The organism is Bartonella sp. CL63NXGY (assembly GCF_042194905.1).
Taxonomy (GTDB): domain Bacteria; phylum Pseudomonadota; class Alphaproteobacteria; order Rhizobiales; family Rhizobiaceae; genus Bartonella.
Genome location: NZ_JBHINK010000002.1, coordinates 230687 through 279527, shown reverse-complemented (window position 1 = coordinate 279527; position 48841 = coordinate 230687). Strand labels below are relative to the sequence as shown.

39 protein-coding genes, 3 tRNA genes and 2 pseudogenes (1 of these 44 only partly in view) are annotated in these 48841 nt (G+C 37.6%); 6 read left to right on the top strand and 38 right to left on the bottom strand.

Annotation, left to right across the window (positions count from 1 at the left end):
- The 3 genes and pseudogenes from ACFIK0_RS02295 to ACFIK0_RS02285 form a co-directional block, all read right to left on the bottom strand.
- Positions 1-76: pseudogene (locus ACFIK0_RS02295) on the bottom strand (elongation factor Tu); the annotation flags it as partial.
- A 180-nt stretch (positions 77-256) separates the two neighbouring features.
- Positions 257-330, bottom strand: a tRNA-Gly gene (locus ACFIK0_RS02290).
- Positions 331-362: 32 nt separating this feature from the next.
- Positions 363-446 (bottom strand) — tRNA-Tyr (locus tag ACFIK0_RS02285).
- A 206-nt stretch (positions 447-652) separates the two neighbouring features.
- On the opposite strand from ACFIK0_RS02285, the gene ACFIK0_RS02280 reads away from it, so the two are divergent.
- Positions 653-1483: a TrmH family RNA methyltransferase gene (locus tag ACFIK0_RS02280; RefSeq protein ID WP_375663409.1), complete on the top strand. Its 831-nt coding sequence runs from the start codon at positions 653-655 to the stop codon at positions 1481-1483.
- Here ACFIK0_RS02280 and ACFIK0_RS02275 read toward each other — a convergent pair.
- The 6 genes from ACFIK0_RS02275 to ACFIK0_RS02250 form a co-directional block, all read right to left on the bottom strand.
- Positions 1480-2211 carry a rhomboid family intramembrane serine protease gene (locus ACFIK0_RS02275; protein ID WP_375660888.1) on the bottom strand — a complete coding sequence of 244 codons (732 nt, stop codon included), beginning with the start codon at positions 2209-2211 and terminating at the stop codon, positions 1480-1482. The two genes, ACFIK0_RS02280 and ACFIK0_RS02275, sit on opposite strands and share 4 nt — an antisense overlap.
- 884 nt (positions 2212-3095) lie before the next feature.
- Positions 3096-3521 (bottom strand): DUF2155 domain-containing protein, encoded by a 426-nt coding sequence (locus ACFIK0_RS02270; RefSeq protein WP_273791166.1) that lies wholly within the window; start codon positions 3519-3521, stop codon positions 3096-3098.
- A 90-nt stretch (positions 3522-3611) separates the two neighbouring features.
- Positions 3612-4010, bottom strand: a complete 399-nt coding sequence (locus ACFIK0_RS02265; RefSeq protein ID WP_375663408.1) for an NADH:ubiquinone oxidoreductase subunit NDUFA12 — start codon at positions 4008-4010, stop codon at positions 3612-3614.
- A gap of 182 nt (positions 4011-4192) precedes the next feature.
- A complete protein-coding gene (gene gatB / locus ACFIK0_RS02260) occupies positions 4193-5692 on the bottom strand; it encodes an Asp-tRNA(Asn)/Glu-tRNA(Gln) amidotransferase subunit GatB (protein WP_375663407.1) in 1500 nt (499 codons plus the stop codon).
- Positions 5693-5821: 129 nt separating this feature from the next.
- A complete protein-coding gene (gene tig / locus ACFIK0_RS02255; RefSeq protein ID WP_273791160.1) occupies positions 5822-7249 on the bottom strand; it encodes a trigger factor in 1428 nt (475 codons plus the stop codon).
- 135 nt (positions 7250-7384) lie between these two features.
- A tRNA-Leu gene (locus ACFIK0_RS02250) sits at positions 7385-7467 on the bottom strand.
- 134 nt (positions 7468-7601) lie between these two features.
- On the opposite strand from ACFIK0_RS02250, the gene trmFO reads away from it, so the two are divergent.
- On the top strand, positions 7602-9014 hold the full coding sequence (trmFO, locus tag ACFIK0_RS02245) for a methylenetetrahydrofolate--tRNA-(uracil(54)-C(5))-methyltransferase (FADH(2)-oxidizing) TrmFO (RefSeq protein ID WP_273791159.1): 1413 nt from the start codon (positions 7602-7604) through the stop codon (positions 9012-9014).
- Positions 9015-10066: 1052 nt separating this feature from the next.
- Here the strand turns inward: trmFO and ACFIK0_RS02240 are convergent.
- The 8 genes from ACFIK0_RS02240 to ACFIK0_RS02205 all read right to left on the bottom strand — a co-directional run bounded on the left by ACFIK0_RS02240 (position 10067) and on the right by ACFIK0_RS02205 (position 21249).
- On the bottom strand, positions 10067-10345 hold the full coding sequence (locus ACFIK0_RS02240) for an HU family DNA-binding protein (protein ID WP_273791158.1): 279 nt from the start codon (positions 10343-10345) through the stop codon (positions 10067-10069).
- Between the two features lie 229 nt (positions 10346-10574).
- Positions 10575-13001 carry an endopeptidase La gene (gene lon / locus ACFIK0_RS02235; protein ID WP_375643071.1) on the bottom strand — a complete coding sequence of 809 codons (2427 nt, stop codon included), beginning with the start codon at positions 12999-13001 and terminating at the stop codon, positions 10575-10577.
- Between the two features lie 183 nt (positions 13002-13184).
- On the bottom strand, positions 13185-14459 hold the full coding sequence (gene clpX, locus ACFIK0_RS02230; RefSeq protein WP_273723371.1) for an ATP-dependent Clp protease ATP-binding subunit ClpX: 1275 nt from the start codon (positions 14457-14459) through the stop codon (positions 13185-13187).
- Positions 14460-14642: 183 nt separating this feature from the next.
- Positions 14643-15275, bottom strand: coding sequence for an ATP-dependent Clp endopeptidase proteolytic subunit ClpP (gene clpP / locus ACFIK0_RS02225; RefSeq protein WP_273791156.1), 633 nt, complete (start codon positions 15273-15275; stop codon positions 14643-14645).
- 146 nt (positions 15276-15421) lie between these two features.
- Positions 15422-16231, bottom strand: a complete 810-nt coding sequence (locus ACFIK0_RS02220) for a hypothetical protein (protein WP_375643072.1) — start codon at positions 16229-16231, stop codon at positions 15422-15424.
- A 10-nt stretch (positions 16232-16241) separates the two neighbouring features.
- Positions 16242-17618, bottom strand: a complete 1377-nt coding sequence (trkA, locus tag ACFIK0_RS02215; protein ID WP_273791154.1) for a Trk system potassium transporter TrkA — start codon at positions 17616-17618, stop codon at positions 16242-16244.
- 3 nt (positions 17619-17621) lie between these two features.
- Positions 17622-18980 (bottom strand): sigma-54 dependent transcriptional regulator, encoded by a 1359-nt coding sequence (locus tag ACFIK0_RS02210; protein ID WP_273791153.1) that lies wholly within the window; start codon positions 18978-18980, stop codon positions 17622-17624.
- Between the two features lies 1 nt (position 18981).
- A complete protein-coding gene (locus ACFIK0_RS02205; RefSeq protein ID WP_273791152.1) occupies positions 18982-21249 on the bottom strand; it encodes a PAS domain-containing sensor histidine kinase in 2268 nt (755 codons plus the stop codon).
- Positions 21250-21422: 173 nt separating this feature from the next.
- On the opposite strand from ACFIK0_RS02205, the gene rirA reads away from it, so the two are divergent.
- Genes rirA through ACFIK0_RS02190 form a run of 3 tightly spaced genes read left to right on the top strand, consistent with a single transcriptional unit; the run spans position 21423 to position 23566 of the window.
- Positions 21423-21866, top strand: coding sequence for an iron-responsive transcriptional regulator RirA (gene rirA, locus ACFIK0_RS02200; RefSeq protein ID WP_273791151.1), 444 nt, complete (start codon positions 21423-21425; stop codon positions 21864-21866).
- Between the two features lie 24 nt (positions 21867-21890).
- Positions 21891-23081, top strand: a complete 1191-nt coding sequence (locus ACFIK0_RS02195; protein ID WP_375663412.1) for a bifunctional 2-C-methyl-D-erythritol 4-phosphate cytidylyltransferase/2-C-methyl-D-erythritol 2,4-cyclodiphosphate synthase — start codon at positions 21891-21893, stop codon at positions 23079-23081.
- Positions 23078-23566, top strand: a complete 489-nt coding sequence (locus tag ACFIK0_RS02190; protein WP_375631353.1) for a CinA family protein — start codon at positions 23078-23080, stop codon at positions 23564-23566. The genes ACFIK0_RS02195 and ACFIK0_RS02190 overlap by 4 nt, the downstream gene beginning before the upstream one ends.
- A 577-nt stretch (positions 23567-24143) precedes the next feature.
- On the opposite strand, the gene ACFIK0_RS02185 is transcribed toward ACFIK0_RS02190, so the two are convergent.
- From ACFIK0_RS02185 to tpiA, 15 genes and pseudogenes are all read right to left on the bottom strand, one after another.
- Positions 24144-24605 (bottom strand): type II toxin-antitoxin system RatA family toxin, encoded by a 462-nt coding sequence (locus tag ACFIK0_RS02185; RefSeq protein WP_273791149.1) that lies wholly within the window; start codon positions 24603-24605, stop codon positions 24144-24146.
- A gap of 2 nt (positions 24606-24607) precedes the next feature.
- Positions 24608-25570: a lipoyl synthase gene (gene lipA / locus ACFIK0_RS02180; protein ID WP_273791148.1), complete on the bottom strand. Its 963-nt coding sequence runs from the start codon at positions 25568-25570 to the stop codon at positions 24608-24610.
- Between the two features lie 67 nt (positions 25571-25637).
- Positions 25638-27098 (bottom strand): dihydrolipoyl dehydrogenase, encoded by a 1461-nt coding sequence (gene lpdA / locus ACFIK0_RS02175; RefSeq protein WP_375663406.1) that lies wholly within the window; start codon positions 27096-27098, stop codon positions 25638-25640.
- A gap of 213 nt (positions 27099-27311) precedes the next feature.
- Entirely contained in the window at positions 27312-28655 is a 1344-nt protein-coding gene (locus ACFIK0_RS02170; protein WP_375663405.1) for a pyruvate dehydrogenase complex dihydrolipoamide acetyltransferase, read from the bottom strand.
- Between the two features lie 14 nt (positions 28656-28669).
- Positions 28670-30037 carry a pyruvate dehydrogenase complex E1 component subunit beta gene (locus ACFIK0_RS02165; RefSeq protein WP_375660884.1) on the bottom strand — a complete coding sequence of 456 codons (1368 nt, stop codon included), beginning with the start codon at positions 30035-30037 and terminating at the stop codon, positions 28670-28672.
- A 16-nt stretch (positions 30038-30053) separates the two neighbouring features.
- Positions 30054-31094: a pyruvate dehydrogenase (acetyl-transferring) E1 component subunit alpha gene (gene pdhA / locus ACFIK0_RS02160; protein ID WP_273791144.1), complete on the bottom strand. Its 1041-nt coding sequence runs from the start codon at positions 31092-31094 to the stop codon at positions 30054-30056.
- 135 nt (positions 31095-31229) lie between these two features.
- Positions 31230-31541 (bottom strand): septum formation initiator family protein, encoded by a 312-nt coding sequence (locus ACFIK0_RS02155; protein ID WP_012754998.1) that lies wholly within the window; start codon positions 31539-31541, stop codon positions 31230-31232.
- A gap of 182 nt (positions 31542-31723) precedes the next feature.
- Positions 31724-32175 (bottom strand): annotated as a pseudogene (locus ACFIK0_RS02150) (TM2 domain-containing protein).
- A gap of 384 nt (positions 32176-32559) precedes the next feature.
- A complete protein-coding gene (locus tag ACFIK0_RS02145; protein WP_375643078.1) occupies positions 32560-32991 on the bottom strand; it encodes a TM2 domain-containing protein in 432 nt (143 codons plus the stop codon).
- Between the two features lie 382 nt (positions 32992-33373).
- Positions 33374-33781, bottom strand: coding sequence for a TM2 domain-containing protein (locus ACFIK0_RS02140; protein ID WP_375631359.1), 408 nt, complete (start codon positions 33779-33781; stop codon positions 33374-33376).
- A 92-nt stretch (positions 33782-33873) separates the two neighbouring features.
- A complete protein-coding gene (eno, locus tag ACFIK0_RS02135; RefSeq protein ID WP_375631360.1) occupies positions 33874-35160 on the bottom strand; it encodes a phosphopyruvate hydratase in 1287 nt (428 codons plus the stop codon).
- A gap of 71 nt (positions 35161-35231) precedes the next feature.
- The gene (gene kdsA / locus ACFIK0_RS02130) at positions 35232-36068 is read right to left on the bottom strand and encodes a 3-deoxy-8-phosphooctulonate synthase (protein WP_273791141.1); all 837 of its coding nucleotides are present in this window, start codon (positions 36066-36068) and stop codon (positions 35232-35234) included.
- Between the two features lie 36 nt (positions 36069-36104).
- Complete coding sequence (locus ACFIK0_RS02125) at positions 36105-37733, bottom strand: CTP synthase (protein ID WP_273791140.1); 1629 nt, start codon at positions 37731-37733, stop codon at positions 36105-36107.
- Between the two features lie 127 nt (positions 37734-37860).
- A complete protein-coding gene (gene secG, locus ACFIK0_RS02120) occupies positions 37861-38313 on the bottom strand; it encodes a preprotein translocase subunit SecG (RefSeq protein WP_273791139.1) in 453 nt (150 codons plus the stop codon).
- Positions 38314-38395: 82 nt separating this feature from the next.
- On the bottom strand, positions 38396-39160 hold the full coding sequence (tpiA, locus tag ACFIK0_RS02115) for a triose-phosphate isomerase (RefSeq protein WP_375631362.1): 765 nt from the start codon (positions 39158-39160) through the stop codon (positions 38396-38398).
- 154 nt (positions 39161-39314) lie between these two features.
- On the opposite strand from tpiA, the gene ACFIK0_RS02110 reads away from it, so the two are divergent.
- Positions 39315-41204, top strand: a complete 1890-nt coding sequence (locus tag ACFIK0_RS02110; protein ID WP_375663404.1) for a peptidyl-prolyl cis-trans isomerase — start codon at positions 39315-39317, stop codon at positions 41202-41204.
- 913 nt (positions 41205-42117) lie between these two features.
- On the opposite strand, the gene ACFIK0_RS02105 is transcribed toward ACFIK0_RS02110, so the two are convergent.
- The 6 genes from ACFIK0_RS02105 to serS all read right to left on the bottom strand — a co-directional run.
- Positions 42118-42978 carry a phytoene/squalene synthase family protein gene (locus ACFIK0_RS02105; protein ID WP_375663403.1) on the bottom strand — a complete coding sequence of 287 codons (861 nt, stop codon included), beginning with the start codon at positions 42976-42978 and terminating at the stop codon, positions 42118-42120.
- A gap of 894 nt (positions 42979-43872) precedes the next feature.
- A complete protein-coding gene (locus ACFIK0_RS02100) occupies positions 43873-44259 on the bottom strand; it encodes an Mth938-like domain-containing protein (RefSeq protein ID WP_375643084.1) in 387 nt (128 codons plus the stop codon).
- Between the two features lie 462 nt (positions 44260-44721).
- Positions 44722-45174 (bottom strand): preprotein translocase subunit YajC, encoded by a 453-nt coding sequence (yajC, locus tag ACFIK0_RS02095; protein WP_375637377.1) that lies wholly within the window; start codon positions 45172-45174, stop codon positions 44722-44724.
- 685 nt (positions 45175-45859) lie between these two features.
- Positions 45860-47041, bottom strand: a complete 1182-nt coding sequence (locus tag ACFIK0_RS02090) for a peptidoglycan DD-metalloendopeptidase family protein (protein ID WP_375631367.1) — start codon at positions 47039-47041, stop codon at positions 45860-45862.
- Positions 47042-47196: 155 nt separating this feature from the next.
- Entirely contained in the window at positions 47197-47856 is a 660-nt protein-coding gene (locus ACFIK0_RS02085; protein ID WP_273791164.1) for a protein-L-isoaspartate(D-aspartate) O-methyltransferase, read from the bottom strand.
- A gap of 133 nt (positions 47857-47989) precedes the next feature.
- A protein-coding gene (gene serS, locus ACFIK0_RS02080; RefSeq protein WP_375631757.1) for a serine--tRNA ligase crosses the window boundary here: on the bottom strand, positions 47990-48841 show its 3' portion. It continues 426 nt past the right edge of the window; 852 of the gene's 1278 nt are visible here — the last part of the coding sequence; its start codon lies beyond the right edge, outside the window; it ends in the stop codon at positions 47990-47992.

Below are 48841 nucleotides of genomic sequence, written 5' to 3'. Positions count from 1 at the left end.
TCTTCCCATGATCAACGTGACCAATCGTACCAATATTAACATGCGGTTTTGTTCGTTCAAACTTGCTCTTCGCCATTGTTATTAATCTCTTGTTTTATTCCCTATTTTTGTTAGCACCTAGGGTCAGTCCTGCAAAAATGAGTCTGACCAGACTGTAAACAGCCCAATAACCACAACTCTTAGAGGCAAAACCCCACCCTATCTATAAATGGAATATCCTCCATCATACCTATTTGCCCAATCATCAACAACCATTTGGAGCGGGTAGCGGGAATCGAACCCGCATATTCAGCTTGGAAGGCTGCTGCTCTACCATTGAGCTATACCCGCATGAACCCACTTACTAACTCTCCTTCGATGAATGGTGGAGGGGGTTGGATTCGAACCAACGTAGCATACGCAACGGATTTACAGTCCGCCCCCTTTAACCACTCGGGCACCCCTCCATTACACCGATAAAGTCACGCAATGAGACATCACGACAACCATCTTGAATACCCATTCAATTCAATCTGATTGCGAAGTGGTTATGACGATTACTATTGTATCTGTCAACAGAATAAATACAGTTCTGTACAAATTTCCTGCTCATAATTTTAAATCATAGATTTTTTTCTCTCTATTTTTCTTATTAACACGCTATAAAGAAGCTATGAAAGAAAAAACATCACAAAATTCTCATTATGCTCGTTTGCGTCGCCGATATCGCGATACAAAAGGCTCTCCTTCTCGATCTTTTACACACCCAAAGAAGAAAGCTGCTTCTTTACAGCAAGGGATCATCTATCTTTATGGTATTCATTCTGTTCAGGCTGCTTTAGAAAACCCAAAAAGAATTTTAAAATGTCTTTACGTTACACAAAATGCCTTAAAACGATTAAATATATCCGAATCAGATTATCCTTGCTCTGTTACATTATGCACCCCCAAATATCTTGATTCGCTTGTTGGAAGTGAGGCTGTTCATCAAGGTGTTGTTCTGGAAACTCTCCCCCTCAAACCATGTAAACTGTCGGAACTAACCAATACTGATCTGGTCATTGTCATGGATCAAATTACCGATCCACATAATGTTGGCGCTATTATGCGCTCTGCAGTTGCATTGAAAGCTAAAGCACTTATTACAACTTGCCGTCACTCTCCCCACGAAAGCGGTGTTCTTGCGAAAGCGGCATCTGGAGCTCTGGAAATGATTCATTATATTACCGTACGAAACCTCGCTGAAGCTCTTCAAGAACTTCATCAAACAGGTTTTACAAGCTTTGGTCTCGATTCAGAAGGTGACCAACCTCTAGAAACAGCATTAACAGGGAATAAAATTGCTCTTGTTTTAGGAGCAGAAGGTAAAGGTTTACGTAAAAAAACACGCGAAACCGTTTGCGCTTTAACACGCCTTGATATGCCTGGAAATATTAAGTCATTAAATGTTTCAAATGCAGCAACAATAGCACTTTATGTGGCACATCAATATCTTAGATCCTAGTTTTTAATTTTTTGTGAAACATCAAAAAAACCAACCAACAAAAAACCCGCAAAAAAACCGCCAATATGAGCTTCCCATGCTATTGAGATGCCATTTTCTTCAAACAAAATAGAAGAAATACCTATGATAAAATCAGTCGCTAGCCATACACTCATATAAACAAGCACCCCCTTAGAACACAGAGCTTTTTTGACAGACAATAAAGGTCCCAAAAGTTTTTCGTTCTGCGCATTGACAGCTAGATTCCCACTAGGAAAACCGTAACGTGCAATAGCACCCATCATTCCAGATACGGCACCTGACGCCCCAATAAGTGATATGGTACTTTCTTGATGAAATGTAAAATAAGTCAAAACAGAAATAACTGCCGTTAACACCCAAAAAATTAAAAAACGTAAAACACCAAAATGCCTTGCTAAAGGAGAGCCAAAAACCAAAAGCCAAACCATATTAAGAGCAACATGTTTAAAACTACTATGCATAAATGAATAACTCACCATGGTATAACAAAATGCTACAGGATCCCCCTTAAACAATGCTGGTATAAATGAAAAAAACTCAAGGCTTTCAACATAAAACTGATGAGAAAAAAAATACTGAGAAATGCAATAAAGACAAAAACAAAATGCTATCAAAACAACTATAATAAATGGAACATTCAATAAGGGTTCTTTAGGTTGTTTCGGCAATCGGGAAACATCATTATGGTGGTGACTAGAAACTTTCATTGTATAAAATCTCGTACTTTTCAGAAAATGGGTTATTCTTTATACAAAATAAATATACCACTCCCAGTGATACAAAATCTTTTTAACGCCTCTTCGAGGCCCCTTTTAAAATTTTCAATAGCTCTACATGAAAACACGTGTATTTTATACAAAAGATTTTAAAAAGCACGGATACCAAGAATATGATTTACAAACTTAATGGTATTCTGCTTACTTAAATGTGAAGTTATCATGCAATATACAAGAACTTACAAATAGACAAACTCACTTATGAGTGTGGTATATAATAAAAATATATAAACATTATTTTCTTACTAGAAATATATTGATTATTGCATTTTTTAACCAAGCTATACTTCGATTGATAAACTTTAAAGAATCTTAAATCTCAATTTTTCCATTAATATAGCCTGCATTGCTTCTACGCTTTGAACGAAAAGCGACATCTCTATGAGAAAAAATACCAATACAGCGTTCTCTAGATATAATAATTAGTGTTTCATGATGAATTACTTACTTGATAGTCTGTTTCCCTCATAAATGCAAAAGCGTCAGTTCATCTCTTTAACAAATATAAACAAGCCTTTCATTTCAACCTTTTACAGATATAATTCAAGAACTGTCTCTTATGAAACACTGAAAAAATATGTTTATTCTAATGATGCATCTTTGAATTTAAACAGTTCATGACGGAGTTTTTTATTCCTTTCTTAGACAGTCTTATTTACACATCCGTTACTTTTAACGCGCAAGAGAATAGTTTGGATCAATTCAATATAAAAAATTTTAAATGAGGTAATCATAGGAATTTGAACCTCCTATTAAGTTGTAAAATGATAAATAACCATTATAAATCAATGTATTATAAATAGATAATACACTAATCATTGAAGAGGAAGATCTTGAGAATTCTGCTTGCAATCCTTTAACCATACATCATAAATAGGATGCTCAACAGCGTTCAAACCAGGACTATCCGCAAACATCCATCCTGTAAAAATACGCCGTATTTTTTTATCTAATGTCACTTCATTGACTTCAACAAAACCTGTTGTACGCGTGGGTTCATCTTTAGAGCTCGTATAACACGCACGTGGAGTTACCTGTAATGCACCGTACTGATAAATTTTACCAAGAGTAACTTCAAAACGTGTAGTCCGCCCCGTGATTTTGTCAAGACCCGCAAAAACAGCAATTCCATTGCTAATACGTTCAGCCCGCACTCCACTATTTAAGGATAAAAACACTAAAATTCCCATTAAAAAAATATAAAAAAAATGCCTCACCCCTAACAATAAAAAAAATCTCATCATATCAAAATCAATCGCACCTTAAAAAAATAATTCTTTTCATAACATAGAGTCAAATAAGACAAAAATACACACGCACATTAAAACATGTTATTTTTTAGGTGACCACGCATCATAATCTTCATGCACACAAGAACGCTCTCCATTGGAGGTGATAGCCCCCTTTGGTCGATAGTCCTCACTTGTTCCTGTCATATTTGCAACATGAGGCTTTTCCCATTCATAAGGATGATAATCCTCCTGTGTTGGTGGATACTCACAGCGATGATGAATCCAGCCGTGCCAACCTGGTGGAATAGTAGAGGCCTCAGAATAGTCTTTATAGATAACCCAACGGTGCGGATAACCATCCTTATGAAGTCCTCCTTCATAATATATATTTCCAAATTGATCTTCCCCTATCCGCTTACCTTTGCGCCATGTGAAAAAACGCGTACCAATGGTATTGCCATTCCACCATGTGAAGATTTGCTTAAAAAAACGAGCCATCTGCTATTCCATTCATTTAGTGCGCTCATGAAATTAATCGTTGGAATAAAATTATTAACGATTGAAATTATCGAAAAAGTTACTCGTAAATTCAACTACAATTCCAATTGATAGGTTAACGTGCTATCCTTTAATTTCAAGAAGATATCATATGTATGGCTTCTTCTCCACCCCATAAAAATTTAATCTATGCCAAGTTTCATCTTAACCAATTCATTAACAGCTTGGGGATTTGCCTTACCACCTGTTGCTTTCATTACCTGTCCAACAAACCAACCAGCTAAAGCAGGTTTGTGCTTTGCTTGCACAACTTTATCAGAATTATTAGCAACGATCTCATCAACAGCTCTTTCAATAGCCTTTGTATCCGTTACCTGCTTCATATTTCGCTCTTCTACAATTTGGCGTGCATCACCCCCCTCATTCCAAATAATCTCAAAAAGATCTTTGGCAATTTTTCCAGAAATAACTCCTTCTTTTATGAGATCAATAATACTTCCCAATTGATTTGGCGATACTGGGGACTCTTCAATCTCACGATTATCTTTATTTAAAGCCCCTAAAAGGTCGTTAATCACCCAATTGGCAACTATTTTTCCATCACGCCCACGCGCTACCTCTTCAAAATAATCAGCAATAGCCTTTTCTGTCACAAGAATGGAAGCATCATACACTGTCAATCCCATTTCCTTAATAAAACGTGCTTTTATAGCGTCAGGCAATTCTGGTAAGTCTGCTGCCAAAGCATCCACAAATGCTTGATCAAATTCTAATGGTAAAAGATCAGGGTCAGGAAAATAACGATAGTCATGCGCTTCTTCCTTTGAGCGCATAGAACGCGTTTCACCTTTAGCGGCATCAAAAAGCCGAGTCTCTTGATCTATGACGCCTCCATCTTCTAAAATTGCGATCTGACGACGCGCTTCATACTCAATTGCTTGACCAATAAAGCGAATAGAATTAACATTTTTAATTTCACAGCGCGTTCCAAAATCTTCACCAGGACGACGAACAGATACATTGACATCTGCACGCATAGAACCTTCATCCATATTGCCATCGCAAGTGCCCAAATAACGAACAATCGTACGCAATTTTGTCATATAGGCTTTGGCTTCATCTGATGAGCGCATATCAGGTTTGGAAACAATTTCCATAAGAGCAACACCAGAACGATTAAGATCTACAAAAGACATCGTTGGATGTTGATCGTGCATCGATTTTCCAGCATCCTGTTCAAGATGCAACCTCTCAATTCCCACTTCAATATCCTCAAATTGGCCATTCGAATCTGGACCAACAGATATGATAATCTTTCCCTCTCCCACAATGGGATAGCGAAATTGAGAAATCTGATACCCCTGCGGTAAATCTGGATAAAAATAATTTTTGCGATCAAAAACAGACTTTAAATTAATATGCGCCTTTAATCCTAACCCCGTTCGAACCGCTTGACGAACACATTCTTGATTAAGAACAGGCAACATACCTGGCATGGCTGCATCAATAAGTGATACATGATTGTTCGGCTCTGCACCAAATTTTGTTGATGCTCCTGAAAAAAGTTTTGAATTTGATATGATTTGCGCATGAACTTCCATGCCAATGATGACTTCCCAATCACCTGTAACTCCAGAAATAAAACGCTTAGAATCAGGAGTACGCGTATCAATGATGCTCATTGCCAATCCACTACCAATATTTAAAATATACTCATGGCTTATCTAAAACCATTCTCTCAGTGTAACCCCAGAACATAAATCTTACAACACAAGCCCGTTTCTATCGGGCTTGTTCTGTTTGCATAAATATTAAGCTTTTTTAGGAGCCTTTTTCTTAGCTGGTTTTTTCTCTGTAGACGTTTCTTTCACTGCAGACTTTTTCTTTGCCGGCTTTTCTTCAGGAACATCTGATTCGTCATATTCTTTCATCAACTCTTCAACCGTCACTTCTTTATCTGTGACTTTTATCTGTGCTAATAAATGATCAATGACCTTTTCTTCAAAAATCGGAGCACGTAGATTTTCAACAGCTTCCGGAGTCCTACGGAAAAAATCCATAATCTCTTTCTCTTGTCCAGGATACTGGCGAACCTGATCAAAAACGGCTGCTTTTAGCTCATCCTCACTAACTTTAACACCAACCTTCATTCCAATTTCAGAAAGCACCAAACCAAGACGAACACGACGCTGCGCAAGGACACGATATTCCTCCCGTGCCTTTTCTTCTGTAATACCTTCATCTTCAAAACTGCGCCCAGCCTTTTTCAAATCATCATTAACCTGAGCCCATATATTGTTAAACTCAACTTCTAAAAGTTCTTCAGGAATCTCAAAATTATAATCAGCATCTAAAGCATCAAGAATTTGACGCTTAACTTTTTGACGTGTCACTGAACCATATTGGCTTTCAATCTGCCCACGAACGACCTCACGTAAGCGATCTAGAGACTCTAAACCAACTTTTTGCGCTGCTTCATCATCAATTTTTAATTCATCTGGTTTAAAGACAGCTTTGATAGTAATGTCAAACTCTGCTTCCCGTCCCGCCAAATGTGCCGCACTGTAATTATCTGGAAATTTAACAAAAATCGTTTTTGCATCCCCAGCTTTCACACCAACCAATTGCTCTTCAAAACCAGGAATAAATTGTTTTGACCCAAGAATCAGTTGTGCATCACTATCTGCCCCACCTTCAAATGGAACGCCTTCAAGCTTACCTTGATAATCTATGGTAATACGATCACCTTCTTCAGAATTCCCCTCTTTTAGGGAATAATTACGCGTAGAAGAAAGGACGCGTTTGACTTGATCATCAATATCCTGTTCAGGAACAGTTGCAATTTCACGGATAACCGTAATGTGTTCAAAATCTTTAATGTCAATTTTTGGTAAAACTTCATACTTTAAACTAAAAGTAAAATCAGCTTTGCCATCTAGAATTTTTTCATCTTCATCTATATCAATTTTTGGCTGCATCGCTGCACGTTCATTGCGGTCTGCTAAAATAGAACGGGGTGCATCACTGAGTATCTCATTGAGAATCTCCGCCATAAAGGATTTACCATACATTTTTCGCAAATGCCCACTAGGCACTTTACCGGGACGAAAACCATTAAGCTTGATTTTTCCCTTGGTATCATCCAATCGTTCATTCAACTTTTCTTCTAAATCTTTCGCTGGAACCACGATCTTAATTTCGCGCTTCAGTCCTTCATTAAGCGTCTCGGTAACCTGCATTAAACACCTTCATTTTTCTAAGGAGAGGGATCAACCCACTCTAATAATCATTACATTCTAACACTTCGAGTGTTACATTTACCATGAAGCGGAATTTCAGACACGTAGAAATCCGTAGCACCTAAGGGATTGCTTTGGTGCGGATGGAGGGACTCGAACCCCCACGGTCTCCCGCCAGAACCTAAATCTGGTGCGTCTACCAATTTCGCCACATCCGCTCAAACTTACAAGCTAATAACCTTATACAAGCGGCGTTTCTATACCATTAATTACAGAAAAAAAGCAAACAAATATATTAAAAAAAACAAAATCTATGCTTTTCATACATAACTGCTTACGCTAAAAGTCAATTATGTTAAAGACATTTGATATCCCAATTCATATCATCGGTGGCGGTCTTGCGGGGTGTGAAGCGAGCTGGCAAATCGCTCAATCAGGAATTCCTGTTGTTTTGCATGAAATGCGGCCTGAAAAAAAATCAGATGCCCATAAAACAGATAAATTGGCAGAACTGGTTTGTTCAAATTCGTTTCGTTGCGATGATTCATTAACAAATGCCGTAGGGCTTTTACATGCTGAAATGCGATTAGCAAAATCGTTAATTATGAAAGCTGCTGATGCCAACAAAGTTCCCGCAGGGAGTGCTCTTGCTGTTGACCGTGATGGATTTTCAAAAACCGTTACGACAGCACTCGAAAACCACCCCCTTATAACAATCAAACGTGAAGAAGTTCAAGAAATTCCTAAAGCTTGGAAACATGTTGTCATTGCAACGGGCCCCCTTACATCGCCTGCACTTGCTCAAAAATTACAAGCAATAACCGGTATAAAAGCTCTTTCTTTTTTTGATGCGATTGCACCTATTATCCATACCGACAGTATTGATATCAACATTTGTTGGTATCAATCTCGCTATGATAAAATTGGTCCTGAGGGAACAGGAAAAGATTATCTTAATTGTCCTCTCAACAAAGAACAATATGAAACATTCGTTGAAGCGTTAAAAAATGCTGAAAAAACAGAGTTTCGTGACTTTGAAAAAACGCCCTATTTTGATGGATGCCTCCCCATTGAAATTATGGCTGAGCGCGGACTTGAAACGTTAAGACATGGTCCTATGAAACCTATGGGCTTAACTAATGCCCATAACCCTACAGTTAAACCCTATGCTGTCGTTCAATTACGCCAAGATAATAAACTTGGAACGCTTTATAATATGGTCGGCTTTCAAACAAAACTGAAATATGGTGAACAAATTCGTATTTTTAGAATGATTCCCGGTCTTGAAAAAGCAGAGTTTGCGCGTCTTGGTGGTCTTCACCGCAATACCTACCTCAACTCGCCAATTATTCTTGATCAAACCCTTCGTTTAAAACAAAAAAGACAACTACGCTTTGCAGGGCAAATTACCGGATGTGAAGGTTATGTAGAATCAGCGGCAATAGGGCTTCTTGCTGGACGTTTTGCTGCTGCCGAATATCATCATATTTCCCCTTGCCTCCCCCCACAAACTACAGCATTCGGAGCCCTTTTGAATCATATTACGGGGGGACACATCATAGATGAAAAAGCAGAAACACAGTCTTTTCAGCCAATGAATATCAATTTCGGACTTTTTCCCCCTATTGCTTCTATTAAACATTCAGGGAAACGCTTACCAAGTAAAGAAAAAAAATTAGTAAAAAAACAAGCCATAACAGCGAGAGCTCTCAATGATTGTACTCAGTGGTTAGCAGATAAAGAATCAAAGAGCTCCTGTTTATAAAAAACATACGATTCGCCTCTCACCTACTGAATAGATCTTTATGACTCTCGTGAAAAAATCATTCTAAAGCCTTTTAAAGACTGTCTCCTCCAATCAATAAATACTACCTACATTTCATCATTTATTCAATTATGTAGGTGCTGTGAAATAACTTTTGGCTATAAAAAACCTTTACCGCTATCAACAATTTAATATGATTTAATGACTAAAAAAATAATCATATAAATATATTATGAATAATCAAAAAAATAGATGAAAAATACGCACGTAATACTGTACTATCTTTATTAATAGTTTTTATATTACGTAATGTATATTATTTTATAAGAGTAATTTTTCTGTTTTGTAACTTCCTCCCTCAAAATTTGTGATGTTCTCTCATTTTAACTCTTGTATGATGAAGGAAAAATACTCGCTTGCATATCACAAGTGAAATAAAGATATGGAAAAAATATTTGTAGGATAGAGCTGGAGCTATCTCTCCCCTCTCAAATGCCAAGAAAAATCACAATATTGAAAACCAAATCTGAATATCAAAAGATTCTTTCATTTCAGGCTCTCTAATAAATCAATAAAATTATCCTCTTGGTGTGTCACAAGAAAGGTTGGCGTATAAGAGTAAAAGAATAAAACTATCCCTTATGCACTCGTCTCAGATATCTGGGGCTAGTCGCAACATTATAGGAACTGAGAAAATAGATAGCACGGTGGCACCAACATGCACTTTTATTAAGCGTAAATGGTGATATATAATAACTTTTATGGACTTTACAGAGTTTTCCGCCTCATATTATTTACGGATCTTGTTTTGAAATAAATACCGTAACACTTCAGCGTAATAAAAGTTAATATTACATTTTATAAGCCATACCCGTGCTCAATTAATACAGTGCAATATTTTTTGAAAATACTAAAAACAATATATTTTAAGCAATACATGAAAATAAAAAGTATCGCAAAGATCTCAAAGTTTTATATGAAAAATGCGCATAACACATGTGTTAAAAAAACCCGCTTATAAATAAATCGGGTTTTTTTAATGTAGCTCTAAATTATTTTTTATTAACTGCTTCTTTAAGGCTTTTTCCTGCAGAAAATTTGGGTACAGAACGTGCTGGAATATCGATTTCAGCACCAGTTGAAGGATTACGCCCCTTTGTTGCAGCACGATGAGAAACTTCAAAAGTGCCAAAACCTGGAAGACGAACATCTCCCCCTGAAGCTAAAGCTTCTGTTACAGAAGCCATAAAAGCATCAACAACAGCACCAGCTTGCGCTTTCGAAACACCTGCCTTTTCAGCAACGGAGCTAACCAATTCACTTTTATTCATAAAATATTTCCTTTCCCTATATTACCTGAACATGACTTAATCATGTTATTGGTCAGTTTATTGAAAAGTACAGCAAACAGAAGTCTTATTTTTATCCAAAACATTGTTTTTTTAGCAATAATCACAGTTATTCACGGAATTTTTCACTTTTTCCAACAAAAAACAAAATAATAACCTCAACAACGCCTTCTGCCACCTAAAAAATGCCGTTATAAATGAGATAAGTGAATCAGTGCGCAATCTGTATTCCGTCACTATCACTGCTCTCTGACCGGATTGGGACAGCCACTGTAGAGGGTTCTTTCCATTCAATAGTATCTGGAAAACGAACCAAAGCGTGTTTCAAAACTTCACTCACATGATTTACCGGAATAATTTCCATATTATTTTTGACATCATCAGGAATATCAACCAAATCTTTTGCATTTTCTTCAGGAATAAGTACTTTTTTTATCCCTCCTCGAAGAGCTGCTAAGAGTTTTTCTTTTAATCCACCAATGGGTAAAACGCGTCCACGTAAAGTAATTTCACCAGTCATTGCAATATCTTTATGCACAGCTACTCCTGTAAGGACCGACACAATTGCTGTCACCATTGCAATCCCAGCAGAGGGACCATCTTTTGGTGTCGCCCCCTCTGGAACATGAACATGGATATCGCGTTTTTCAAAAAGTGGAGGCTCAATACCAAAATCAACAGCACGAGAACGCACATAAGATGCGGCCGCTGAAATGGACTCTTTCATAATATCACGTAAATTTCCAGTTACAGTCATCTTACCTTTGCCGGGCATCATAACTCCTTCAATGGTCAATAACTCTCCGCCGACTTCTGTCCACGCAAGGCCTGTCACAACACCAATTTGATTTTCGCCTTCAATCTGATTGTAATGATAACGTTTAACACCCAAGAAATCATGAATATTACTTTCTGTAACTTTTACAGATTTTTGATGCGTTTTGAGAATTTTTGTAACGGATTTGCGGGAAATTTTCATGAGTTCACGCTCAAGGTTACGAACGCCTGCCTCACGTGTGTAAAACTGAATAATTGACCTTAGTGCTCCATCAGAAATACTGAGTTCTTTTTTAGACAAACAGTGATCTTTTAATGCCTTTGGAAAAAGATGCTGTTTAACAATTTCCATTTTCTCACATTCAGTATAACCAGCAATACGAATAATTTCCATACGATCCATTAACGGACCTGGAATATTAAGCGTGTTGGCAGTTGTGATAAACATGACATCAGAAAGATCATATTCAACTTCCAAATAGTGATCAATGAACGTACCATTTTGTTCAGGATCAAGAACTTCTAATAAAGCAGATGAAGGATCGCCACGAAAATCTTGTCCCATTTTATCAATTTCATCAAGCAAGAAAAGCGGATTAGATTTTTTTGCTTTTTTCATAGACTGGATAATTTTTCCAGGCATCGAGCCAATATATGTTCGGCGATGTCCACGAATTTCTGCTTCATCCCGGACACCTCCCAATGAGATACGAACATACTCACGCCCCGTTGCCTTTGCAATAGAGCGCGCTAATGATGTTTTCCCAACACCTGGAGGACCTAACAAACAAATAATGGGGCCTTTTATCTTTGACGCGCGACTTTGTACGGCCAAATATTCAATAATTCGCTCCTTAACTTTTTCAAGACCAAAATGTTCATTATTCATGACCTTTTCAGCAAAATCTAAATTGTTTTTAATCTTAGATTTTTTACCCCAAGGCATTGCTAATAACCAATCAAGATAGTTACGTACAACTGTCGCTTCTGCAGACATAGGAGACATATTCCGTAATTTTCTCAATTCTGCTCCAGCTTTTTCCTGCGCTTCCTTGGATAGTTTTGTATTCTTGATACGTTCTTCTAATTCAGAGAGTTCATCTCGGCTATCATCACCTGCTCCTAACTCTTTTTGAATAGCCTTCATCTGCTCATTGAGATAATATTCTCGTTGGTTTTTTTCCATTTGCCGTTTAACATGCGAACGAATACGTTTTTCAACCTGCAAAACAGAAATTTCTCCTTCCATGAAGGACAAAACACGTTCAAGACGGGCCCGCACAGGTAAGAGCTCTAATATTTCTTGCTTTTCTGCAAGTTTAATCATCAAATGAGAAGCAATCGTATCGGCAAGCTTAGAAGGATTATCAAGCTGGCCAATCGCATTCACAACTTCAGGAGAGATTTTTTTATTAAGCTTTACATAGTTTTCAAAATAAGCAATCACTGACCTTGAAAGAGCTTCAATCTCAACATCACTCTCTCTAGGTTCTTCTGTAACAGTTGCAAAAGCCTGATGATAACCTTCACTTAAAGCAAATTGACTAATTTTTGCACGTGCAGTTCCTTCAACCAAAACCTTTACAGTACCATCAGGAAGCTTTAAAAGTTGAAGAATATTAGCAAATGTACCAATATGATAAATATCCTCTGATTTTGGATCGTCATCAGAAGCATTTTTTTGTGTCACCAATAGTATTTGCTTATCAACCGCCATCGTTTCTTCAAGAGCACGAATTGATTTTTCGCGGCCCACAAAAAGTGGAACAATCATATGGGGGAAGACAACAATATCACGAAGAGGTAAAACAGCATAAACCCCATCTCTTACTTCATCTGTCTTTTCATCAATATATTGCATAACTCTCCTTTCTGGAGCCTATGAGCTACCTACAACAACCAGCTCACCTTTAGAAAACCTCAGCTCTTCACTGTACATGAAGTGGTAATTACTCATACATAAATCAAGCATTATAATGATATTATTAGAAACACCCATCAAATACCATTCATTACCACCTTTTATATTGTGCATCGCACAATGTCATGCTGATACATTTTCTTTATCTTCTGCACGTTCTGAGTAAATATAAAGAGGACGCGCTTTCCCATCAACGACATCACTCGAAATAACCACTTTTTGAACGCCTTCAAGAGCCGGTAGCTCAAACATCGTCTCAAGAAGGATCTTCTCCATAATTGAACGCAAACCACGAGCACCAGTTTTACGTTCAATTGCTTTCTTTGCAATAACACGTAAAGCATCTTCATGAAATGCTAACTCGACATTCTCCATTTCAAAAAGACGCTGATATTGCTTTACTAACGCATTTTTAGGTTGTGATAAAATTTGCATGAGGGCGTTAACATCTAAATCCTCTAAGGTAGCGACTATAGGAAGGCGTCCAATAAATTCTGGTATTAAACCAAATTTTATAAGATCTTCAGGCTCTAAATCACGAAAAATTTCACCGACACAACGCTCATCAGGAGCCTTAACGGTCGCAGAAAAACCAATAGAAGTTTTTTCACCACGCCCTGAAATAATCCGTTCTAAACCTGCAAAAGCTCCTCCACAAATGAATAAGATGTTTGTGGTGTCAACCTGAAGAAACTCTTGTTGCGGATGCTTACGTCCACCTTGAGGAGGAACAGAAGCAATCGTTCCTTCCATAATTTTTAATAACGCTTGCTGAACTCCTTCCCCCGAAACATCTCTTGTAATAGAAGGATTATCTGCTTTACGAGAAATCTTATCAACCTCATCGATATAAACAATACCACGCTGTGCACGTTCAACATTATAATCTGCTGCTTGAAGAAGCTTAAGAATAATATTTTCAACATCTTCCCCCACATAACCTGCTTCAGTCAAAGTGGTCGCATCCGCCATCGTAAAAGGTACATCAATAATACGTGCTAATGTTTGTGCGAGATAAGTTTTACCGCAGCCCGTTGGACCAACAAGAAGAATATTTGATTTTGCCAACTCAATATCATTGCTTTTAGACTGATGCGCCAACCGTTTATAATGATTATGCACAGCAACAGAAAGAACACGCTTCGCATGCTGCTGACCAATAACATAATCATCAAGAACTGTTATAATTTCCTGTGGCGTGGGAACACCATCACGCACCTTAACCCCAGAAGACTTATTTTCTTCCCGAATAATATCCATGCAAAGCTCTACACATTCATCACAGATAAATACAGTAGGCCCCGCAATGAGCTTACGCACCTCATGCTGACTCTTGCCGCAGAACGAGCAATAGAGAGTATTTTTTGATTCGTTCCCGCTATTGCTAATTTTGCTCATTTTTCTTTCCTTTCACCACGATATATGAATACTTTGCCTTTTCAAAGGAAGCTTTTCATCATGAAAACTAAAAGACATATAGAAAACCATGCATGTCTCAATATTTTTAGGTGTTTCTCTTATTTTGCGATATTTTTTATAAAACTCTTTGATTTAAAGTAGCTGTTTTTTCTATAAAAATTCTTAATCTTTTTCTTCTTTTTCAGTTTCTGCACGATATTGTATAACATCATCAACTAAGCCAAACGCTTTGGCTTCTTCTGCTGTCATAAAATGATCGCGATCGAGAGTTTTCTCTATAACCTCATAATCTTGACCCGTATGTTGGACATAAATTTCATTTAAACGCCGTTTCATCTTTATAATATCTTGCGCATGTCGCTCAATATCTGAAGCTTGACCTTGAAAACCTCCAGATGGTTGATGCACCATAATACGTGCGTTTGGCAATGTAAAACGATGACCTTTTGCTCCAGCTGTTAACAATAAAGACCCCATAGATGCCGCTTGCCCCATGCAAAGCGTAGAAACAGGAGGGCGAATAAACTGCATAGTATCATAAATAGCCATACCAGATGTTACGACACCACCTGGAGAATTAATATAAAGACTAATTTCTTTTTTAGGATTTTCCGCTTCTAAGAAAAGCAATTGTGCACAAACAAGCATTGCCATACCATCTTCAACAGGACCATTAATAAAAATAATCCGCTCCTTTAAAAGACGGGAAAAAATATCATAGGCCCGCTCACCACGATTGGTTTGTTCAATAACCATAGGAACAAGGCTTAATGCTGTTTTCATTGGATCACTCATATTTTTACTTTCCGTTCATATAACAACCGCTCTTTACACATTCAATGTTTTTATCCATATGCTAACATTACTCTCTTGTGCAAGCTACAATCAAGAGATGTATAAGATAGATTAAAATCTCAATAGTTAAAATAGCAATAATAACTCTACCTAAACAAATGATGAACATCAGGAATGCGAGATACCGCCCAATGGTAAAAACTTCCTTCCTGAGGTCTTTTCGTGGTCTTTGTCTTTCTGTGAATATGAAAGCCTATCAAGCGTGAATCTGTAAGCGGCTTTACGCCAAAAGCTGGTTCAAAAATACGTTCAGTTTTTCGCCCAGTCCAATAATAAAAAGTTTCCTTTTCCCTTGCTTCATGAAAAAAACCATATCGTTTTGCTAATCGTGAAATACCATCATTGCCAAATATTGTAACGCCAAGATTTCCCGGTAAAATCGGCATTTTTTTCCTCTTTAACCAGAACGGTCTCCAAACACGACGCTTAAACCCAAGCCAATGAGGAATAATTTCTGTGCCTGCCCAATAATCTTCAAATATTTTTATAACAGGGTTATTGGGTGGAAAATAAAGTGCAGAAACGCCTACTCTTGTATTATTTTCTCTTGCCAACCAAACCTTATCGGCATCTGGATGAAATTGTTTAACAAGGTAAACATCTGTATCTAACCAAACACCTTGTTGATATTTCATCAGCATAACACGAAAAAAATCCGAGAACTGAACAATTGTACACCCTAGTTTATCATCAGAAAAATCGGGATCAAGGCGATAAATTGCTGAGCGTGGTAAAATTGATTCGGCTTCATGCAGCTCAACACCAGCAGGGAGATTATCTATTTTTTTATCATAACTAAAAAGCTTAACGCGCTGTCCAGTTTTAACCATTGAAGACAAACAAAGCCTATCCACCAATCTTAATTGTCCACTATACCAAAAAGTACAAATATCCATAGATAATACATCAAAAATATTCTAAACTTACGCGAAAGAGTTGTTCAACATCACGAACTCTATCAGCAAGAGCAAAAATCACTATTCTATCACCAGACAAAATACGCGTATCTGCCGAAAGCTGTATTATTGTCTTATTGCGATAAATTGCACCAATTCTCAAACCATCTGATAAATTGAGCTCTGATAATGACTTACCAACTAATGAAGATGTTTGCATCACTTCAGCTTCAATAATTTCTGCTCGGCCATTAAAAACTGAATGAACAGAACGAATACGCCCACGGCGCATTTGTTGCAAAATTCTCGATATTGTAACGCTATGGGGATTAAGATATGCATCCACACCAACAGCACGACTAAATTCTTGATAGGCAACATTATTAATCAATACCATATTGGCTTTGCAGCCCAATCTTTTAGCAATAATAGCGCTTAAGAGATTAACCTGATCTTGATTGGTCAATGTAATCATTAAATCGGACTGATCAATTCCCGCATCTTGAAGAATCACTGGATCTAACACGTTACCGTATAAGACTGTCGTTTTTTCAAGCTGATCAGCAATTGTAAGAGCTCTTTCTCTATGCGATTCTATAATCTTCAATTTTAATTTATGGAAACGCTTTTCAATCGCCTGTGCAACATAAAGGCCAATGTGACCACCCCCTGCAATAATCATGCGGTGTGCATCTTGTTCTTTATGACCAAAAAGCCCAACAGCACGACGCATCTGTTCACGAGAAACAACAAGATAGGTTATATCACCAACGCGTAATTGCGTTTCTGAATGTGCAACCAATAATTCCGCGCCACGTTTAATAGCGGTAACCGTCGTATGAAGATCTGGAAAAAGCTCTGTTAATTGACGCAAAGGTGTATTAATAACTGGACAATCTTCCATACATTCCAAGGCTAACGCAACAATATCATCATTACAAAAATAAAGAACATCTATTGCACCAGGTAAAGCAATACGGCGCAAAACCATTTCCCCAACTTCAACTTCTGGCGAAATAACCACATCAATGGGAATATTCTCTCTGGAAAAAAGCGTCTTATAACGTGGCTCTAAATAAGATTGTGAGCGAATACGAGCAATTTTTGTGGGCACATTAAATAATGAATGTGCTACTTGGCAAGCTACCATATTGACTTCATCAAACAAAGTAACAGCAATCAACATATCAGCTTTGTCTGCATCCGCTGCCAAAAGAACTTCAGGCCGTGAACCGTGACCAACAAAACCTCTCACATCCAATGTATCGCGAATCTTTTCAATTAATCTCGTTTCGATATCAATAACAGTAACATCATGATTTTCAGCAGCAAGACGCTCTGCTATCCCATAACCAACCTGTCCTGCTCCACAAATAATAACACGCATCGCTTAAGAAACTCCAAGCGCTTTAAGTTTACGGTGCAAAGCTGAACGCTCCATGCCTATAAATTCAGCAGTACGTGATATATTTCCACCCAAACGCCCAATCTGCGCCACTAAATATCTCTTTTCAAACAATTCTCGAGCTTCACGTAACGGCAAATCCATTATACTTTCATCTGAATCCATTTGAAGGCGTGGCAAAGAATCACTTACTTCACTGGGAAGAAAGTCCGCTGTTATAGGACCATCACCATCCCGCACAAGAATAAGAAGACGCTCAATATTATTACGTAATTGCCGCACATTACCCGGCCAAGCGTGCGTTTGCAAAATAGCAATCACATCATCACTGATTGCACGCGGTTTAATCCCAACCTGCTGTGATATTGTTTTTACAAAATGATGTACAAGTTCTGGAATATCTTCACGACGCGCTGAAAGGGGCGGAACAACAATAGGAACAACGGAAAGACGGTGAAAAAGATCCTCCCTAAAGCGCCCATCAGAAATGAGGTTTTCAAGATTTTGCGCTGTCGAAGAAATGATACGGACATCCACCTTAACACGTTTTGTGCCGCCAATTCTCTCAAATGTTTGCCCCGTTAAAACCCGAAGAATCTTCCCTTGAGTCTCACGTGGCATGTCAGCAATTTCATCAAGATATAATATACCGCCATGAGCTTCCTCTAAGGCACCGATTTTACGCTCTCTTCCCTCCATTTCGCTGCCAAACAGCTCTATTTCCATTCTTTCCGGAGTAATCGTTGCAGCATTTATTGTAACAAATGGCCCATTCGAACGCGTTGAGAGCGCATGAATAGTTCGTGCAACAGTCTCTTTTCCTGCCCCTGAAGGACCTGTTATCATGATGCGACTATTGGTTGGTGCTACTTTTTCTATGATTTGACGCAAATTTTTTATAACTGTCGATTTTCCGAGCAACTCTAATGTCTCGTTCGAACGCTTTCGTAATTCTAAAAGCTCACGTTTTAAATTTGAATTTTCAAGTGTTCTCTCTGCAACCAATACAAGTCTATCAGCTTTAAAAGGTTTTTCAATGAAATCATATGCCCCTCGCTTTATAGCGGAAACAGCCGTCTCAATATTACCATGACCAGAGATCATAACGACCGGAAGAGCCGGATATTGTGTTTTAATTTCATCAAGCAGTGCTAAACCATCGAGACGACTACCCTGTAGCCAAATATCCAAAAAAATGAGCTTTGGAATACGCTCACTAATTTGAGCCAATGCTTCATCAGAGTTACAAGCAACGCGCGTTTCATAACCTTCATCCTCTAAAATACCAGCAACAAGCTCACGAATATCTGCTTCATCATCAACAATCAAGATATCTGATACCATACTATTCCCCTATCTTATGATTTATGGCTTGTATAATATTACCCTGCTTACCCCCATCCGCAGGAAATATCAAACGGATCATCGCACCACGACCTTCATAAAAACTCTCCGGTGCATCATGAAGCTCCATGAAACCACCGTGATCTTCAATAACTTTGCGCACAATGGCTAACCCCAGTCCTGTTCCTTTTTCCCGCGTTGTTATATAGGGTTCTAATAACTTTTGTCTTTGCTCTTTAGGAAGTCCTTTCCCGTTATCAACAACATCCACAACCACCCATTCTTTCTGTCGATAAGAACGGACAAGAATATGACCGTGAATATTTTCCTCTCGCATAACTGAATCTATGGATTCGCTCGCGTTTTTGATAACATTGCAGAAAGCCTGTACAATGAGACGGTTATCAAATGCACCCATAAGTGGTAGAGTTCCTAAATCTTGCTCAAAATGAATATCATGTCGCGTCACCTCTATCAAGAAACATGCTTCGCGCAACAATTCTCGTATATCTAAAATATGCATTTTGGGTTTGGGCATACGTGCAAAAGAGGAAAACTCATCAACCATACGCCCAATATCTCCAACCTGCCGAATAATCGTGTCAATACACCGCTCAAAAACCTCTCTATCTTGTGTAATAGCTTTGTTATAACGTTTACGAATGCGTTCAGCGGATAACTGAATAGGTGTAAGAGGATTTTTAATTTCGTGCGCAATACGCCGCGCAATATCCGCCCACGCTGCTGTACGTTGCGCTGCAACAAGGTCAGTAATATCATCAATTGTTAGAACCCAAGATTGCCCCTGTCCATCATCCTCCTCCATCGTAACTTGAACATTACAGACACGCTCTTTTCCTGCAACGTTTAAAGTGACCTGTTCACGATGGTTTTTACGATCTAATGAACGCACAAACTGAAAAACCTGCCAAATTTCAGCGCTTAAAGATAAAAGACTTTGTCCAACAACGTGCTCAGAGCGAATATCAAACATCGCTTCAATAGACCGATTGATAATGGTGATATCACCATTATCATCTATACCTGCTACTCCCGCTGTTACACCCGATAACACAGCTTCAGAAAAACGCCGTCTTTCATCAATTTGATCACGCACTGCAATCAACTCATTACGCCGACTTTTCAATTCACTGACCATGTAATTAAAAGTTTTGGATAATTGCCCAATATCTCCATCTTTTGCTCGTACTGGCACGAAAATTTCCATATTTCCAGAAGCAACATCATCGGCAGCACTAATGAGAAGACGAATAGGACGCACTAAACGATCAGCAACAGCAATAGCAGCCCAAATAGCTGATAAGAATAAACTAAAAAAAAGACACAAATAAAGCATACCAAATGCAATCTGTGTCAGCAGGCGATTTTCATTTAAATCACGATAACGATCTGTATTAACTTCTGTCAAACGCAAAGCAGATAAAACACCTTTATCAACGTCACGCACCAAATATAAAAATGTGTTTGGAATGTTGGTAAATTTTAAAATAATACCAAAATAATCATGAACGCCTGGTTGAAAAGAAAAAGGTCTCGCACTGGTTGCACGTTCAATAAGATGAGAAGGAGGAATTGGCAGTTTATCTTCATCACCAAGAGCACTCGATACAAAAATAGCTCCGCTAGAACTTAACAAAAATGCACCACGCAAATTGCGTCCTATAGCATGACGCGTCAATTGCATCCTATATTCAGCTGGATTACGTTCTAAGAGTTTTTTGTTATCAAGTGCAAATGCCATCGCGTAGGATAAATTTTTTAAATTTTGAAGCATTTCATCTGCATAAGCATTTGCTAAATCAATAGAAGAGCCCACAATTTGCCGCGTTGTTGTATCAAACCATCGATCAAGTCCCAAATTTAGTGCTGGACCCGATACAAGAGCTACAGCAACAGCTGGCATTGTCGCAACAAGTGCAAACAATGAAATAAGACGCACATGAAGACGCGATCCTGCACGCCTTGAACGCCAAGCACGAATGATCGGAATCATCTCATAAAAAACGATGACAATAAGCCCTAAAACCCAAAAACTATTAATCCCTATAAGAATAAGGGTTACTGTTCTACTGGGAACAACAGGAGTTAATCCAATAAGAATAATAAACGAAACAGAGGCCGTAAGTAAAGCCAATACAATAATTGTAATCCCTAAAAAAATATATACCTTACTTAAACGATACAACTCATCGTTATAAGTATTTTTATCTATGTCTTGAAGATTCGTCACAGATGTTATATTCGTCATGAGCTTACATACCCTTATCCCATTATTCTCATATAACCTTTTGTAGCAAAAATTGACAATACTAATACTACATTTAAAATAGGGCAAATATAGTCAATGAGGAAAAGCTTCTATATTTTGCAAAATATCTTTAAAATAGACTGTGTTCGACGATACTTTACGAAGGAAATGAGATGCGATTAACAAAACAAACAAATTATGCTCTTCGAATGCTCATGTATTGTGCAGATAATCAGGGAACTCTCAGTCGTGTTCCAGAAATTGCTAAAGCATATGCCGTTTCAGAACTTTTTTTATTTAAAATCCTTCAGCTGCTTGTTCAAGCAGGTTTTATACAAACAGTGCGTGGACGCAATGGTGGAGTTAGATTGGCTAAACCCGCAGCAGAGATTTCAGTCGCTGATGTTGTGAAAGTAACAGAAGACAACTTTTCCCTAGCAGAATGTTTCGATACTGCAGAACCAACTTGCCCCTTGTTTGATTTTTGTGGTTTAAATACCGCACTTCAAAAAGCATTAAATGCTTTTTTTGAGGTGTTGTCCATGATATCCCTTGCTGATCTACAACAACCATCCTTTCAAAATCATTTTAAAATTAATGACAAAAAAGAAAACTAAGATTATAATACAAGGAGATTAAGTATTTCTATTGCAGCAATAATATTAGCCGCTGGACGGGGTGAAAGAGCAGGATCTCCCTATAAAATTCCAAAACAATATCGGCTTCTAGGACAAAAGCCGATTATTTATCATACCGTGCATTGTTTTTTGCAGCATCCAGCTATCACAACAATTATCCTTGTTATTCATCCAGAAGATCGTCAAATCTGTGAACAAGCTATTGGCGATTTTAAAGAGCGCCTTATTATCGTTGAAGGAGGCAATACACGTCAAATCTCTACCTTACATGGACTTCAGGCACTTAAAAAATTTTCCCCCCAATATGTGCATATTCATGATGGTGCACGCCCTTTTATTGAAAACAAGCTTTTTAATAACATTCACAACACTATCACGCCTCAAGAAGGTGTTCTTCCTGTTCTGCCCATCTCTGATACCCTTAAACGTATAAATAATCAGCATGTTTTAGAAACAATTCCCCGTACCCATCTTTATAGTGCACAAACTCCACAGTGTTTTCCCTTTGAACATATCTTAGCGGCCCATAAACAAGCAAAACAAGCTTGCAAACAAGAATTCACTGACGATTCTGCAATTGCCGAATGGTTTGGAATTCCTATGCGTACCGTTCCTGGGGATCCTAACAACATAAAAATTACATGGCATGAAGATTTTAATACTGCACATTTATATCTCCAAAAGAAAATGCAAATGTTTCCTGATATCCGTACCGGCAATGGTTATGATGTTCACTCTTTTGAGGATGGTGATTTTCTTATATTATGTGGTATAAAAATCCCTTTTCATAAAAAATTAAATGGACACTCCGATGCGGATGTTGCTCTTCATGCATTAACAGATGCCCTTCTTGCAACTCAAGGTGCTGGAGATATCGGTACACATTTTCCTCCCTCTGATCCTCAATGGAAAAATGTATCATCAGAAATTTTTCTCCGTCATGCTCTCGATATTATAAAACAAGCAGGTGGTCGTATCGCCAATGTTGATATCACAATTATCGCTGAAAATCCTAAAATTGGTCCCTATCGTCATGCTATGACAGAAAATCTTATGACAATACTTGCAATGACACCTGATCGAATCTCTATCAAAGCAACAACAAATGAAAAGCTTGGATTTATTGGTCGTGGTGAGGGAATTGCTGCTCTTGCAACAGCGAGCGTTCTTTATTCAGGAGAAATTCCCCAATGACATATCTTTGTGAAAAACAAGCACATGAAGTCCTTAATACCTTTCGCCAAAAAGGTTTACTGTTAACAACTGTAGAGTCTTGTACAGGGGGACTCATTGCTGCAAGCCTCACAAATATTGCAGGATCGTCAGATGTTCTCGATTGTGGATTTGTTGTTTATTCAAATGAATCCAAAACACGCCTTGTTGGCGTTTGTGCTGAACTTATAAGAACCTATGGTGCCGTTTCAAAAGAAGTTGCTCTTGCAATGGCTGAGGGTGGATTAAAACATTCACAAGCTGACATTGCAGTTTCTGTAACAGGGATTGCTGGTCCAGGAGGTGCAAGTCTTGATAAACCTGTAGGACTTGTGCATTGCGCAGTTGCTTACAAAAATCACCCCCCCCTGCACAAAGAAATGCACTTTGCTCATCTTAATCGCAATGCTATCCGCCATGCAACTGTTGAAAATGTTTTTAAAATGATTCTGGAATTACTTCACTGAATTCCCCATACTAATTTCAAAATTCTCTATTCCACATTGAGTCTATAATCGCCCACAACTTGAAAATGAAAGACCTGAATAGCGTAAAGTTATCTCACTTCAGCCCTGTGTAGGTTGAATTAATCAAATTTATTCACTTGCACGCCACAAGAGAAAAAAACTGTAGTAAATAAAATGATTAAAGAAAGGGACACTTGTACCTCTCTCTCAAGTGCTAAGAGCTGGCGCAACATCTTGAGAGATGGCAAATAAATGGTGCAGGCTGACTTGTTCATAAACGTACAGATGTGGAGTTTATATGCTTTTACGAAGGATCTATACTATTTATTATGAGCACTATTATGAAATGGGTATGACGCAAGCATGTTCTATTTGGGCGTTCTGTTTAACGGATATGTATCCATTAAAAAAGAGAGAAACAAAAGAGTGAAGCTGTACATCATCTTCATCATTTAAAATGATGTTCCTTCAATATGCTTTTGAAAGCTGAATTAAAAACAAATAGTAAAGATGGAAACCGGTTTTCACCTTCACGCTGTTATAAGCAATACGTATTGTTAAAAAATAACAGAATAGACTATGTTACCGTAGAGCCATAAATCTGATGCGCACGCTTCTCAAAAGCCTCGGTAAATTTACGAAACGCAATATCAAACATTGAGCCCATCACTAATCCAAGCGTTTTACTTTTAAATTCATAATCAATAAAAAACTCTACATTACATGCATTGGTATTTTCAATATCATGAAAGGCCCAACGATTTTCAAGATATTTGAATGGACCATCAATATATTTAACTTCTATAAGACTTTTTTCCGGCTGAAGAAATACTTGAGTCGTAAAAGTTTCACGAATAATCTTATAGCCAACGGTCATATCCGCAAGAAGCAATATTTTTTTTCCATATTCTTTTCGAGAACGTATTATTAAAGACTCACACATTGGTAAAAATTCAGGATAACGCTCAATATCTGAAACCAGATCAAACATTTCACTGGCACTATGGGTGATCTGCCGATGTATTGTAAAAATCGGCATAATTATCTCTGTAAGGAAAATTTTTCATCACGCGCTTTTTGCAAAATGGCAAAATCATCTCCAGCGTGATGAGATGAACGCGTCAGAGGATTGGAAGCCATATGTAAAAATCCTTTTACTTTACCAATCTTGGCAAAAGACTCAAATTCTTCAGGAGGCACAAAACGAACAACTGGATGATGTTTTCGTGTAGGCTGCAAATATTGTCCAATTGTCATAAAGTCAACATCAGCAGCGCGCAAATCATCCATCAATTGCAAAATCTCATTTCGCTCCTCCCCAAGGCCAACCATAATTCCCGATTTTGTAAAAATTGTTGGATCAAGTTCTTTAACGCGTTGTAATAAACGAATTGAATGAAAATAACGCGCCCCTGGACGGACCTTCAAATATTTAGAAGGAACTGTTTCTAAGTTATGATTAAAAACATCAGGCTTAGCAGCAACAACAACTTCTAAAGCGCCATCCTTATGACGAAAATCAGGTGTAAGAACTTCAATTGTTGTTTTAGGAGTTTTTTGACGAATCGCATAAATAACTTTTGCAAAATGCTCAGCACCACCATCAGCAAGATCATCACGATCAACAGATGTAATGACAACATGTTTTAATTCCATCCGTGCAACAGCATCGGCGACACGTTCTGGCTCATTATCATCAACGGCAAGTGGAATACCTGTTGCAACGTTACAAAAAGCACAAGCACGCGTACATATTTCACCTAAAATCATAAAGCTAGCATGCCTCTGGCTCCAACATTCGCCAATATTAGGGCAACCAGCTTCTTCGCATACAGTCACTAACTTATGCGTACGTACAATACCATGTGTTTCCTTATAAATTGGTGATGTTGGCGCTTTTACACGAATCCAATCTGGCTTTTTTTGAACGCTTGTATCAGGACGATGTGCCTTTTCAGGATGACGCAAACGTCTATTTGTAACTCTATCAACAACCGTAACCATTTAAGCCTTTGCCTTATAAATACGAAGTAACAATCAAAAATATAAAATTTTTCATACAATCCAGTCATCAAGCGTTTAAAACTTGACCATAAGCATCTAATACACTTTCTTTCATCATTTCCGATAAGGTCGGATGTGGAAAGACAGTATGCATTAATTCTTCTTCTGTTGTTTCAAGATTCATAGCAATAACAAAACCCTGTATCAATTCTGTTACCTCAGCCCCTACCATATGGGCCCCGAGAAGCTGTCCTGTTTTTTTATCAAAAATCGTTTTTACTAACCCCTGATCTTCACCCAAAGCAATCGCCTTACCATTCGCAGCAAAAGAATAACGACCAATACGTATATCATAACCTGCTTCTTTTGCAGCCGCTTCTGAAAGCCCTACAGAGGCAACCTGTGGTGTACAATATGTACACCCTGGAATTTTTCTTTTATCAAGCGGATGAGCACTCTTCAAACCTGCAAGATGCTCAATACATATCACTCCTTCTTCTTCTGCTTTATGGGCCAACATAGGAGGACCTGCTACATCACCAATAGCATAAATGCCTTCCACCCCCGTCCAACTCCATTCATCAGTTACAATGCACCCGCGATCGGTTTTTATTCTCAAAGATTCTAAACCAAGATTCTCAATATTACCTTGCACCCCTACAGCGGAAATTAACCGGTCAACAGTTATTGTCTCTATTTTACCTTGAACATCAATATGTACAGTCACAGAATCGGAAGACTTTTCAACCTTTGTTACTTTTGCTTGACGAAGAATGCGTAAACCTCTTTTCTCTAACTGTTTACGAGCAAACGTTGAAATTTCAATATCTTCAGCAGGCATGATATGGGGCATCATTTCAACAACAGTTACTGTCGCCCCCATATCACGATAAAAAGAGGCAAATTCAATGCCAATAGCCCCAGACCCTATAACCAAAAGCGATTTTGGCATTGCTGGCGGTATCATAGCTTCAAAATAAGTCCAAATGAGTTTTCCATCTGGCTCAATACCAGGAAGAACACGAGGACGTGCGCCCGTTGCAATAATGATATGCTTTGCTTGATAAGTTCCCTCCCCTAACGCCCCTTTAGGGACTGGATTTTGCGGTTGCATAATCGGTTTGGAGGATGAAGAAACCACAATTTCCGCAGGATGGCTTCCCTTTGCTTCTTTAGTAAGCTTTGCTTCACCCCAAATAATATCAATTTTGTTTTTTTTCATTAGAAAATCAACACCAGCATTTAAACGTGCTGAAACACCGCGTGAACGTGCCACAACATCTTTGATGTTTGCCTCAATTGAACCATTAATTTTTAGTCCATAATTTTTCGCATGTTCAGCAAAATGTTTCATTTCCGCTGAACGTAGAAGGGCCTTTGTGGGAATACATCCCCAATTTAAACAGATCCCTCCCAAATGTTCACGTTCAACAATCGCAGTCTTAAAGCCACATTGTGCTGCACGAATTGCGGTTACATATCCGCCTGGACCTGATCCAATCACAATTACATCATAAAGATTTGCCACAGTAATTCCTCCATGGATATATATAAAACGGATATGCACTTTTTGAACTTAAGTCTGCAAAATAACATGACAGAATTATCTTATGTCTTTTGCTTACGTAAATGCTTTACCCAAACCAGAAATAGCAATAACATTGCTCTTCAAACTCGTTAAATTTGCTTTTATTCTCTTAATACACTCTCTCACAATTTACGTGAAAAACTGTTAAACAGTTCAAACCAACATTGCTAATGGATTTTCAATCATCTTTTTAAAAGTCCGCGCGATCTCTGCTGCTAAAGCACCATCGACAGCACGATGATCAGCAGAAATCGTAACTGACATAACTGTCGCAACGACTAATGCATCATTTTTAACAACGGCGCGCTGCTCCCCTGCTCCAATCGCAAAAATCGTCGCATGCGGTGGATTAAGAATAGCAGAAAAACTTTTTATACCATACATCCCCATATTTGATACAGCTGTTGTTCCACCCTGATATTCTTCCATTTTTAACTTGCCCTCGCGCGCACGCTTTGCAAAATCCTTCATCTCTTTGGAAATAAGTGATAACGGCTTTTCCTCTGCATGGCGAATAATCGGTGTAATTAATCCATTGGGAATGGAAACAGCAACCCCAACATCACAATGTTTATGATGAATCATCCCACCTTCAAGCCAAGAGACATTCGCATCAGGAACCGCTTTCAAAGAAAGTGCGACAGCTTTGATCACCATATCATTAACAGAAAGCTTATAAGTAGGCTGAGTTTCTTCTTGCCTTTTAACCATTGGTGCAGCAGCATTCAGTTGTGTACGCAGTGCTAATAGCGCATCAAGTTCACAATCTACCGTTACATAGAAATGTGGGACTTTCTGTTTTGATTCCACCAAACGTGTCGCGATTGTTTTACGCATATTATTATGGGGAACGAAGCTATATTCATCCTCTTTGAAGAGTTTCAATATCTGTTTGTCTGAAGCACCTGTAGCTGTTAGCTCCCCTATCTGTGATGAATAAGACACTTTAGAAATATCGCTGCTCACAGCTTTTTCCACATCGCGCTTAATAATACGCCCATGCGGACCACTTCCAGAAATAAGGGATAAATCAAGACCTGCCTGAGATGCTAATCGCCGCGCTAAGGGAGAGGCAAAAAGACGAGCTTCTTTTTTATCTTGCTGTATTAATTGCCCAGTTGATGATTCATGAGACATTTTTATTCCCTTTGAGTCCGTCTGTTTCAGAGAATCTGTCTGTTTGATGCCCTCTGTTTCTTGTCTTGTAGAAGAAGAGATTTCTTCTGTAACTTTTGCAGCTTCAGCTAAATCTTCACCTTCTTCTGCTAAAACAACAATTAAAGCATTTACTTTAACGCCTTGTGTTCCAGCAGGAACAACAATTTTAGCAACCCTACCTTCATCAACGGCTTCGACTTCCATTGTCGCTTTATCCGTCTCAATTTCAGCAATAACATCACCAGAGGAAACCTTATCTCCCTCCTTAATATTCCATTTTGTTAAATTTCCCTCTTCCATCGTAGGGGAAAGCGCTGGCATTGTAATTTTAATGGGCATTATGCTTTCCTCCGTTATGCTCTGTATGTCACAGCCTGAACTGCCTCAATAATTTCAGCAGTATTAGGCAAAGCCAACTTCTCAAGATTAGCGGCATAAGGCATCGGAACATCTTTGCCAGAAATCGTAGCAATTGGCGCATCAAGATAGTCAAAAGCCTGCTGCATAACACGCGTTGCTATTTCAGTTCCCACGGATGACTGAGGAAATCCCTCTTCAATTGTTACCAAACGACCTGTTTTTTTAACTGACGAAAGAATTGTAGGAAGATCCATAGGGCGAATGGTTCGTAAATCAATCAATTCAACATCAATACCAAGTTTTTCAATTTCTGGTAACGCTTGAACAGCATAATGCATCCCAATTCCACATGCAACAATCGTCACATCTTGTCCAGACTTATGAATACGCGCCTTACCAATAGGCAAAAGAAAATCATCCAGTTGAGGAACATCAAATTGATGCCCATACAAAATCTCATTTTCAAGGAAAATAACAGGATTATCATCACGAATAGCAGCTTTCAGCAAACCTTTTGCATCTGCAGCACTATAAGGCATGACAACTTTCAGACCTGGTACATGACTATACCATGCAGCATAGCATTGAGAATGTTGAGCACCAACACGGGCAGCCGCACCATTGGGACCTCGGAAAACCATAGGAGCGGTCATTTGTCCACCAGACATATAACGTGTTTTGGCTGCTGAGTTAATAATTTGGTCCATCGCCTGCATCGCAAAATTAAAGGTCATAAACTCGACAATAGGACGTAACCCACCAAAAGCAGCCCCAACAGCCAGCCCAGCAAAGCCGTGCTCTGTAATTGGGGTATCAATAACTCGGCGTTCCCCGAACTCTTCCAACAAACCCTGACTAACCTTATAGGCACCTTGATATTGCGCGACTTCTTCCCCCATAAGAAAAACTGTTTCATCACGCCGCATTTCTTCAGCCAAAGCCTGATTAAGCGCTTCACGAACTGTCATTGTAACCATTTGTGTTCCCGCTGGAATATCAAAATTAAGAGATGTATCAAAAGTAGGAGCAGCCTGCGGAACTGACAAAGGTAGAGAAAGAGCAGATTCCTTAGTTTTTTGTGCTGTATCCGTAGGCTGCGAAATATCCTCAGCACGCTCACCTTCTTCTAACAAAATTGCAATAACAGTGTTAACCCTTACGCCTTCTGAACCTTCAGGCACAAAAATTTTACCAAGAGTACCTTCATCAACGGCCTCTACTTCCATTGTAGCCTTATCCGTTTCAATTTCAGCAATAACATCGCCAGAGCTAACCTTATCACCTTCTTTCTTGAGCCATTTAGACAGTTTACCTTCTTCCATAGTTGGTGAAAGCGCCGGCATCAAAATATCAATAGACATACTTGCTTCCCTCGCATCAAACTAAAATATCAGTATAGAGCTCAGAAGCATCTGGCTCTTGATCACTTTGTGCAAAATCTACCGCATCAGCAACAATTGCACGGACCTCTTTCTCAATAGATTTTAAATCGTCTTCGCTCGCCCAATTTTTTTTAAGAATCCGACTTTTTACTTGATCAATCGGATCGTGCTCCTCTTTTATTTTTTGGACTTCTTCCTTTGAACGATATTTTGCTGGGTCAGACATGGAATGACCACGATAGCGATAGGTCTGCATATCAAGAATGATCGGCCCTTTACCTGAGCGTGCCCAAGAAATTGCTTCATCAGCAGCTCCTTTTACTGATCGAACATCCATACCGTCAACAACAATACCTGGAATTTCAAAAGAAAGACCACGTCGGGAAAAATCAGTTTCTGCAGATGCACGTGAAACTGACGTTCCCATAGCATACTGATTGTTTTCAATAATATAAACAACGGGAAGCTTCCAAAGTGAAGCCATATTAAAACTCTCGTAAACCTGCCCCTGATTTGCAGCACCATCACCAAAATAAACCAATGTCACATTATCTTTACCAAGGTACTGATTCGAAAATGCCAAACCTGAACCAATGGGAACCTGCGCACCAACAATACCATGTCCTCCATAAAAGTTCTTTTCTTTAGAGAACATATGCATCGAGCCACCTTTCCCTTTGGAAAAGCCACCTTGGCGCCCCGTTAATTCTGCCATGACACCACGCGGACTCATCCCAACCGCTAACATATGACCATGATCACGGTAAGACGTAATAACCTGATCACCTTCTTTTGCCGCTTTCAATGTTCCTATAACAACGGCTTCCTGACCAATATAAAGGTGACAAAATCCCCCAATAAGCCCCATACCATAAAGTTGTCCTGCTTTTTCTTCAAAACGGCGAATTAAAAGCATTTCACGATAAGCATCAATTTCTTCTTCTTTTGTAAAATCTGCTATTGGTGCTTTCTTTGTGGTGCTTGATAATGCAGTGCGCGCCGCCGACGCAGAATTTTTTTTAAGTCGTTCTGCCATATTAAACTCCCTTTTATGATTATTTAGGAATAACCTTTACGAACAAAAGTTACAAGCCTTATCAATCGGCTTAAACAATATCATTGCTGATTGTTGTTTAAATTAAGCAATTTTTCATTTACCTTTGGTATCATTTCAAGGTATTAAGATTGTCAATTCATTTGGCTTAGAAAAGTTCAAATTCTTTCGGACATACTCATCCAACATATCTTTTTCTATATGCCCATTGCGTAAAAGAGAAATACGCTTTTCCATGAATATCCGCTCAGCTTCTATTTTATGAAGCTCCTTTTCTAATTCGCTAATATGCTGATTAACTTCACTGCGTGAATACAATCCATACTCACCATGATAAATGTGATAACTGAAATAGCTTAAGACTCCCACCGTCATAAGAGGTAGTACAAAGCGTACTTTGATTGATCGACGTTTCTGCTTTGTCCACATAAAATAGCACAGTCTTTACAGCACAAATTTCTTGATATTTTGCCCAACTATGCATGATTTTGATTAATACCTCATTACCAAATCTACACCAAAATAATTTGTTATTTCAATTTATCCCCCCCTTAATACAATCAAAGTAAGCTGAATGCCCCACTTTTTATATTATAAATATTGGATATCCTCTAAGTCGTGATTTTACACCCATCTTTGTCCTTAAAACTTCCTGTTAAAATGACTATAAAATCAATCAATACCCAAGGTGTAATTATCAAAAAAATTCCTATAAGCCCTACCGGCATAAATATTACACTTATATACTTATTACACTTATTATATTTATAAGAAGCATTGCAATGCCCGTTCCAACTTTACCAACCATAAAACGATGAAGTCCTAGTCCACCTAGAAAAAAACAAACGACCGCTAACGTCACTTTTGATTGCTGTGACTGACCTTCAGTTGAGATAGGGAAAATAGATTTAATGGTATCCCCTTCACACACAAAATCAACGACGTCACCAACTTTCGGCGGCGTTTTTCCTGACCAATCCCAATTCGCAAACTGATAGCGCTTACCATCAGCCCCTGAAATGAAATAATCTCCTTGATCATGACCAATAATCTTACCTTTCATCTTCACCACCTATAAAATTGTTATTCATAAAGAAGCTTTTCTTCTAATATGATAATATGTTGAATAAACCTCACAGCATGAATACAGTCTGTATTCACCGTGATATATGACAATTTAAAAAGCTAAAAATTCCCCAACAACTTAAAATTCCCGCAATTACAAGTGGTAATACAAAGCACGCTGTTCGATTTGCACCTTTGCTTTTTTTCATATGAAATAGTACAGTCTTTTTCAATAGTTTTATTTAAATATTCATAATTTTCTTTAATATTTCACATTTAAAGACATATATTAAAATAATTTACATTATTAAATTAATATATTGACAACATTAAAAGTAAAGAAAGTGCCTCACTCTTTACATTTTATATTATTCTAAAATTTCTACCAATTTATAATTTTATCCCCGTTTTCATCCCTAAAATATCCGGATAAAATAACTATAAAATCAATGAATGACCAAGGACCAGTTACTAAAAGTATCCCTACCCCAAAAGTAAATGGTATACTTAGTAGGCTTATAAGAAGCATTACAATACCCGTTCCAACTTTACCTGCCATAAAGCGATGAATTCCCAACCATCCAAAAAACCAACAAACAAGTGCTATCGCCAATCTTGATTTTTCTGACTGAGTTTTACTCACGAGAGGGAGAACAGATTTAACAACATTATCTTCATATACAAAATCAACGGTATCACCCACTTTTGGTGTTTTTTTTCCTAACCAATCCCAACTCGTAAATTGATAACGCTTACCGTCAGCCCCTGAAACAAAATAATCTCCTTGATCCTGACCAATAATCTTACCTTTCATTCTTGCCCACCTATAAAGCTGCTCCTCATGTGTTATTCATAAAGAGATTATTTCTAATTCGATAATATGCGGATTAACCTCACGGTGTAAATACAATTCGTACTCACCATGATAAACATGAAATTAAAATAGTTCGTAACTCCCCAATAATCTAATATTTCCCCCTGCTATAAGCAGTAACAAAAAACATGCTTTAGTTGATTTATATCTTTGCTTTACCCATATAAAATAGCATTGTCTTTTTCAATACGTTTACTTAGCTGTACATGTTTTTTAATATCTCATATTAAATAAATGTAGTACAATAATTTCGCATGATGCAACTTAATATATTTATAAAAATAAAAAGCGAGCTAAATCACCTTTTTTTATTATAAGATTTTCACAAATCTGTAATCTGATTTCCATCTTTATCCGTAAATCTTCCACCAAGAATGACTATAAAATCAACAATTGCCCAAATGCCGGTAATTATCAATCCAAACAATGATAAAGATAGAACTAGCATTAAAGCACCAGTCCTAACTTTACCAACCATAAAGCGATGGACACCAAAGATACCTGCAACCCAACAAAGCAGTGCGAACATTATCTTTGTGTTCTCTGTACCTGATCTCAACAATGGAAAAACAGAACTGACAACCCCCCCTTCACAGACAAAATCAACAGCATTACCAATCCTTGGTGGATTCTTTCCCAACCAATCCCAAGTCGCAAACTGATAACGTTTACCATCATCACCAGCAACGAGATAAGTTCCTTGATCTTGACTAATAATTATACCTCTCATCTTAATCCCTATAAATTTAAACACTTAAAAATTATTGCGTATATGCCTTTGATAAGAAATCTCAATTTCATAATCTAAATGATCTTATACTTTCATATTTTGTGCTCAGAACTATACACTAAATCACCAGCATAACGCGCTTGGGCTCCTAGCATTTCTTCAATACGAATAAGTTGATTGTATTTGGCTAATCTATCCGAACGTGCAAGAGAACCTGTTTTAATTTGTCCACAATTCGTTGCAACCGCAAGATCTGCAATGAAAGAATCCTCTGTTTCGCCTGAACGATGAGATATAATGGCACGATAACCTGCTTTATGTGCTACTTCTACAGCATCAAGTGTTTCACTCAATGTACCAATTTGATTAACTTTTATGAGAATAGAATTGCCTACCCCCATTTTGATACCATCACGCAAACGTGCTGAATTCGTTACAAACAAATCATCGCCAACAAGCTGACATTTTTCTCCAATTGTGTCAGTGAGTAACTTCCAACCTTCCCAATCATCCTCTGCCATTCCATCTTCAATTGTAATAATAGGATAATTTTTCACAAGATGTGCTAAATAATCTACCTGCTCTTGGATGTCTCGGCATTTCCCCTCACCTTTATAAAAATACGAACCATTTTTATAAAATTCGGTTGAAGCACAGTCTAAACCAATGGCAATTTGTTCACCTGGTTTATAGCCACATATCATGATAGATTCCATAATAAAATCAATTGCTTGATCAGCACTTTTAAATTGAGGTGCAAAACCACCTTCATCACCAACATTGGTATTATAACCCGCATCTTTTAAACGCTTTTTCAATGCATGGAAAATCTCAGCGCCATAACGGATAGCTTCTCTTACAGTAGGAGCTCCTATAGGGATAATCATAAACTCTTGAAAATCAATCAAATTATCAGCATGAACGCCACCATTAATAATATTCATCATGGGGGTTGGAAGAATATGCGCTTGTGTACCACCAATATAACGATACAAAGGTAAATTTAATGAATCCGCAGCTGCTTTTGCAACAGCTAATGAAACACCAAGAAGTGCATTGGCACCAAGACGGGCTTTGTTTGGCGTTCCATCCAAAGCAATCATTGCTTGATCAATAGCAATTTGATTTGTTGCATCCCGCCCACCAAGTTCTTCAAGAATTTCGCCATTAACTGCAGCAACCGCTTTTTCAACACCTTTCCCTTGATAGCGCAAACCACCATCACGAAGCTCTATAGCCTCGTGTGCTCCTGTTGAAGCTCCCGAAGGAACCAGAGCGCGACCAAAAGCTCCATTCTCCAAATGAACATCAACTTCTACCGTTGGATTACCACGGCTATCAAGAACTTCACGCCCAATGATATCGACAATTATAGTCATATGTGTTTCCTTATCCAATAAAAGTCTCGATTCATTTATAATGCCCTATTAATGAAATATTTTTTCTCTTCTCAACTCAACTTTTTTGACAGATAATCAAATTCCATTAAAGTCTCAAGCAATCTTTGTAAATCATCAACTTTAACCATATTGGGTCCATCAGAAGGTGCATTATCTGGATCTTGATGTGTTTCTAAAAAAATACCAGCTACCCCAACAGAGACAGCTGCACGCGCTAAAATTTCAACAAATTGACGCTGCCCACCAGATGAAGCCCCCTGCCCCCCAGGTTCTTGAACAGAATGCGTTGCATCAAAAATAACAGGAGCACCAAATGAACGTAAAATAGGCAACGAACGCATATCAGAAATAAGTCGGTTGTAACCAAATGACGTGCCTCGCTCACAAAGCATAACATTCGGATTACCACTGTAAACAACCTTTTTTAAAACATTCTCCATGTCCCACGGCGCTAAAAACTGACCTTTTTTAATGTTAATAACACATTCTGTTTTGGCTGCTGCTACCAAAAGATCTGTTTGACGACATAAAAAAGCCGGTATTTGTAAAATATCAACTGTAGAAGAAACAATTGTACATTGCTCTTCTGTATGCACATCAGTTAATATGGGACAATTAAACTCTTTTTTTAAATCAGAAAAAATGGACATTGCTTTTTCAAGACCAATACCACGTGCCGCCCCCAAAGAGGTTCTGTTGGCTTTATCGTAACTTGATTTATAAACAAACCCGATACCAAGCTGATCGGTAATTGTTTTAATACGACCAGCCATTTCAAAAGCATGATCACGACTTTCCATCTGACACGGCCCTGCAATTAATGAAAGAGGCATTTCATTTGAAAAAATCATATTTCCAACTTTCACACGGGCATTTGGTTTAGTCATTTTATCCCTCAAAAGCAAAGTAACCCAATTTATGCATTAAACTAATCGACTTTGTTCTACAGCAGCTTCAATAAAAGAAGAAAAAAGCGGATGTGGATCAAAAGGACGGGATTTTAATTCTGGATGATATTGAACACCAATAAACCATGGATGATCTACATATTCTATCGTTTCTGGTAAAATACCATCAGGAGACATCCCAGAAAAAATCAAACCACACTGTTCTAACTTATCCTTATAATCAATATTGACCTCATAACGATGACGATGTCGCTCGACAATCTTGGTCATCCCATAAATTTGAGCAATATGACTCTCTTCTTTTAATTCAGCAGCAAAAGCACCAAGGCGCATCGAACCGCCGAGATCACCATTTCTTGTACGTTTTTCAAGGACGTCTCCTTTAAGCCATTCTGTCATTAAACCTACAATTGGATTGTCTGTTTCGCAAAACTCACTCGATGAAGCATTCTCAATCTGTGCAATATTGCGCGCAGCTTCTATACAAGCTAATTGCATCCCAAAACAAATCCCTAAAAATGGAACTTTACGCTCTCGTGCAAATTGAATTGCTCGAATCTTCCCTTCTGCCCCACGTGCCCCAAAAGCACCTGGAACCAAAATTCCATGGGCTTTTTGTAAAGCTGAAACAGAATCTTCTTTTTCAAAAAGTTCCGAATCAATCCACTCAATATTAACTTTCACTCTATTCGCTAAACCACCATGCGCAATCGCTTCAATAAGAGATTTATAAGCATCCTTTAAGCCCGTATATTTTCCTACAATAGCAATCGTGACTTCTCCTTCAGGATTGTGAATACGATGCGTAATATCCTCCCAACGATCCATCTTGGGGGAAGGTGCCGAATCGATTCCAAAAGCGCAAAGAACTTCAGAGTCCAAACCTTCCTTATGGTATGCCATAGGAACATCATAAATCGTTGGCATATCTAATGCCTGAATGACTGCATTGGAGCGAACATTGCAAAAAAGTGATAATTTGCACCGTTCTGTTTCTGGAATAGATCGATCTGCACGTACAAGCAAAATATCAGGAGAAATACCAACTGCTTGCAATTCTTTGACAGAATGTTGTGTTGGTTTCGTTTTTAATTCACCTGCTGAAGGAATATAAGGCATTAATGTGAGATGGACATAAACGACATTTTGTCTCGGTAACTCATTGCGAAGCTGACGAATCGCTTCTAGAAAAGGCATTGCTTCAATATCACCAACCGTTCCACCTATCTCACATAAAACAAAATCAAATTCTTCATTTCCCATCGTAATGAATCTCTTAATTTCATCTGTAACATGAGGAATAACTTGGACTGTTGCCCCCAAATAATCACCACGCCGCTCTCGTTCAATGATATTGCGATAAATACGCCCTGTTGTAATACTATCTTGGCTATTTGCAGAACGCCCAGTAAAACGCTCATAATGACCAAGATCAAGATCCGTTTCTGCACCATCATCGGTCACAAATACTTCACCATGTTGATAAGGTGACATCGTACCGGGATCAACATTTAAATAAGGATCAAGTTTGCGAAGACGTACGCGATAACCACGAGCCTGTAATAACGCTGCTAACGCCGCCGCTGCGATGCCTTTTCCAAGGGAAGAAACCACACCACCAGTAATAAAAACATAACGTGCCATGGGCTTATGGTGATAAGCAATTTATAATGATTTTTCCAGCAAAAAATGCAAAAAGAAACAATTTTTCTTCTAAAATAAAAAAGGTGAAAAAATCACCTTTTTAAAAAGTCTATATTTTCTTAAAAAACTATTTTGTACTGTTATCCGGAACTGTGTTTTCAAGAACCTGTGGAACTGGACTTTCTGCTTCAGGATTTGTGGACTGTTTCTGTTCCTGCGGAGAATTCGAAGTGCCTCCTAGCTGTTCAAGAACAGAAGGGGAAGACTCATCATTTGATGATGGAACTGAGCCTGAGCCTTTATCGGTAGAATTCTGTTCTGAATTAACCGGTATACGCTTTAAGATATCAGAACTAGAATTTGATATATTACCCACCACGGTAAGTCCAATAGACACAACAAAAAAACAACAGGCTAAAATAGCAGTCAAACGTGTTAAAGGGTTTCGAGATCCACGAGTTTTCATCAACCCTGAGCTATTACTCACACCTAGCCCACCACCTTCTGAAGGTTGAATTAATATAACACCAACCAAAGTAATCACAATCAAAAAATGAATAACTATAAGTACTGTTTGCATAAACCCTGCTCTTCAAATAACTCTTTAATAGCTATTTACACATAAATAACGCACAATCCAAGGGGAAACTCAAATTTCTCTGCTATAGTTTACGACAAACATCGCAAATAGTTAAAAAATCAATCGCTTTTAAGCTTGCTCCACCTATCAAAGCACCATTAACATGAGCAATGCTTAAAAGCTCAAATGCATTGGATGGCTTTACGGATCCACCGTAAAGCAAACGAATCTTATTGCCTTCATCACCAAAACGAGAGCGCACCTTATCACGAATGAAATGATGTACTTTTGCAATATCTTCTGGAGTCGCTGTATTGCCGGTGCCTATCGCCCAAACTGGTTCATAAGCGATAATGGTATTCTCTTCTGTTGCATCATCTGGTAAAGATTCTTCAAGCTGCTGCGTCAGAATATCCAGCACTTTATTATTCTTACGCTCCTCCAATGTTTCACCAATACACACAAGAGCCACAAGACCTGCTCGCCACGCAGCTTGCACTTTGGCACAGACAATCGCATCATTTTCTTGGTACACTGTACGACGTTCTGAATGCCCAATAATAACATGACTTGCTCCCGCTTCTTTAAGCATAAAAGCTGAAATATCTCCAGTATAAGGACCATGATCATCAAAGTGACAATTTTGTCCTCCTAAAAGGAGATTTTCACCATTCAGCGTATTAGAAGCACGCGATAAAAGCGTTGCTGGAACACAAATAAGCGCCTCAAAAAGATGACCTAGATCAGAGCTAACGCCTGTAGCAATAGCACGCAACTCTCCAAGCGATTCACTCGTTCCATTCATTTTCCAATTTCCAGCAAGAAAAGGCCGAATATTTTGAGACATATTTTCACCTCAAGAGCTCTTACAATACATTGTTTATCTGTAGTTACCAAATTATAAAATGAAAGCAAGTCTTTAAAGCTTGCATCTTTCATCTCTTTATTGCAAATTCCATTACAGCTTTGATAATAACTCACATTAAAAATGGACCTGAACAATGCTTGACATCATAAGAAATGCTACAAATTCTTGGATTTTTAGAATTTTCCTTGCTATTTTACTCTTATGCTTCATTCTTTTATGGGGGGTACCGCAGTTACACAAAAAAAGTGAAAGAGATCTTATTACATCTGGAAAGTCCACAGTAACTATCGATGATTATCGTCTTGCACTCGCCGATCAAAGCGCACGTTTAGCATATGCAGCTCATCTTGGACGAATGTTTACAGCAAATGAAATGCAGCAATACCAAATTCCTGCTTTTGTATTTAATCAATTACAACAAAATGTACTTCTTGATGAACAAGCACGTAAAATGAAAATAAGTCTTTCAAAAGATACAATAGCTCATACGATTGGTTCTGATAAGATGTTCCAGGTAAATGGCACTTTTGATAAAAACTTGTTTTATAACTATCTTCAGCATTTACGTATTAGTGAAAGTGCTTTTCTTAATTATTACACCAAACAAGAAAAGCGTAATCAGCTTATTGCTGCTTTACTTTCTGATATGAAGGCACCAAATCTCTTTTATAAAGCACTTGCTCTTTATCAAGAAGAAATGCGTATTGCTGATTATCTTGTTATTGATCTAAAAGAAAAGAAAACAATTGCTGATCCTGATTACGCAACATTACAAAAATGGTTTGAAACACATCAAAGTCAATTTCGTGCTCCAGAATACCGCACTGTCTCTTTGCTATCTATGGAACTTAATGATTTTGTAAAACCTCAAGATATCTCAACAGATGAGGCGAAAGCCTATTATACACAAAATGCTTCACGTTTTGTAACGCCTGAAAAGCGTACATTCGAAGAACTGCGATTCCCCTCACGCGAAGAAGCCGATAATGCAGCAAAAAAAATAGCTGATGGATTGAGTTTTGATGAACTGGTAAAAGCTGAAAAAAAGACTCTTAATGAAATAAAAAAAGGGCCTCTCGCAGAAAATGAACTTCCTAATCATCTGACATCTGAAATTTTTGAACTTCAACAAGGTCAAGTCAGTTCTGTGATAAATGACTTACAAGGACCTGTTATCATTCGCGTCACGCATATTGAACCCTCAAGCTCTCTTCCTTTTGAAAGTGTAGAAGAAAATATTCGCCAAACACTTGCCAAAAATCGTGCTACTGATGATATCCGTAACAATTATGCAGCCATTGAAAATGCTCGTTTTGAGGGTGCTTCTCTCAAAGAGTTAGCTGACCAATACAAGTTGTCTTTGCGCACAATTACCATTGATAAAACAGGAAAAACGCTTGAAGGTGCAATACTCACGGATTTACCTCAAAAAGATATTTTACTGAATGCCATCTATCAATCAAACGAAGGAGTCGATCTTGATCCTCTCTCTTTTCAAAATGGTGGATATCTCTGGTACAAGGTCGATAAAATTATTCCTGCCCGTGATAAGACACTTGAAGAGGCTAAGCTAGATGTTCTTTCTCAATGGAAAAATGAGGAAATCCAACGTCTTCTTGATGAAAAAGCCCAAAATGCTCTCAAACAGCTCACGGAAGGAAAAAGTCTTGTTGCTCTTGCTCATACCCTTGGTGTTACAAAACAAACAACACCCACCCTCCGGCGTCAAGACTCATCTGAAACCCTTGGCGTTGAAGGCATTAAAGCATTATTTTCCGCTCCCAAAGGTCATTATGGCATCATAAAAGGTCCGGTTGCAACAAACCGTATCATTTATCAAATAAAGACTGTAACCATGCCTAAAGATATCACGTCTCATACTCTTTCAACTGAAGTCCGCACCAATATAGATATGATGATAAGAGAAGATCTCAAGCTAGAAATGCTACAAGTTGCCAATAAAGAACATCCTTTGGAAATTAATAGCACAAATTATAATCAGATCTTTAACGCTCTCCAATAAAAAGATTTTACATAATTTAAAGAACTTATTTGATAAAGTTTCCGTCAGCTCTTCGTCTATAGTTGAAGAGGTAAGATAGATCTCTTGTTTGCATATCTTAGGATCAAACATTTGTATAATGATTCATTCTCTCGCAAATCAGTGCATGTATGGATTTGCGAGAAAATAGTCAATGGAATGTAGAGTCGTTTTTGCAACGCATTAAAAAACATTATTCATCCAAAGGTTGTAAAGGTTGTCGCCCATTAAGCTATAAATATCATCCCTATCGTCACTCATTTATAGCTCATCATATTACTACTCTTAATATCATTCATAAGGAGCATATTTCTTCTTCCTTAAATGATTTCATTTACACACCAAACTTATAATATACAAAAAAACTATTTTTAAAATTCATTATAAAAATGGAGAAATCTTTTTCTATTCAAGACTCTCATTCAATATGAGAAAAAACGAATTATCATTATAAATCAATATATTCATAAATCATAACAGTCATCAATTATGATGTTATAATTTCTCAAAAATAAGAGTTTTTTATAGACTTATAGACTGCTAAGATAACTTCTCTCATAAAATAGAAATTTTATTTCATTTGCAAATGAGCTACAATCAATACATTCAGAGTACTTAAAAGTTCTTCATCAAACAAACCAATGTATTAAGATTTATCTCATGTTTTTCTTTCTCTGCATCTCACCCATCCAATACACTGAATAAAACATATTACTGATGAAGAAATACACTGTATTTTCAAGATCATAAAATTTCTTATTCTTTTGCGTTCATAACAACCAAAACATCAACATTTTTTATAACAAAAAAATGGTTTGGAATCACAATGGCTCCTTTTATCTTCATATGAGAAAATCAGTCTCCATGTTACGCATTCCAACGTAGTAATATTCTTTTACAGTATCTTTGGAAAATTGCCGCTTATTGCTGCCCTTGTTATCAACCAATAGCGATATATCAATGGCAAAGTTGCACTCTCTTGAAAAATTGCTGCCCCCAGCTGTATAGCTTTTTGAAGAGAAGCCGGTACAATGACCAATGGAAGAAAAGCTGGCTTAAGAATTCTAGGTAAAGTACAAGAATACTCGTAAAATTGGGTATAATGATCGCGTGATAATGCTACCATAGCTTCAACAATACGACCCTTTTGTTGATCACTGAGACGATGAGATTCCAAATCTTCCCTATTCACTCCTACAGCCTTTAATATATCAGTAGGTAAATAATATTGATATCGTGATTGCATGAATGATAAAAGACGCAATACACCGCTTAACCCTTGAGAAATCCCTCCATGTTCATAGATATCTGTAAACTCTTGTGCAGTTTCAGGATCTAATATCTGACAAGAAAGCTGTAAAATTATGCCTGCTGTCTCACCACAATAATGCTCTAGATCATGAAGTCTTTCTATTGGATTGTGATAAAGATCTAAAATTTGCGCATCACAATAACGTAAAAAAGCTGTCTTAGGTAAATTAAAAAGAGTCATTGCTTTTAATAAATCATTCAAAATCGGATTGTTTCCACTCATTTGCATTTCACCATGAGCAATAGCATCATACCACCAACGTAACCGTATTTCTCCTATGAGTGGATCATGTACACTTTCGCGGATACGAGAAACTTCAGCATTAAATACATAAAGAGCAGCCAATGCTTGGCGCTTTTTTTTAGGTGCAAATAAAACTGATATATAGCGATCACGATCTATGGTACGTAAAATATCAAGACAATAAGGAAGAGAGCCTATCATTCTATGAACCTATTAACGTCCCTTTTTTAGCAATTAAATTAATATCCTCTTTTTATTCATATTAAAAAATGAAGGATAAGCAAATACAGTTCAGAAAATAAGATTTTTAAATGTGTCTCTTAACTGTATTGTGAATTAAAGTTTCTTTTCTAGTCACTTTTCGTTTTAGAAAGAAAAAAATTAAATAAATAATTTTTCTGATAAAACTTATCTTATAGGACTTCAAGTTTTCATTTGCAGTAAAAAAGCTAAAAAACAATCGTAACATGCATAGTAAAACTTGAACAACAAACAACGAAAAACACTTTTTCAGTGGATAGATGACAATGTTATTTTATAAAAAATGCACTGATCACAAAAACTTCATCAACTCATTGACCTCCTCCCCATCCTAAAAGACAAAGGTTCTTACCAATACCAATTTGTAAAAAGTCTAATTGCTCTCGGTGAGTTTCTGTTACTATCAATACATTTATTTATAATCATAATTTGTTGTTTTGTATGTTAAATTAGAATCCCAAATATCGTAGATATGCTTTCATTTCAAACCAATTCCAGGTTAAATTAATAAAAACCATTCCCTTGCACGTCCCAAGCGTAACTGGCTTGTAGGTAACAACTGTATGAGAAAGAACTAAAAATGCCTCTTATGAACTGTCTCAAGTGCCAAGAGTTGATCACTCATGTGATTCATTAGGAACGACGAGCAAGCTTTGTCCTAAATACTTGCCGCTGTATTTAAAAACACTTTTGTATTTAAAAACACTTTAATATGTTAAGTTATGTATATTCTATACCCTTATATCACCGCCTTAAACGACGGTACTTTACGGCGCAGAAAAATAATCGCACAAGTCTTTCATCTAGACGAGAGCATTTGTTTTATTAAATACTCTATTCTACCGCAAATAATAACGCCGCAACAGCGCGATCTTCAGCCAATAAAACATTAAATGTACGCACCGCCGCTCCCGTACTCATTGTATCTGATGAAATACGTTTTTCCCCTAAAAGCACCCGTAACTCTTCAGGTAATCGTAATAATTCAATTCCAGTACCTATTAATAAAACTTCGATTTCAGAAGCTTCTTCTAAAATACGAGATATATCCCCTTGAGTGGGAATAGGCCCTGCCATGTCAATGCCATAAATACCTGATGGTACACAAATAATAGAACCTCTATGAGACATATCAGCAAAACGAAACCCACCATTTCCATAAGCATCAATAGGTGCGCGACTTGGAAAATGTGCTTCACGAATTTGAATTGCATCGAACATGAATAAGCACCTTTTATTTTTGAATAATCCAATTGTCTTTGCTACTTCTCACCATAAAAATTAAAGTAAGGCTGATATAAACATTGATATGTTAACCATAACCTAGTACTGAAGTGAAAATTTTTATATAATACCCTAATCTTCTCATACAACAAATATAGGAAAATTTGGTAATAAATCGCGATAAATTGCTATACCTGCTTCAATAAATCTATCTTTTAAAAAGTTTCCTCAGCTTATTTACTCACAAATTTCTTTTTATAAAAACAATGATCTTATTTAAAAAACAGAAAAAAATTGCGTAATATTCTATAAATAAAGCAACTATTTTAATAATCTAAAGAAAACAAAAACTCCATTTTCTGTAGCCACTATAAAAGCCCCTTTTCCAATGAAATTGTCTTGATCTTGCCAAGCTTTTTACAAAAATGCTTAAAAAATGTAATAAACTGCCATTACACCTTAAGATGCATTTTCCTTTGATATAGCTTTTTTCTCTTCAGAGATACTCATATCTTCTTTTGTTGTCGTTTTAGATTTAGACTTTTGTGGTGTTTTTGCTTTAGCATTAAGTTTTGATTTTTTTTCTGCAATCGGCTCACCTTTAACGCGCACATCAGCTAATGTTGAGCGAATAACACGAATATTTATACTCTCACCAATTTCAACCTCTAATTCACCACTCTCGTCGTGAACCTTCGTAACCTTGCCGATAATACCACCACCCGTTATAACTGTATCACCACGACGTACTGCATTAAGCATTTCTTGGCGTTTTTTCATTTGGGCACGCTGTGGACGAATCATAAAAAAATACATAATTGCAAAAATTAAAATGAATGGGACAGCGTTAGCAAATGAAATTCCACCGGAAACATCGCCTGCAACTTGAGCATAAGCGTTCGTCATAAACATTTTTATCTCCTATAGTTAAACCTCAGGTATTTCCCACTCTATTAAAATGAAATTCCGATACAGAAAAAATTCCTAAAGAATTTATCATAAAAAGCAATAACTACATAATCTAATCACAGCTTTACAAAAATACAATAAATCCTTAAGAGGCAGAATACCAAAATACAATGAGAAAAATCTTAAAAAATAGATTCACTTTCCCCTATTGTATATCCTACAATATAAATCTTTTCACTAACTCAATAAATTATACAAGATAATTTTTCTAATGAACAAACTTTAATTTATATAGATAATTTATCGTTTTTGATATCGAACGACAGATCTAAATACAATAAAACGCTCTTATTTCAAACCTTCTGAATTAATCAAAACGATTTTCTTGCACGTCACACATATGAAATGAGCCTGTAGATAAAAACTTTTTAAGAAAGGCGTGAAATATTTTTTTTCATGCTTCTCTCAAATGCAAGAGCAATTGGAACACTCAAAGCTGACAAATAGTATGATACTATTTCTTACACTTTCATAAATACAAAGATGGTAATATCTAACGCCCCCCACGAACTACTCTCCTGAAACCAATGATTTTTTGCTGCTATGTTATTGATTTAAGAAAATCAATTGTTTTTCATGAATTTTCTATAAACTGTAAGACTATTCAAATGTAAAAATCATCAATAAATTAGTTTTCTAAATATTTAAGGGGATCAACAGGTAATGAATTCTTACGCATCTCAAAATAGACACGTGGCGTTTTAACATTTCCTGAAACACCAGATTTAGCAATCTCATCACCGCGCCTTATCCTTTGTCCTTTGTTAACAACAAGCTTACTATTACATCCATAAATAGTGATAATATCATTTTCATGTCGAATCATCACAACATTACCAAGCTCTTTTAATCCATCTCCCGCGTAAATAACCACACCATTTTCTGCCGCCTTTACCGAAGACCCTTCAGGCACTGCAATATCTATTCCTCGATTCATTACTGTTCCCTTTTTTTGACCGAACTGGCTTAATAAACGCCCTCGTACTGGCCAACGCATCTTAGAAATTCCTGTGGCTTGCGGAGTCGTCATATTATCTGTATTCGTAACAGTACTTGACAAACCAGTCTCATGTTTCAATTGCGTCATCTGTTTAGAAAAATTTTTCTCAGAACTTGATTTGTTCATCTTTGCAGAGGGTGGCGTTGTTACAGGAGCTTTATATATAGGAGAGGACTTCTTGTTTTTTATAGAGGACATCACTTGAGATTGGGATGTAGATTCTGTAGTTGACACTGCCCAATCGTTATTATTGTGTGCATTTGAAGCTGATAATGTACGCCTGCTTGGAACAACCAGTACCTGACCGATATAAATGGAATTGCTGTTTATACCATTTGCTAATTTTAATGCCTCAACACTAACCCCTACTTGTCGTGCAATACTGAGCAGTGTATCTCCACTTTGGACAATATAAGAATTCCGCCGAAAAATAGGAGATTTATCCATTTGTGAACGAGAAAGTGTTCCAAGATTACGTGGAGGGGAGCCCATAACGCGACCATCAGAAGAAGTTATCCTATCTTGATGTGGAAAATTATAGGGAGAATTGTCATCTCCCCACGAATCATCACCTGATTCCACAGGTGGCAATTCAGTGCTTTGTATCATACCACTACCGTATGATAGCATTCGCGGGTCTGTATACATAGTGCTTGATATATTTGATTGAGATGATACCGTACGATGAGAGAACGTATTGGAAAAACGCTGTGTACCAGAACTACAACCAGCAACAATAGTTACCACCGCTAACAAAGTTATTCTCTGAAAATTATGCTGGAAAATATTATCCAAAGCTTTTAGATACATCGTTTTGCTCACTCATCAATAATCAACTCACTCCATTAAAGCTTTTTTAAATTACCGAAGAGTTAAAATGAGATGTTTTATTCATAAATATCTTTATATAAGATCAAAATGAATTTAACGTAGACAATTTGCAGAAACTTCTTAGCTTTTAAAAATTAAAGTATCTCCGCAATGCCTTTAATAAAAGGTTGGTAACGCACTTGGAATAGTTCTAAACACTCAAATCGACTACCAATTTTTGTATAGCGCGTCACCGTTTGTACCCCTTCGTCAGGTCCTATCGCCTGAATGAGAATTCCATTTTCAGCTAAAAGTTCTAAAAATTCCTTTGGTTCATCAAAACGTGATGGCCAAATAAGAATGCGATCAAATGATCCTAAGCCTGTCACACTATGACTTCCATCAATCTGCCTTATAACAATATTTTCAATTCCTAAAGTTTGAAATTTTTGGCGTGCTAAATCAACAAGCGTTTTATAACGATCAATCGTTGTCACGCGGTCACTCAGACATGCCATAAGAGCAGTACAAAAACCAGATCCTGTACCAATTTCTAAGACACGATGCCTTTTTTTCAACGATAATGCCGAAAGAATTAAGAGTTGTTCTTCCAAACGTTCCATATATTCACCACACTCAAGGGGAATAACTTTATTATCATAAGCACTATTGAACCAAGGAGCAGCAACAAACTGTTGACGCGGAATTTTCTCTAATGCCGAAAAAAATCGCACGTCATCAATGCCTTTGCTACGCATTTTCAGTACAAGAGCGGCTAACTCCTCACGAAATTGTAAAATACCCTTTTGCCCCATAGTATCATTCAATCTCCAATGGAGGTACACTTTTATCATACTGACAAACTGCTTCTTTTAAAATGGCAAAAACTTGCGTCTGTGTATCATCACCTCTTGGCAATAAACGCATATTGTCTCTCCTTTCGTAAAATTAAGCAGTAATACAGCGCATGCCTCCCATATAAGGTTGTAAAACATCTGGAATAATAATTGATCCATCAGCCTGTTGATAATTTTCAAGTACGGCAATAAGACAACGTCCAACAGCCGTACCAGAACCATTAAGGCTATGAACAAAATGCAATTTTTTATCGCCTTCTTTACGATAGCGCGCATTCATACGGCGACCTTGAAAATCTCCACAAACTGAACAGCTAGAAATTTCACGATAACATTCTTGACCAGGAAGCCAAACCTCGATGTCATAGGTTTTACGCGCTGCAAACCCCATATCACCCGTAGAAAGAACCACTGTGCGAAAAGGCAAACCAAGCCGTTTTAATATATCTTCTGCACATTCCGTCATACGTTCTAATTCAATTAAAGACTGCTCTTCACTGGTAATCGAGACCATTTCAACTTTCCAAAATTGATGCTGACGCAACATACCGCGCGTATCACGACCGGCTGCTCCCGCCTCTGAACGAAAACAGGGAGATAAAGAAGAAAATCGCAGTGGTAAATCTGATATTTCAAGAATTTCATCGTTGACCAAATTGGTTAATGGCACTTCTGCTGTGGAAATAAGCCATCGACCATCTGTTGTACGAAAAAGGTCTTCAGCAAATTTCGGTAATTGTGCTGCTCCGTAAACAATTTCATCACGAACAAGAAGAGGTATTGAGACTTCTGTGTAACCATTCTCATTGACATGCACATCAAGCATAAACTGGCCTAATGCTCGTTCTAGCCGTGCTAATGCCCCTGAAAGTACTGTAAAACGTGTTCCAGACAAACGACTAGCTCGTTCAAAATTCATCTGCTTGAGATCTTGACCAAGATC

Excerpts from the sequence above, each read along its gene's own strand:
- ACFIK0_RS02280 (WP_375663409.1), top strand. The coding sequence starts at position 653 with ATGAAAGAAAAAACATCACAAAATTCTCATTATGCTCGTTTGCGTCGC.
- ACFIK0_RS02275 (WP_375660888.1), bottom strand. The coding sequence starts at position 2,211 with ATGAAAGTTTCTAGTCACCACCATAATGATGTTTCCCGATTGCCGAAA.
- ACFIK0_RS02270 (WP_273791166.1), bottom strand. The coding sequence starts at position 3,521 with ATGAGATTTTTTTTATTGTTAGGGGTGAGGCATTTTTTTTATATTTTT.
- ACFIK0_RS02265 (WP_375663408.1), bottom strand. The coding sequence starts at position 4,010 with ATGGCTCGTTTTTTTAAGCAAATCTTCACATGGTGGAATGGCAATACC.
- gatB (WP_375663407.1), bottom strand. The coding sequence starts at position 5,692 with ATGAGCATCATTGATACGCGTACTCCTGATTCTAAGCGTTTTATTTCT.
- tig (WP_273791160.1), bottom strand. The coding sequence starts at position 7,249 with ATGCAGGTTACCGAGACGCTTAATGAAGGACTGAAGCGCGAAATTAAG.
- trmFO (WP_273791159.1), top strand. The coding sequence starts at position 7,602 with ATGTTAAAGACATTTGATATCCCAATTCATATCATCGGTGGCGGTCTT.
- ACFIK0_RS02240 (WP_273791158.1), bottom strand. The coding sequence starts at position 10,345 with ATGAATAAAAGTGAATTGGTTAGCTCCGTTGCTGAAAAGGCAGGTGTT.
- lon (WP_375643071.1), bottom strand. The coding sequence starts at position 13,001 with ATGCAATATATTGATGAAAAGACAGATGAAGTAAGAGATGGGGTTTAT.
- clpX (WP_273723371.1), bottom strand. The coding sequence starts at position 14,459 with ATGAGCAAAATTAGCAATAGCGGGAACGAATCAAAAAATACTCTCTAT.
- clpP (WP_273791156.1), bottom strand. The coding sequence starts at position 15,275 with ATGAGTGATCCAATGAAAACAGCATTAAGCCTTGTTCCTATGGTTATT.
- ACFIK0_RS02220 (WP_375643072.1), bottom strand. The coding sequence starts at position 16,231 with ATGGATATTTGTACTTTTTGGTATAGTGGACAATTAAGATTGGTGGAT.
- trkA (WP_273791154.1), bottom strand. The coding sequence starts at position 17,618 with ATGCGTGTTATTATTTGTGGAGCAGGACAGGTTGGTTATGGGATAGCA.
- ACFIK0_RS02210 (WP_273791153.1), bottom strand. The coding sequence starts at position 18,980 with ATGGTATCAGATATCTTGATTGTTGATGATGAAGCAGATATTCGTGAG.
- ACFIK0_RS02205 (WP_273791152.1), bottom strand. The coding sequence starts at position 21,249 with ATGACGAATATAACATCTGTGACGAATCTTCAAGACATAGATAAAAAT.
- rirA (WP_273791151.1), top strand. The coding sequence starts at position 21,423 with ATGCGATTAACAAAACAAACAAATTATGCTCTTCGAATGCTCATGTAT.
- ACFIK0_RS02190 (WP_375631353.1), top strand. The coding sequence starts at position 23,078 with ATGACATATCTTTGTGAAAAACAAGCACATGAAGTCCTTAATACCTTT.
- ACFIK0_RS02185 (WP_273791149.1), bottom strand. The coding sequence starts at position 24,605 with ATGCCGATTTTTACAATACATCGGCAGATCACCCATAGTGCCAGTGAA.
- lipA (WP_273791148.1), bottom strand. The coding sequence starts at position 25,570 with ATGGTTACGGTTGTTGATAGAGTTACAAATAGACGTTTGCGTCATCCT.
- ACFIK0_RS02170 (WP_375663405.1), bottom strand. The coding sequence starts at position 28,655 with ATGCCCATTAAAATTACAATGCCAGCGCTTTCCCCTACGATGGAAGAG.
- ACFIK0_RS02165 (WP_375660884.1), bottom strand. The coding sequence starts at position 30,037 with ATGTCTATTGATATTTTGATGCCGGCGCTTTCACCAACTATGGAAGAA.
- pdhA (WP_273791144.1), bottom strand. The coding sequence starts at position 31,094 with ATGGCAGAACGACTTAAAAAAAATTCTGCGTCGGCGGCGCGCACTGCA.
- ACFIK0_RS02155 (WP_012754998.1), bottom strand. The coding sequence starts at position 31,541 with ATGTGGACAAAGCAGAAACGTCGATCAATCAAAGTACGCTTTGTACTA.
- ACFIK0_RS02145 (WP_375643078.1), bottom strand. The coding sequence starts at position 32,991 with ATGAAAGGTAAGATTATTGGTCAGGATCAAGGAGATTATTTTGTTTCA.
- ACFIK0_RS02140 (WP_375631359.1), bottom strand. The coding sequence starts at position 33,781 with ATGAGAGGTATAATTATTAGTCAAGATCAAGGAACTTATCTCGTTGCT.
- eno (WP_375631360.1), bottom strand. The coding sequence starts at position 35,160 with ATGACTATAATTGTCGATATCATTGGGCGTGAAGTTCTTGATAGCCGT.
- kdsA (WP_273791141.1), bottom strand. The coding sequence starts at position 36,068 with ATGACTAAACCAAATGCCCGTGTGAAAGTTGGAAATATGATTTTTTCA.
- ACFIK0_RS02125 (WP_273791140.1), bottom strand. The coding sequence starts at position 37,733 with ATGGCACGTTATGTTTTTATTACTGGTGGTGTGGTTTCTTCCCTTGGA.
- secG (WP_273791139.1), bottom strand. The coding sequence starts at position 38,313 with ATGCAAACAGTACTTATAGTTATTCATTTTTTGATTGTGATTACTTTG.
- tpiA (WP_375631362.1), bottom strand. The coding sequence starts at position 39,160 with ATGTCTCAAAATATTCGGCCTTTTCTTGCTGGAAATTGGAAAATGAAT.
- ACFIK0_RS02110 (WP_375663404.1), top strand. The coding sequence starts at position 39,315 with ATGCTTGACATCATAAGAAATGCTACAAATTCTTGGATTTTTAGAATT.
- ACFIK0_RS02105 (WP_375663403.1), bottom strand. The coding sequence starts at position 42,978 with ATGATAGGCTCTCTTCCTTATTGTCTTGATATTTTACGTACCATAGAT.
- ACFIK0_RS02100 (WP_375643084.1), bottom strand. The coding sequence starts at position 44,259 with ATGTTCGATGCAATTCAAATTCGTGAAGCACATTTTCCAAGTCGCGCA.
- yajC (WP_375637377.1), bottom strand. The coding sequence starts at position 45,174 with ATGTTTATGACGAACGCTTATGCTCAAGTTGCAGGCGATGTTTCCGGT.
- ACFIK0_RS02090 (WP_375631367.1), bottom strand. The coding sequence starts at position 47,041 with ATGTATCTAAAAGCTTTGGATAATATTTTCCAGCATAATTTTCAGAGA.
- ACFIK0_RS02085 (WP_273791164.1), bottom strand. The coding sequence starts at position 47,856 with ATGGGGCAAAAGGGTATTTTACAATTTCGTGAGGAGTTAGCCGCTCTT.